52 protein-coding genes, 1 pseudogene and 1 riboswitch (2 of these 54 running past the window's edge) are annotated in these 55,869 nt (G+C 71.6%); of the genes and pseudogenes, 27 read left to right on the top strand and 26 right to left on the bottom strand.

Features of this window, described 5'->3' with window-relative positions; genetic code table 11:
* A protein-coding gene (locus ACH45E_RS09715; protein ID WP_361442430.1) for a DUF1877 family protein crosses the window boundary here: on the bottom strand, positions 1-378 show its 5' portion. Its footprint begins 144 nt before the window's first position; the window shows 378 of its 522 coding nt (coding positions 1-378); the start codon lies at positions 376-378; the stop codon falls past the left edge of the window.
* A gap of 413 nt (positions 379-791) precedes the next feature.
* On the opposite strand from ACH45E_RS09715, the gene ACH45E_RS09710 reads away from it, so the two are divergent.
* The 4 genes from ACH45E_RS09710 (at position 792) to ACH45E_RS09695 (ending at position 5,097) form a co-directional block, all read left to right on the top strand.
* Complete coding sequence (locus ACH45E_RS09710) at positions 792-1,424, top strand: RNA polymerase sigma factor (RefSeq protein ID WP_361442427.1); 633 nt, start codon at positions 792-794, stop codon at positions 1,422-1,424.
* 43 nt (positions 1,425-1,467) lie between these two features.
* On the top strand, positions 1,468-2,244 hold the full coding sequence (locus tag ACH45E_RS09705) for a hypothetical protein (RefSeq protein WP_361442424.1): 777 nt from the start codon (positions 1,468-1,470) through the stop codon (positions 2,242-2,244).
* A 247-nt stretch (positions 2,245-2,491) separates the two neighbouring features.
* Positions 2,492-4,447 carry an amino acid transporter gene (locus ACH45E_RS09700; RefSeq protein WP_361442421.1) on the top strand — a complete coding sequence of 652 codons (1,956 nt, stop codon included), beginning with the start codon at positions 2,492-2,494 and terminating at the stop codon, positions 4,445-4,447.
* A gap of 116 nt (positions 4,448-4,563) precedes the next feature.
* Positions 4,564-5,097, top strand: a complete 534-nt coding sequence (locus tag ACH45E_RS09695) for a hypothetical protein (RefSeq protein WP_361442418.1) — start codon at positions 4,564-4,566, stop codon at positions 5,095-5,097.
* 29 nt (positions 5,098-5,126) lie between these two features.
* Here the strand turns inward: ACH45E_RS09695 and ACH45E_RS09690 are convergent, their stop codons facing one another.
* From ACH45E_RS09690 to ACH45E_RS09675, 4 genes are all read right to left on the bottom strand, one after another.
* A complete protein-coding gene (locus ACH45E_RS09690) occupies positions 5,127-6,662 on the bottom strand; it encodes a PH domain-containing protein (protein ID WP_361442415.1) in 1,536 nt (511 codons plus the stop codon).
* Positions 6,663-6,746: 84 nt separating this feature from the next.
* Positions 6,747-7,817, bottom strand: coding sequence for a CU044_5270 family protein (locus ACH45E_RS09685; protein WP_361442412.1), 1,071 nt, complete (start codon positions 7,815-7,817; stop codon positions 6,747-6,749).
* Positions 7,814-8,437: an RNA polymerase sigma factor gene (locus tag ACH45E_RS09680; protein ID WP_361442409.1), complete on the bottom strand. Its 624-nt coding sequence runs from the start codon at positions 8,435-8,437 to the stop codon at positions 7,814-7,816. The genes ACH45E_RS09685 and ACH45E_RS09680 overlap by 4 nt, the downstream gene beginning before the upstream one ends.
* A 107-nt stretch (positions 8,438-8,544) precedes the next feature.
* Entirely contained in the window at positions 8,545-9,057 is a 513-nt protein-coding gene (locus ACH45E_RS09675; protein ID WP_361442406.1) for a PadR family transcriptional regulator, read from the bottom strand.
* A 125-nt stretch (positions 9,058-9,182) separates the two neighbouring features.
* On the opposite strand from ACH45E_RS09675, the gene ACH45E_RS09670 reads away from it, so the two are divergent.
* Positions 9,183-9,749: a hypothetical protein gene (locus ACH45E_RS09670; RefSeq protein ID WP_361442403.1), complete on the top strand. Its 567-nt coding sequence runs from the start codon at positions 9,183-9,185 to the stop codon at positions 9,747-9,749.
* Positions 9,750-9,999: 250 nt separating this feature from the next.
* Here the strand turns inward: ACH45E_RS09670 and ACH45E_RS09665 are convergent, their stop codons facing one another.
* Together ACH45E_RS09665 and ACH45E_RS09660 are read right to left on the bottom strand one after the other, a co-directional pair.
* On the bottom strand, positions 10,000-10,944 hold the full coding sequence (locus ACH45E_RS09665) for an MIP/aquaporin family protein (RefSeq protein ID WP_361442400.1): 945 nt from the start codon (positions 10,942-10,944) through the stop codon (positions 10,000-10,002).
* A 436-nt stretch (positions 10,945-11,380) separates the two neighbouring features.
* Positions 11,381-12,061, bottom strand: a complete 681-nt coding sequence (locus tag ACH45E_RS09660; protein WP_361442656.1) for a DUF4328 domain-containing protein — start codon at positions 12,059-12,061, stop codon at positions 11,381-11,383.
* A 186-nt stretch (positions 12,062-12,247) separates the two neighbouring features.
* On the opposite strand from ACH45E_RS09660, the gene ACH45E_RS09655 reads away from it, so the two are divergent.
* A complete protein-coding gene (locus tag ACH45E_RS09655) occupies positions 12,248-12,730 on the top strand; it encodes an FxLYD domain-containing protein (protein WP_361442397.1) in 483 nt (160 codons plus the stop codon).
* A 53-nt stretch (positions 12,731-12,783) separates the two neighbouring features.
* Here ACH45E_RS09655 and ACH45E_RS09650 read toward each other — a convergent pair whose 3' ends face one another.
* Positions 12,784-13,476: a DUF6445 family protein gene (locus tag ACH45E_RS09650; protein WP_361442653.1), complete on the bottom strand. Its 693-nt coding sequence runs from the start codon at positions 13,474-13,476 to the stop codon at positions 12,784-12,786.
* Between the two features lie 225 nt (positions 13,477-13,701).
* Between ACH45E_RS09650 and ACH45E_RS09645 the strand changes: the two genes are divergently transcribed.
* Positions 13,702-14,490, top strand: a complete 789-nt coding sequence (locus ACH45E_RS09645; protein WP_399040342.1) for a DUF4142 domain-containing protein — start codon at positions 13,702-13,704, stop codon at positions 14,488-14,490.
* Here ACH45E_RS09645 and ACH45E_RS09640 read toward each other — a convergent pair.
* Positions 14,487-16,133 (bottom strand): glycoside hydrolase family 13 protein, encoded by a 1,647-nt coding sequence (locus tag ACH45E_RS09640; protein WP_361442394.1) that lies wholly within the window; start codon positions 16,131-16,133, stop codon positions 14,487-14,489. The two genes, ACH45E_RS09645 and ACH45E_RS09640, sit on opposite strands and share 4 nt — an antisense overlap.
* A gap of 323 nt (positions 16,134-16,456) precedes the next feature.
* Positions 16,457-16,816: a metalloregulator ArsR/SmtB family transcription factor gene (locus ACH45E_RS09635; RefSeq protein ID WP_361442391.1), complete on the bottom strand. Its 360-nt coding sequence runs from the start codon at positions 16,814-16,816 to the stop codon at positions 16,457-16,459.
* Positions 16,817-16,896: 80 nt separating this feature from the next.
* Positions 16,897-17,081: riboswitch (cobalamin riboswitch) on the top strand.
* Between the two features lie 28 nt (positions 17,082-17,109).
* On the opposite strand from ACH45E_RS09635, the gene ACH45E_RS09630 reads away from it, so the two are divergent.
* A complete protein-coding gene (locus ACH45E_RS09630) occupies positions 17,110-18,186 on the top strand; it encodes a HoxN/HupN/NixA family nickel/cobalt transporter (RefSeq protein WP_361442647.1) in 1,077 nt (358 codons plus the stop codon).
* Between the two features lie 14 nt (positions 18,187-18,200).
* Here the strand turns inward: ACH45E_RS09630 and ACH45E_RS09625 are convergent, their stop codons facing one another.
* A complete protein-coding gene (locus tag ACH45E_RS09625) occupies positions 18,201-19,169 on the bottom strand; it encodes a nucleoside hydrolase (protein ID WP_361442388.1) in 969 nt (322 codons plus the stop codon).
* A 65-nt stretch (positions 19,170-19,234) separates the two neighbouring features.
* Positions 19,235-20,503 (bottom strand): threonine--tRNA ligase, encoded by a 1,269-nt coding sequence (gene thrS, locus ACH45E_RS09620; protein WP_399040339.1) that lies wholly within the window; start codon positions 20,501-20,503, stop codon positions 19,235-19,237.
* Between the two features lie 394 nt (positions 20,504-20,897).
* Here thrS and ACH45E_RS09615 point away from each other — a divergent pair, with 394 nt between their 5' ends.
* Complete coding sequence (locus ACH45E_RS09615) at positions 20,898-21,671, top strand: hypothetical protein (RefSeq protein WP_361442382.1); 774 nt, start codon at positions 20,898-20,900, stop codon at positions 21,669-21,671.
* 7 nt (positions 21,672-21,678) lie between these two features.
* On the opposite strand, the gene ACH45E_RS09610 is transcribed toward ACH45E_RS09615, so the two are convergent.
* Positions 21,679-22,443, bottom strand: coding sequence for a GAF and ANTAR domain-containing protein (locus tag ACH45E_RS09610; RefSeq protein WP_361442379.1), 765 nt, complete (start codon positions 22,441-22,443; stop codon positions 21,679-21,681).
* A 123-nt stretch (positions 22,444-22,566) separates the two neighbouring features.
* The gene (locus tag ACH45E_RS09605; RefSeq protein ID WP_361442376.1) at positions 22,567-23,910 is read right to left on the bottom strand and encodes a tetratricopeptide repeat protein; all 1,344 of its coding nucleotides are present in this window, start codon (positions 23,908-23,910) and stop codon (positions 22,567-22,569) included.
* 101 nt (positions 23,911-24,011) lie between these two features.
* On the opposite strand from ACH45E_RS09605, the gene ACH45E_RS09600 reads away from it, so the two are divergent.
* The 4 genes from ACH45E_RS09600 to ACH45E_RS09585 all read left to right on the top strand — a co-directional run bounded on the left by ACH45E_RS09600 (position 24,012) and on the right by ACH45E_RS09585 (position 28,660).
* The gene (locus tag ACH45E_RS09600) at positions 24,012-24,185 is read left to right on the top strand and encodes a hypothetical protein (protein ID WP_361442373.1); all 174 of its coding nucleotides are present in this window, start codon (positions 24,012-24,014) and stop codon (positions 24,183-24,185) included.
* A gap of 315 nt (positions 24,186-24,500) precedes the next feature.
* Positions 24,501-25,124 carry a hypothetical protein gene (locus tag ACH45E_RS09595; RefSeq protein ID WP_361442370.1) on the top strand — a complete coding sequence of 208 codons (624 nt, stop codon included), beginning with the start codon at positions 24,501-24,503 and terminating at the stop codon, positions 25,122-25,124.
* 184 nt (positions 25,125-25,308) lie between these two features.
* Positions 25,309-26,550 (top strand): amidohydrolase, encoded by a 1,242-nt coding sequence (locus ACH45E_RS09590; RefSeq protein WP_361442367.1) that lies wholly within the window; start codon positions 25,309-25,311, stop codon positions 26,548-26,550.
* A gap of 136 nt (positions 26,551-26,686) precedes the next feature.
* Entirely contained in the window at positions 26,687-28,660 is a 1,974-nt protein-coding gene (locus ACH45E_RS09585; protein ID WP_361442364.1) for an Ig-like domain repeat protein, read from the top strand.
* A gap of 33 nt (positions 28,661-28,693) precedes the next feature.
* Here the strand turns inward: ACH45E_RS09585 and ACH45E_RS09580 are convergent, their stop codons facing one another.
* Both ACH45E_RS09580 and ACH45E_RS09575 read right to left on the bottom strand, forming a co-directional pair.
* Complete coding sequence (locus tag ACH45E_RS09580) at positions 28,694-29,758, bottom strand: hypothetical protein (RefSeq protein ID WP_361442361.1); 1,065 nt, start codon at positions 29,756-29,758, stop codon at positions 28,694-28,696.
* Positions 29,759-29,902: 144 nt separating this feature from the next.
* Positions 29,903-31,042 carry a PP2C family protein-serine/threonine phosphatase gene (locus ACH45E_RS09575; protein WP_361442644.1) on the bottom strand — a complete coding sequence of 380 codons (1,140 nt, stop codon included), beginning with the start codon at positions 31,040-31,042 and terminating at the stop codon, positions 29,903-29,905.
* A 171-nt stretch (positions 31,043-31,213) separates the two neighbouring features.
* On the opposite strand from ACH45E_RS09575, the gene ACH45E_RS09570 reads away from it, so the two are divergent.
* Both ACH45E_RS09570 and ACH45E_RS09565 read left to right on the top strand, forming a co-directional pair.
* Entirely contained in the window at positions 31,214-31,660 is a 447-nt protein-coding gene (locus ACH45E_RS09570) for a hypothetical protein (protein WP_361442358.1), read from the top strand.
* A gap of 76 nt (positions 31,661-31,736) precedes the next feature.
* Positions 31,737-32,663 (top strand): hypothetical protein, encoded by a 927-nt coding sequence (locus ACH45E_RS09565; protein WP_361442355.1) that lies wholly within the window; start codon positions 31,737-31,739, stop codon positions 32,661-32,663.
* Between the two features lie 36 nt (positions 32,664-32,699).
* On the opposite strand, the gene ACH45E_RS09560 is transcribed toward ACH45E_RS09565, so the two are convergent.
* Positions 32,700-34,058, bottom strand: coding sequence for a PLP-dependent aminotransferase family protein (locus ACH45E_RS09560; RefSeq protein WP_361442352.1), 1,359 nt, complete (start codon positions 34,056-34,058; stop codon positions 32,700-32,702).
* A gap of 88 nt (positions 34,059-34,146) precedes the next feature.
* On the opposite strand from ACH45E_RS09560, the gene ACH45E_RS09555 reads away from it, so the two are divergent.
* The 4 genes from ACH45E_RS09555 to metG all read left to right on the top strand — a co-directional run bounded on the left by ACH45E_RS09555 (position 34,147) and on the right by metG (position 39,427).
* On the top strand, positions 34,147-34,962 hold the full coding sequence (locus ACH45E_RS09555; RefSeq protein WP_361442349.1) for an alpha/beta hydrolase: 816 nt from the start codon (positions 34,147-34,149) through the stop codon (positions 34,960-34,962).
* A complete protein-coding gene (locus tag ACH45E_RS09550; RefSeq protein WP_361442346.1) occupies positions 34,959-35,945 on the top strand; it encodes an endonuclease/exonuclease/phosphatase family protein in 987 nt (328 codons plus the stop codon). The genes ACH45E_RS09555 and ACH45E_RS09550 overlap by 4 nt, the downstream gene beginning before the upstream one ends.
* A gap of 127 nt (positions 35,946-36,072) precedes the next feature.
* Positions 36,073-37,701, top strand: a complete 1,629-nt coding sequence (locus ACH45E_RS09545; RefSeq protein ID WP_361442343.1) for a VWA domain-containing protein — start codon at positions 36,073-36,075, stop codon at positions 37,699-37,701.
* A gap of 109 nt (positions 37,702-37,810) precedes the next feature.
* Positions 37,811-39,427, top strand: coding sequence for a methionine--tRNA ligase (gene metG / locus ACH45E_RS09540; protein ID WP_361442340.1), 1,617 nt, complete (start codon positions 37,811-37,813; stop codon positions 39,425-39,427).
* Positions 39,428-39,504: 77 nt separating this feature from the next.
* On the opposite strand, the gene ACH45E_RS09535 is transcribed toward metG, so the two are convergent.
* Positions 39,505-40,989: an FAD-dependent monooxygenase gene (locus ACH45E_RS09535; RefSeq protein ID WP_399040333.1), complete on the bottom strand. Its 1,485-nt coding sequence runs from the start codon at positions 40,987-40,989 to the stop codon at positions 39,505-39,507.
* A 50-nt stretch (positions 40,990-41,039) separates the two neighbouring features.
* Between ACH45E_RS09535 and ACH45E_RS09530 the strand changes: the two genes are divergently transcribed.
* From ACH45E_RS09530 to ACH45E_RS09520, 3 genes are all read left to right on the top strand, one after another.
* Entirely contained in the window at positions 41,040-41,756 is a 717-nt protein-coding gene (locus ACH45E_RS09530) for a TetR/AcrR family transcriptional regulator (protein ID WP_361442337.1), read from the top strand.
* Between the two features lie 100 nt (positions 41,757-41,856).
* On the top strand, positions 41,857-42,786 hold the full coding sequence (locus tag ACH45E_RS09525; protein ID WP_361442334.1) for a hypothetical protein: 930 nt from the start codon (positions 41,857-41,859) through the stop codon (positions 42,784-42,786).
* Positions 42,787-42,848: 62 nt separating this feature from the next.
* A complete protein-coding gene (locus ACH45E_RS09520; protein ID WP_361442331.1) occupies positions 42,849-43,226 on the top strand; it encodes a hypothetical protein in 378 nt (125 codons plus the stop codon).
* Here the strand turns inward: ACH45E_RS09520 and ACH45E_RS09515 are convergent.
* Both ACH45E_RS09515 and ACH45E_RS09510 read right to left on the bottom strand, forming a co-directional pair.
* Positions 43,215-43,424: a DUF397 domain-containing protein gene (locus ACH45E_RS09515; protein ID WP_361442328.1), complete on the bottom strand. Its 210-nt coding sequence runs from the start codon at positions 43,422-43,424 to the stop codon at positions 43,215-43,217. The genes ACH45E_RS09520 and ACH45E_RS09515 overlap by 12 nt on opposite strands.
* Positions 43,421-44,296 (bottom strand): helix-turn-helix transcriptional regulator, encoded by an 876-nt coding sequence (locus tag ACH45E_RS09510; protein ID WP_361442325.1) that lies wholly within the window; start codon positions 44,294-44,296, stop codon positions 43,421-43,423. Before ACH45E_RS09510 ends, ACH45E_RS09515 begins: the two co-directional genes overlap by 4 nt.
* 119 nt (positions 44,297-44,415) lie before the next feature.
* On the opposite strand from ACH45E_RS09510, the gene ACH45E_RS09505 reads away from it, so the two are divergent.
* The 4 genes and pseudogenes from ACH45E_RS09505 to ACH45E_RS09490 all read left to right on the top strand — a co-directional run.
* Entirely contained in the window at positions 44,416-44,961 is a 546-nt protein-coding gene (locus ACH45E_RS09505; protein WP_361442322.1) for an ATP-binding protein, read from the top strand.
* 150 nt (positions 44,962-45,111) lie between these two features.
* On the top strand, positions 45,112-45,987 hold the full coding sequence (locus ACH45E_RS09500; RefSeq protein WP_361442319.1) for a helix-turn-helix domain-containing protein: 876 nt from the start codon (positions 45,112-45,114) through the stop codon (positions 45,985-45,987).
* 14 nt (positions 45,988-46,001) lie between these two features.
* Positions 46,002-46,874 (top strand): hypothetical protein, encoded by an 873-nt coding sequence (locus ACH45E_RS09495; RefSeq protein ID WP_361442316.1) that lies wholly within the window; start codon positions 46,002-46,004, stop codon positions 46,872-46,874.
* A 7-nt stretch (positions 46,875-46,881) separates the two neighbouring features.
* Positions 46,882-47,115 (top strand): annotated as a pseudogene (locus tag ACH45E_RS09490) (hypothetical protein); the annotation flags it as partial.
* 71 nt (positions 47,116-47,186) lie between these two features.
* On the opposite strand, the gene ACH45E_RS09485 reads toward ACH45E_RS09490, so the two are convergent.
* Complete coding sequence (locus ACH45E_RS09485; protein ID WP_361442638.1) at positions 47,187-48,431, bottom strand: polysaccharide lyase family 1 protein; 1,245 nt, start codon at positions 48,429-48,431, stop codon at positions 47,187-47,189.
* Positions 48,432-48,650: 219 nt separating this feature from the next.
* Here ACH45E_RS09485 and ACH45E_RS09480 point away from each other — a divergent pair, with 219 nt between their 5' ends.
* Positions 48,651-49,352 carry a hypothetical protein gene (locus ACH45E_RS09480; protein ID WP_361442635.1) on the top strand — a complete coding sequence of 234 codons (702 nt, stop codon included), beginning with the start codon at positions 48,651-48,653 and terminating at the stop codon, positions 49,350-49,352.
* Positions 49,353-49,771: 419 nt separating this feature from the next.
* Here ACH45E_RS09480 and ACH45E_RS09475 read toward each other — a convergent pair whose 3' ends face one another.
* The 5 genes from ACH45E_RS09475 to ACH45E_RS09455 form a co-directional block, all read right to left on the bottom strand.
* Complete coding sequence (locus tag ACH45E_RS09475; RefSeq protein WP_361442313.1) at positions 49,772-50,713, bottom strand: intradiol ring-cleavage dioxygenase; 942 nt, start codon at positions 50,711-50,713, stop codon at positions 49,772-49,774.
* 168 nt (positions 50,714-50,881) lie between these two features.
* Positions 50,882-52,270: an MFS transporter gene (locus tag ACH45E_RS09470; protein ID WP_361442310.1), complete on the bottom strand. Its 1,389-nt coding sequence runs from the start codon at positions 52,268-52,270 to the stop codon at positions 50,882-50,884.
* 175 nt (positions 52,271-52,445) lie between these two features.
* A complete protein-coding gene (gene aspS, locus ACH45E_RS09465; RefSeq protein WP_361442307.1) occupies positions 52,446-54,209 on the bottom strand; it encodes an aspartate--tRNA ligase in 1,764 nt (587 codons plus the stop codon).
* A gap of 89 nt (positions 54,210-54,298) precedes the next feature.
* Positions 54,299-55,348 (bottom strand): AI-2E family transporter, encoded by a 1,050-nt coding sequence (locus tag ACH45E_RS09460; protein WP_361442304.1) that lies wholly within the window; start codon positions 55,346-55,348, stop codon positions 54,299-54,301.
* A 130-nt stretch (positions 55,349-55,478) separates the two neighbouring features.
* Positions 55,479-55,869, bottom strand: partial view of a pirin family protein gene (locus ACH45E_RS09455; RefSeq protein WP_361442301.1) — the final stretch only. 587 nt of this gene lie beyond the right edge of the window; 391 of the gene's 978 nt are visible here — the last part of the coding sequence; its start codon lies off the right edge, out of view; its stop codon occupies positions 55,479-55,481.

Below are 55,869 nucleotides of genomic sequence, written 5' to 3'. Positions count from 1 at the left end.
CGAGGCGAAGGCACCCCATGTCTCGGGCTCCGCGGTCACGCCGCCGTAGTGCGGCAGCAGTGCGTCGCGGGCGAACAGCCACAGCGCGTCGAAGTCGGCCGTCGCGAGGAATCCGGCCACCCGGCGGGTCTGGGCCGCCGTCAGCACCAGCAGCGGCGGCTTGTGCGGGTCGGGGCGGAACACCGGCCGGCCGCCGAGCACCACGTGGGTCCGGGGCCGGTCCTCGGCATGGCACGGGGGCGGGCCGGCGTAGATGCGTTCCTGGTCCAGGTGGTGCCGGACGGTCTCCGAGTCGTCCTCGAACATCCGGTCGAGCCAGGTCGCGCTGTTGCGCAGCGCCGGGGGCGGCACCGCTCGCAGGCGGAGGTGCGTACTCATGCCAGAAGGAGCGCACGGGGGCTCCGAAGCATTACGCGGCCCCCGCTCCGGCTCTCGACGGCTCTCTCCGTGCCGCCCCACGGGGGGAATCAGGGGCGGCACGGAGAGAGGTCCGGCGAGTGGGGGACTCGCGACTCCTGCAGCGCACGGCCGGCGCGAAACGTCACCCGGCGCGGGAGCGGGCCCCCGGTGCGAGCGGCTGTCTCGAACCGCCCCGCCGGCCCTCGCGCCGCCAACGTCTGCGCGGCGGGGCGTCGTTGGGGTGAGCGGCACCGGCGTCCACGTGAAGGGCTCCTGAGATGTTGTGACACTTCTGTGAGGACGGACGCTGGTCACCATGGGGGCCGTCGACGCGACCGGAGCGCGGCGGACGGCATGGACTCGCTGTGAAACCGGTGCGAACGAGGACAGTCTTGGGCCAGGTACGGCAGCCCCGGCGCGTACAGACGCGCGACGGGGAACTGGGCGCGGCGGTCGCGCGGGCCCAGGACGGTGACGAGGCCGCCTTCGCGGTCGCCTACCGGATCGTGCAGCCGGGCCTGCTCGGCTATCTGCGCGGCCTCGTCGGCGACGACGCGGAGGACGTGGCGTCCGACGCCTGGCTGGTGATCGCCCGTGACCTCGGTCGTTTCAAGGGGGACGGGGCCGGGTTCCGCGGCTGGACGGCGACCGTCGCCCGGCGCCGGGCACTGGACCACCTGCGCCGGCAGCGCGTGCGGCCCCGGGCGGGCGGGACCGAGCAGGACGTACTGGACCTGGCCGGCCCGCACAGCACCCATGAGCAGGCCCTGGAGTCCCTGTCCACCGAGCGGGCCCTGGAACTGGTCCGTGGGCTGCCGCGGGACCAGGCCGAGGCCGTGCTGCTGCGCGTGGTCGTCGGCCTGGACGGGCCCACCGCCGCACGCGTCCTCGGCAAGCGCCCGGGAGCGGTACGCACCGCCGCCCACCGGGGCCTGAAACGCCTCGGCCGTCAGCTCGGCCTCGGGGGTGAGGCGGACCAGGGTGTGACGGATGAGGCTTCCCGGACGCTGGGTGAGTCGAAATGAACGACGAACGGATCGAACCTGTCGGACACGAACGGATGCGGACATGGGTGAGCGGCTGAGCGGTGGCGGAGTTCCGGGCCGTGGCCGTCGGCGTGCGCATCCCGGCGGCGCCGTGTCCGGCCCTTGGGGCGTACGTGACTCCGCCGCACTGGAAACGGCCCTTGCCGCCGCCCTACGCGAAGGCGGTCTCGCTCCCGAGGCCGAGCAGCGGGCCCTGGCCGCCTTCCGGGCCGCCCGCGGAACGGGCGCGCACAAGGCGCGTACCCGGCGCCGGGACGACTGGCGGCTGCCCGCCGAGCGGCGTGCCGGGCGCTCGGTGAAGATGACGTTCGGCGTGGTGTTCGCCAGCCTGACGCTGGGCGGTGTCGCGGTGGCGGCCATCGGTTCGGTCGGCTCGTCCGCGGACGGAGCCGACGCCGGGCGGGGCACCGCGCACCCGTCGTCGGCCGCCCCGGCCCGGCCGGGCGGTGTGGCCCCGCCGGCGTCCTCCGGCGGCCACGGGCCGACGGACCGCCCGGCCGCCGCCCAGGACACCGAAGCGCACTGCCGCGCCTACGAGCAGGTCCACAACCGCGGCAAGGCGCTCGACTCGACGGCCTGGCAGCGGCTCATCGCGGCCGCCGGCGGAAAGGACAAGGTCGCCGCGTACTGCTCCGCCCAGCCGGCCCACGCGACAGCCACACCCGGCGGCAGGAACAACCCGGGCGCGGGCTCCGCGAACAACGGCAACGGCACGTCCGGCAACACCGGCACGTCCGGAAACGGCGCGTCCGGAAACGGCCGGTCGAACGGGGACAAGGGCGGCGGGAAGCACAAGTAGCGCCACGCCCCTCGGCCGGTCCGCCCCGGACCCCGCCGGGGTTGCCGTGACCATGCCGCCGGCCGGGACGCCCGCGGACGCCGCGGCCGAGCGGATTCCGGGACCGCGCGGCACGGGCACGGTCCCTTGACGCGATCGGCGGACTCTCGCGTGGGCCCTTCCGTCGCTCTCTGCCTACGCTGGTGGCGTTCTCCGCGTGTTGGCCGAAAACCGCACGCTGAGCCGCACGGCAGAAGAGAGCACGCCGATGGCCGCCACCGAACACCCGCCGCAGAGCCGGCTGCGGACGTGGATGCTGGAGGGCCTGTCCGACATGGGCAAGCCGGGCGGCCACACCGGCCCGCACGCCGAGCCGGAGCCCCCGCACAAGGGTCAGCGCTGGTACCGGGTGATGTGCCTGACCGGCGTGGACTACTTCTCCACCCTCGGCTACCAGCCCGGCATCGCCGCCCTCGCGGCGGGCCTGCTGTCGCCGATCGCCACGCTCGTGCTCGTCGTGGTCACCCTGGCGGGCGCGCTCCCGGTGTACCGCCGGGTGGCGCAGGAGAGCCCGCACGGGCAGGGCTCCATCGCCATGCTGGAGCGGCTGCTGTCCTTCTGGCAGGGCAAGCTGTTCGTCCTCACCCTGCTCGGTTTCGCCGCCACCGACTTCCTGATCACCATCACCCTGTCGGCCGCCGACGCCGCCACGCACCTCGTGGAGAACCCCCATCTGACCAGCGCCCTGCACGGCAAGCAGATGCTGTTCACCCTGCTGCTGGTGGCCCTGCTCGGCGCGGTGTTCCTCAAGGGCTTCCTGGAGGCGATCGGCGTCGCGGTCGCCCTGGTGGCCGTCTACCTCGCACTGAACGCCGTGGTCGTGGCCGACGGCCTCTGGCACGTGCTCACCGCCGAGCACGTGATCACCGACTGGACCAGCGCCCTCACCACGGAGCACGGCAGCGTCTACGTGATGATCGGCCTGTCCCTGCTGGTCTTCCCGAAACTGGCCCTCGGCCTGTCCGGCTTCGAGACCGGCGTCGCCGTCATGCCGCACGTCCAGGGCGACCCGGGTGACACGGAGGAGAACCCGAAGGGCCGGATCCGGGACACGAAGAAGCTGCTCACGGCCGCCGCGCTGATCATGAGCGTCTTCCTGATCGCCACCAGCTTCATCACCACGGTGCTGATCCCGGAGCAGGAGTTCAAGGCGGGCGGCCAGGCCAACGGCCGCGCGCTCGCCTACCTCGCCCACGAGTACCTCGGCAACGCGTTCGGCACGGTCTACGACATCTCCACGATCGCCATCCTGTGGTTCGCGGGCGCCTCCGCGATGGCCGGCCTGCTCAACCTGATGCCGCGCTACCTGCCCCGCTACGGCATGGCCCCGCACTGGGCGCGTGCCGTCCGCCCGATGGTCATCGTCTTCATCCTCATCGCCTTCCTGGTCACCTGGATCTTCGACGCCAGCGTGGACGCGCAGGGCGGCGCCTACGCCACCGGTGTGCTGGTCCTGATGTCCTCCGCGGCGATCGCGGTGACCATCGCCTCGCGCAAGGCCCGGCAGCACGGCTGGACCACCGGCTTCGCGGTGGTGTCCGCGGTCCTGCTCTACGTCACCGTCGCCAACGTCATCGAACGCCCCGACGGTGTGAAGATCGGCGCCTGCTTCATCGTCGGCATCATCCTGGTCTCGCTGCTGTCCCGGCTGGCCCGCGCCTTCGAGCTGCGCGTGACCCGGGTGACGCTGGACGACATGGCGCAGCGGTTCGTCCGCGACATGGCCCACCGGCGCATCCGCTTCCTCGCCAACGAGCCCGGCGAGCGGGACAAGGCCCAGTACCGGGACAAGATCAACCAGATCCGGGCCGACAACGACCTGCCGGAACAGGAGGACTTCATCTTCGCCGAGGTCACGGTCACCGACCCCTCCGAGTTCGAGGCGGAGCTGACCGTACGCGGCGAGGTACTGCACGGCCGCTACCGCGTCCTGACCCTGGAGTCCTCCTCCGTCCCGAACGCCCTCGCCGCCCTCCTCCTGCATGTGCGCGACACCACGAACTGCATCCCGCACATCTACTTCGAGTGGACCGAGGGCGCCCCCCTCGCCAACTTCCTGCGCTTCTTCCTCTTCGGCCAGGGCGAGGTCGCCCCCGTCACCCGGGAAGTCCTGCGCGAGGCCGAACCGAACCGCGAGCGCCGGCCGCGCGTCCACACCGGCTGAGAACCCCGGCTGAAACCAACGCCCGCGTCAGGACCTCGTCAAGACCGGACCTCATTGCGTCAGGACACCGTCAGCACCCTTCGCCCCCGGGCACGATGCCGCCTAGCGTCGAAGGCATGCGAGAAAGCGGAACGGGCGGCGGAACCGGCGGCGGCCCGGTCACCGACCGCCACTGGCGCGCCGGCGCCCGGCTCGCGACGAGCTGCGCCCTCGTCTTCTGCGCGCTGACCGTCCTCGTCGACTGGGACGCGGGCACCCTCACCGTCGCCCGCGCCGCACTGTGGCTCGCCCTGTCCGCCGCCGTCCTCGCCGTCCTGCTGCCGCCGCGGGTCACCGCGGGCCCCGGCTGGCTGATGGTGCGCGGCCCGCTCGGCCGGCGGGTGGTACGGACGGACGCGCTGGTGTCCGTACGGCAGTCCGGCGGCGTCACCGCCCGCCTCGTCCTGCGGGACGCCCACGGCGGACGCCTCGAACTCGACACCCGCGTGCTGACCGCCAACCCCTTCCTGTGGCACGAACTCGACACGGGCCTGCGCCGCTCCGTGCACCGGGGCACCCTGCTGCACGGCGAGGACGCGTTCCGGCGGCTGGGCGAGCGGATCGACACCGAGTCGGCGCGAGCGGTCCTCCGCGCGTCCGGGCTGTCCTAGGCCGACCGTCCTGAATGTGCCGCCGCGCCTCAGGTGTTCGCGGTGGCACTCACCAGGTTCAGCTCTCGGACGATGCGGTCGAGGTCGGCCGGGGCGGCGGCGAGGCGGACCGTTAGGCCCGCGTCGTCGAGTTCGGCGACGTGCCAGCTTCTGGGCACGGTGTCGCCGTCGCTGCCCCGGGCGCGGCGCACGGTTCTCAGGGCGAGCCGCTCCACCGGGATGCGCTTCGCGGCGAACCGGCCCGGACCGGGGGTGACCGCCGGCGTGCCGTCTCCGAGGGCTATGTGGGTGCCGAAGCCGTGCGGGTTGTAGTCGGTGTGCTCCAGGAAACGCGCGGCCAGGAAGACCTCGTGCGTTTCCGGGGCGGCGGACTCCGGGCTCCCCGCGGCCTGTTGGGGCGTACGTACGCGCGTGGTCCGCCAGGCCCAGGTGAGGAGGGCCAGTGAGGCGAGGGAGCCCGAGGCGGCCCAGGCGAGCGCGACGGGGGACGTGAACAGGGTGGTGGGGTGGAGGTAGCACAGCGGCAGCAGCCACAGGGCGGTGCCGACGAGCGCGCCCGCGAAGGGCAGCGCCGACGGGAGCACCTCGTCGTCGGGCAGCCGGCGCCCGCGCAGCCGCAGCAGCACCTGGACGGCGGGGTAGCCGGCGGCGAGGGCGAACGCGGCGGCCACGGCGGCCACGTCCCCGGGGCCCGTGACGTGCTCGTGCCACACGTAGTGCGCCCCCCTGACCTCCCTCACCTCGCGGTGCCACACGGTCAGCTCGACGCGGTCACCGGGACGGAAGCCCTCCGCGGCCTCCTGGGAGACCTCGACCCGTGCCGTCGGCCTGCTGTCGGCGAAGTACAGCCAGCTGTGCTTCTTCGGCCTGTTGGCGTCGGTGCGCGCGATCACGGCCGGCACGGTGGTCAGACAGTCGGCGCGCGCCGAGGCGGGCGTCGCCGCGGTGCACGGGCGGGCCGACCGCCAGGCCTGTTCCGCCGACGCGGTGTTCGGCACGAACCACGCGGCCACCCCGGCGCACACCAGCAGCAGCACGCTCACCTTCAGCGATCCGGCCCAGCCGCGCCCGGCCGTGCGGTACGAGACGACGGGGACGCGACCGGACTGAGGGGCTCCGTGACGCCGGTGCAGCGTGCGGAGCGCTTCCAGCGTCGCGTCGAACTCCGGGTCGTCGGACGCCCCGCCCCACGGCAGCGGCAGGAGCCGCTTGCGGCCGTCGCGCAGCGCCAGACCGACGCGCCGGGAGACGGGGACCCTCGGGTTCCTCCCGTACTTCAGGTACACCCACAGGCCGGTGACCTCCCCCCAGGACACGCTCCGGGTCCCCCACAGCCTGCGGATCCGCACACCGTACGCGTCGGCGCTCACCCGGGCGGTGGCCCAGTGGAGCGCCATGACGCCCGTCAGCGCCAGCAGCAGGCCGACGCCCCACACACCCACGAGCGCGCCCGCGTACGCCAGGCACACCCCGGCCAGCACCGCCCCGGCCGCTCCGAGGACGACGAGGAACCACAGGGTGCGCTGGCGCGGGGGAAGACAGGTCACTTCCCGGACATCGGTCATGGACGGGAGCGTGACACCGGCGGGGCCGCGCCCGCTTGTGCCGTGTCCGGCAATGTCCCGGCCCCCGACGTTGCCGACGGCTGGCTAGCTCGCCTTCTTGGCCGGTTCGCCGCCCCGGTGGTCGACGACCGCGCGCTCCATGACGGCGGTGAGACCGAAGAGGGTGGTGGGCCGTGGCTCCTTCTTCCTGTCCTTGGTGATGTACGAGCGGGCGCCCAGGTAGGCGAGGCTGTGCTTGTCGAAGATCCAGACGTCGCGGATCGCGGATGTGGGGTCCTCGCGGGTGATGCCGATGCCGTGCCGGCCGACGGCGTCGGTGACGTCGGGGAGCTCAATCACGCCGGGGATCTTCGCGGCGGCCTTGTAGAACGCGGCGTTGTTCGCGGCGGGCATGACGGTCCCGCTCAGCATGTCACCGATCTGGTCGAAGGCGGCCTGGTCGTGCGACGCGGTCTCGTCCGCCTTCGTCTTGGAGTAGATCAGGCGGAGCAGGGCGTCGGGGTCGGTCGGGAGGGAGGCCAGCCACTTGTAGGTGGGGCGGTTCCAGCCCGCCGGGACAGGGCCGCCGCCCTCCTCGATGGGGATCGTCTCACCGGGCATCACGGCGTCCGTGCCGGTTTCCCTGAGCCATCCGGCGGTCTTGACGGGGCCGGGCTTCTGCACCGTCCATGCCTCCGACGTGTGCAGGGCGCCGAGCTTCACCGGGCCTTCGAAGGTGCCCTTGTTGGCGCGGAGCAGCGTCTTGACGTAGACCAACTGCCCGTCCTTCACCGGGCTGATGTCGGTCTCCATGGCCGCCGCGGCGATCCGGCCGAGGGTCACGGACGCGTTGTCGGCCCGGGCCGGGCCCGCGGTGGCCGTCCCGCCCTTCGGGGTGGAACCCTCGCCCGCGGAGAGGGTGACGACCAGTGCCCCGGCCAGTGCCATCGACGCGGCGGGCAGCAGCACGGCGGGGCGCAGCAGCCTGCGGCGGCGCGGTGCCGCGGCCGGCTGCGGCTGCTGGGAGGGGTTCAGGTCCTGGTCGATGCGCTGCATCAGTATGTCCTTGTGGTGGAGGTGCCGCTCCCGGGGGAGGTCCCATTCGGCCGGGGCCGACAGCAGCTCCTCCGCCTCGCTCCGGGCGGAGCCGGCGCGGGGCAGGTCGTCAGCGTTCATGGGGTTTCCTCCTGCAGGAACAGGGCCGCGAACGCGGCCTCACTCTCCATCTCTCCGCGGGGGCCGGGCGGTTCCGGTTTTTCCCGGTCGGGTTCACCGGCGGCGCTGAGCCGGGCCAGCCGCGCGCGGGCCCGCGACAGCCGCGAGCGCACGGTGCCGACCGGGATGCCGAGGGCCTCGGCCGCCTGCTGGTAGTCCAGCCCGGAGGCCACGCACAGGGTGAGCACCTCCCGGTCCTGGCGGCGCAGCCGGCGCAGCGCGTCGTGGACCAGCGCGAGCCGGCGGGCGTCGTCGATGCGGCCCGCGGTCTCGTCCGCGAAGTCCTCGACCGGCCGGGGTTCCGGGCTGCGGGCCAGGAACGCGAGCCGGCGGCGTACACCGCGGTTGGCGTTGCGTGCCTTGTGCGTGGCGATGCCGAGCAGCCAGGGCCTGAGCGAGCCGCCCTCGGGCTCCACCGTCCCGCGGGCCCGCCAGGCGGCGAGGAAGGTCTCGGACATCGCCTCCTCGGCCTCCGCCCAGTCGCCGGTCAGCCGCAGGGCGTGGTTGTAGACCGCCCGCGCGTGCTCCTCGTACAACTCGGCGAAGGCTTCGCGGTCCCCTGCCCGTATCCGCGCACGCACTGACTCTCCTCGTTCCGGTTGCCGCCTCACATCTGGTACTCACCGAGGAACACGGGGAGTTCCCGTGCTCTGCGTCACATGACGCACAGGAGGGGGCACAGGGGCCCCTACTTGATCAGCCCCGCCGCCCACTGCGCCCATTCCCGCCGCATGGCGTTGAACCGCAGGCCGTACTCCAGGACAATGCGGCCGTAGACCGAGAGGTCGTCCTCGTCCCAGTCGATGGAGTCCACCAGGTGGCGCAGGTCGTCGTGGACCTGGTCGGAGAGCTCGACCAGCTCGGTCAGATAGGCCCGGGCCTGCTCGGGGGGCAGGACGCCGAGGAAGAAGACCCGGAGCAGGACGTCGCTGCGGACGGTGCGCTGCGGGCGGGTCTCGGTCAGCCAGTGCCGCAGCTCGGTCATGCCGTCGCCGGTGAGGGCGTACTCCTTGCGGCCGCGCGGGCCTTCGGCCGTCACCGTGATCAGGCCGGCGTCCGCGAGCTTGGTGAGCTCCGTGTAGATCTGGCTCTGGGTGGCCGGCCAGACGTTGGCCAGCGATGTCTCGAACAGTTTCAGCAGGTCGTAGCCGCTCGCGGGGCGCTCCGAGAGAAGGCCGAGCAGCGCGTGTCGAAGGCTCATGCCGCCCACCTTACCTTCCAATCTTGACATGTCACTCCTGGACCTTCTACTTTTGACATGTCAGGAGAGAAACCCAGCGGGAGTACGCAAGCCCGGCAAGAAACGCCGAAACGGAGAGACACCTCATGTCCTACCTGCGCACCTTCCTCCCGTGGATCGTCTTCGCGGTACTGCCCTCCGGCAGCTGGCAGTGGGGCGCGCTCGCCGCCCTGGTGGTCGCGGCCGTGCTGATCGGCCAGCAGGTGCGGGCCGGGACCGGGTTCGACGCGCTGATCATCGAGCTGGGCTCGGCGGCCTTCTTCGCCGTACTGGCCGTCATAGCCTTCGCCGACCCGCACTCGGGCGTGCACGACTACTCCGCGGCCCTCTCCTCCGGCACCCTCGCGGTCATCGCCGGGGTCTCCCTCGCCATCGGCAAGCCGTTCACGCTGGGCATCGCCAAGCGCACCACCCCGCGCGAGGTGTGGGGGCTGAAGCCGTTCATCCGGACCAACGTCGTCATCACCGCCGTGTGGGCCGCCGCCTTCGCCGTGACCGCCGCCGTCCTCGCCTACGTGGACCACGCCGGGAACGCCCACTCGACCCCGGCCACCCTCGTCCAGATCGCCGGCTTCGCGGTCCCGATGGTCTTCACCGTCCGCTACGTCGCCCACGTCCAGGCCAAGGCCAAGGCCCAGCAGCTCGCCGGCTGACGGCACGACCCCGAGCACGCCCCGTCACTGCGCCGGGCTACTGCGCCGCGCCCACCAGCGGTGTGGGCACGTCCCAGGCGCTGATCGGCGCACGGGCACTGGCCCGGCACCTGGCCGGAGCCGACGGTGACCACGTGGCCGCGTTGACCGGGTACGAGGCCGAACTGCGGCCGTACGTCGCGGAGAACCAGGCCAAGGGGCGGGAGGACGCGGCGGCGTTCGGCGGCCGCGCGGAGCAGCGCCCGGGCGGCTACTTCTCGTCCGTGCCCTCGGTGGGCCGGGTGCGGCCGACCTCCGGCAGCTCGCCCTCCTGGGCACGGATGTGGAGTACGTCGCCGATGAACAGGTCGTACACCAGCACCCCGATGACCCCGCCGACGAGCGGTCCGACGATCGGGATCCAGAAGTAATTACTGAACCATGGACCGTCCCCCGGCAAGGCCAGACTCTGCCAGCCGGCCAGCCAGGTCAGCAGGCGCGGGCCGAAGTCACGGGCCGGGTTGATGGCGTAGCCGGCGTTCGTCCCGAAGGACATGCCGATGGCGGCCACCGCGAAGCCGATGATCAGGGGGCCGAGGTTCGCCTGTACCGCCGTGTTGCGCAGGTCGATGACGGCCACGACCAGCATCACGAGGAAGGCGGTACCGACGATCTGGTCGATCAGCGGTCCCCAGACGCCGCCGTGGAAGTAGGGCGCCGGGAAGGTGGCGAAGATCGAGAACGTGGCGAGCGTGTGCCCGTTCGTCTTCGGCGGTTTCGAGGCGGCGTCGAAGGCGTTGATCGCGTCGTGGTAGACGGCGAAGACCAGGGCCGCCCCGGTGAAGGCGCCGACCAGCTGGGACATCCAGTACGGGAGGACCTTGATCCAGGCGAACTTGCGGCGCACCGCGAACGCCAGCGTCACGGCCGGGTTGAGGTGCGCGCCGCTGACCCCGCCGGCCACGTAGATGCCGAATACCACGGCGAAGGCCCAGCCCCAGGTGATCAGCAGCCAGTCGCCGGCGGCGAGGAAGATCGTGGTGGGCGACTCCGTGCGGCCCGAGCCGGGCAGTCCGGCCACGGCCACGGCCACGGAACCGGCTCCGAACGCGATCAGGACGAACGTCCCCAGGAACTCCGCCATGCATTCGCCCAGCAGGCCCCCGCGACGCCTGAGCGTGGAGGGTCTGATCAGGGGAGGTATCTCCACAGCCATATCGGCCCCCTCAGTGAGAGCATCCGGCCATCCGACCGATCACGAAACCGGTCATACCCCATCGTTACGCATGGACGGGACAACGGACACCGGAGGGGGTCCGAGGGCCGTTCCACCGGGCCCCGGCGAGAGCGACCGCCCCGACAGGGCGACCCTGCCGGGGCCACCCCGGCACCTCGACGCTTCCGACCGGACCCACCACCCCTTGGGCCCAACCCCGCGCGCCCGACCCGACCCGGCCACCAACCTCAACGCCGGGTCCGCTGTGGCCCTCGGCGGGGGCCGTCGGGCAGGCCGCAGGCCCGACCGGCTCCCAGCGCCCGTCGGCTCGGTCTGGCGGGTTCACCCCGCCGGACCAGGACCGCATACGCCCCGAGCCGACCGACCGGCGCCTCATGACCGGCCCCGTCGCCCCGCGCGGGGCCCGGCCCTCAGGTCAGGGCTGTGTGCCGGGCGGGTCGGCGTGCGAGGTCGCGGGGCCGGCCAGGCGGTTGTGCTGGTCCGCGGTGATGGCGCGGACGGCGCAGGCGCCGGCGATGGCGGCGGCGATGACGGCCGCCTCGGAGACCAGGAGGGGCCAGACCTCGGTGTAGGCGCGCTCGATGACCTTGTCCGTGGAGTCCGTGTACATCAGGCCGACGCCGCTGAGCATGCCGACCAGCCAGAGCCCCCACCACACGTTCAGCGAGCGCGGCAGGGGCCGTCCGGGGACGCTCTTCTCGTAGGCGTCGGCGATGATCCCGCGCGGCACCCAGAGGTTCGCGATGGGCACGATCCACCCCAGGTAGACCCAGAACCCGGAATAGCGCGGCGGCTCGGGCGAGAGGGCGCGCGCGTTGTCCCGGACGCGCCACATCCAGGACACGAACGCCAGCGCGCAGATCAGCGCGGCACCGTCCCCCACCGCACTGACCAGGTGGTACGAGTCCTCGAGCGCGGTCAGCTTCCGGTGCACGCCGTCCCCCTGGTCCGGCGGCCCCGACGCCGGCTCCCCGGCCAGGGAGAGCCGCACCTGCCACACCGCCCGCGCGGCCCAGGCGGCCCCCGCGAGCAGCAGCCCGCCCACGGCGCACCACTGCGCCACCCGGTCCGACCGCTGACCGGCGGACTGCTCCATGTACTCGTCGTTCACCTGGGCATCCTGTCCTACGACCTTTTGTTTACGCCATGTCAGACGACGAAAGGCGCTCCATGGTCACGAGGCGCGCCGGTACTCCGTGCGGATGACCCGGCATGCGCGTCCCCGGTCGCGGTTCTTGACTGGACGAGGAACGGCGGGGGCAGGACACGGACGGAGTGCGCGATGACGGGTCTGACGGCTACACGGACAGGCGCGGTGCTGACGCTCGTCACATGCCTGGGCGCGGGACTGAGCGGCTGCTCGAACGGCAACGGCTCCAGCAGCCCCACGTCCGCGGTCAGCAAGGCGGCGTCCTTCGCCTCGCAGGGCGCGTCGGCGCTGGCCTCGGCGACCGCCGAGGCGGGGAACAAGCTGAACGAGGTCAAGAACGGCGTCAACGCCAAGGACGCGGTGACCCTGGGCACCCCGGCCTCGACATCCGACGGCCATATGTCGGTCGACCTCACGGCCGTCAACAAGGCGAGCTCCACCAAGTCCTTCGCCGTCCAGGTCAACTTCACGGACAGCAGCGGGAACCTCCTGGACACGACCGTCGCGACGGTCTCCAACGTGGCTGCCGGAAAGTCGGGCAAGGCGACGGCCCAGAGTCACCGCAAGCTGACGGGACAGGTGAAGACGGTGGTGGCGCGGGCGCTGCGGTACTGAAGCGCCCGCGCCGACGGCCGGCCAGGGAGCGGGGCTCGGGCCATCCAGAAGACTCAGGCCATCCAGAAGAAGACCGCCGTCATCCGCTTCTCCTCCAGCGTCCTGCCGAAGTAACCGGTCGCGCTGTGCACGAGGTTGGCGTTGTAGAGGAGCAGACGGTTGTACTTGTGGGGGACGCGCACGTCCTCCTCGAAGGCGTCCGGCGCGACGAACCGGGTGCCGAGGGCCTCGACGAGGTTGTTGTGCGGGGCCTGGACGACGTTGCCGCCGAGGCGTCCGCCGGGCAGGGACTGCCGGTAGAAGGCGGTGCCGCAGTCCTTGGGCACGCCCGGGTTGAGGTAGAGCACGGCCGCGTAGCGGCACAGGGCGCGCGAGTCGGTGTGCGGCCGGGGCTCGCTCTCCCCCTCGCCCACCACCTGTACGCAGTTGTGGTTGAGCGTGCCGCCGCCGGGCGCCCGCTGCACCCACAGCTCCCCGGCGCCCGTGGCCTTCTTCACCAGCCGCTCGATCCGCGCCAGTTCGCCCGGCTCCAGCCCCGGCATGGCCCGCAGCCCCGGCCAGGTCTCCTGTGTGTACGGATACCCCTCGACCCAGTCGTCCTTGGCGAGACACCGCTGCCGTACGGCGTCCACGTCCGGCAGGACGTCGTCCAGGACCCAGTAGTCGCGGCCCTTGGTGGGCTTGCGGTAGGGAAGCACGGGGAGGGGGGCGGCGGCCCGCGCGGGCCGCCCGGGCCGTGGTGACATGGACATGCGGCGAACGTATAACCGGGGCCCGTCTGGACTCTCCCCGTGACTGGTCAATGTTCGGTCAACGGAAAGGGGGCGCGACCAGCGGAAACCCGGGCCGCCACCGCGACTCCCCAAAATTTTTGCCCAAACCATAGAGTCGTCCGGCTTCCCCATCCGTACTCCAGTGCGTCCGAACCTCTCGCTTCGGCGGGCGGGATCCACTACCGGGCAGGAGGCACGGTGCGCTTTTCGCGGAACGCGACGGGAACTCTCTTCGTGGGCGGGGCCATGGCGGTGACGCTGGTAGCGATGGCCTACCCGAGCATGCTCGGGGTGTCCACCGTTTCCAGCGACCAGTCCCGGATCATCGCCAACACCCAGTGGGGCCCGCTGACGGAGGGCGACCGGGACTTCGTGGTGAAGGTGCGGGCGGCGGGACTCTGGGAGTACCCGGTCGGTCAGATCGGGCTGCAGAAGGGCCAGTCGCCGGCGGTCAAGACGGCCAGCAACCACCTGATCGACGGCCACGCCGCGCTGGACGTCTCCTGCCGCAAGATCGCGCCCCTGCTGAACATCACCCTGCCCAACATCGCGAGCCCCCAGCAGGAGGGCTTCGTCACCCAGCTGAAGAGTGACAGCGGCAAGCAGTTCGACATCGACTTCGCCAACATTCTGCGGATGACGCACGGCTCGATCTTCAACACCATCGCGAAGATCCGCTCCACCACCAAGAACTCGCTGGTGCGTGCCCTCGCCGACCAGGCCAACGACACGGTTCTGGACCACATGACGGTCATGGAGAAGACGGGCGACGTCGACTTCGACACGACCCTCAACACCCAGACCAACCCGCCGAAGATGCCGGCCACCATGCTGACCCCGCCCGCTCCGCCCGCCGGGCAGCCGCAGGTGGTGCTCACCGCGCCGCCGACCGAGACGTCGACCGCGCTGGACCTCAGCGGCCTGGGCGTCGGCTCGGCCCCCTCGGCACCCGCCGCCGCCCCCTCCCCCAGCGCGTCGGGCGGCTAAGCGAGCCACACGGTGGTGTCGGGCGGCAGGTTGCCTCCGTCCGGCACCGGCGTGCTGCTCAGCAGGACCTCCCCGGGCGGCAGCGGTACCGGCTCGGCGCCGAGGTTGGTGACGCACCGCCAGCCGTCCGAACGGGCGAACTGGAGGACACCGGCGGGTGCGTCCGGCGCCCAGGTCAGCGACTCGCCCTCGAGGAGCTTGCGGCGCAGGCGCAGTGCCCTGCGGTAGAACTCCAGGGTGGAGCCCTCGACACCGTCCTGCGCCTGGACCGCGTACGCGGCGAAGACCGGCGGCTGGGGCAGCCAGGCGCCGGCCGCGCCGAAGCCGTACGACGGGCCGCCGGCCGTCCACGGCAGCGGCACCCGGCAGCCGTCGCGGCCCTTGCGGACATGACCGCTCTGTTCCCAGATCGGGTCCTGGAGGACCTCGGTGGGCAGACCGGCCACCTCGGGCAGGCCGAGTTCCTCGCCCTGGTAGACGTACGCGGATCCGGGCAGCGCCAGCATCAGCAGGGTCGCCGCCCGGGCCCGGCGCAGCCCCGCCGCCTCGTCGATGCCGGGTGCCCGGCCGCCGGAGAGCAGCCAGGCGTCGGCGTCCGTGCCTGGCGGGAGCATCAGGCGGGAGGTGTGGCGTACGACGTCGTGGTTGGACAGGACCCAGGTGGCCGAGGCCCCTGCCGTGCGGGCCGTGTCCAGTGAGCCGGTGATGACGCGGCGCAGCTCGTCCGCTTCCCAACCCGCCTGTAGATACTCGAAGTTGAACGCCTGACCCAGTTCGTCCGGGCGGGCGTACAGGGCGCGTCGGGCATCCGGGACCCAGGCCTCGGCGACCGCCGTGCGGGGCGGGGAGTAGGCGTCGAAGATCTTGCGCCAGTCGCGGTAGATCTCGTGGACCTCGTCGCGGTCCCAGTACGGGTGGCTTCCCGGCGGTACGTGTTCCAGGGCCTCCTCCCCGGTCGGGTCGAGGTCGCCGACGTCGCGCAGCGGCTCGGTGAGGTCCTTGGCCAGGCCGTGGGCGACGTCGACACGGAATCCGTCGACACTCCGGTCGGACCAGAAGCGCAGGGTGGTGCGGAAGTCGGCGCGCACCTCCTCGTTGTCCCAGTTGAGGTCGGGCTGCTCGGCGGCGAACAGATGGAGGTACCACTGTCCGTCGGGAACCCGCTGCCAGGCGCTGCCGCCGAACACCGACTGCCAGTCGGTGGGCGGGAGTTCGCCGCGCTCGCCGCGCCCGGCGCGGAAGACGTAGCGGTCGCGGGCGGCGGAACCGGGCCCGGCGCGCAGCGCCTCCTGGAACCACGGGTGCCGGTGCGAGGTGTGGTTGGGGACGATGTCGACGACGACCTTCAGCCCCAGCCGGTGGGCCTCGGCGACCATGGCGTCGAAGTCGTCCAGCGTGCCGAGACGGGGGTCGACGTCCCGGTGGTCGGCGATGTCGTAGCCGCCGTCGGCGAGTTCGGAAGGATAGAAGGGGCTCAGCCACAGGGCGTCGACGCCCAGCGCGGCCACATGGTGCAGGCGCTCGGCGATGCCCCGGATGTCACCGAGCCCGTCGCCGTCGGCGTCGGCGAAGCTGCGGGGATAGACCTGGTAGATGACGGCCTGGCGCCACCAGTCGGGATTCCTGGACGAAAGGTCGGTCACGGCGGCTCCCTCGGAAAGGACGACGGGGAGAGCCTGTCCACATTGCCGGGAAAGCGAACCCTCACACTCCACGGAGTAGATCATTCCGGGCACATGCCCGCCGGGGGCGCTGCGGTGCTCCTCGCGGGTGGCACGGCCATCGTCCTCGCGACGCACCGGTCAGCCTCCGTCGACCGCGCAGTGCCCGAGCAAGTGACATCCACCGGCACGCCGATCCCATCCGCCTCCGAGTCGACCCCACCCCCGACGCCCGACGCTCGCGGCAGCGCCTCCGGCAGCCTCGCCGGAGGCGAGACGCGGCCATCGTCGTCGCGACTCGCCGGTCAGCCTCCGTCGGCCGCGCAGTGGCTGAGCAGGCTCTGAACCTCCGCGTCCACCACCCGGTACCTGACCACCCGCCCTTCCTTCTCCCCCGCCACGACCCCCGCGGCCCGCAGCAGCCTGAGCGCCTGCGACACCGCGGGGTCGTTCATTCCCGTCGCGATCGCCAGATCGGACACGGCGAGCGGGCCGGTGCGGTGCAGGGCGAGCAGCAGAGCGAGCCGCTTGGCGTCGGCGAGCAGCGAGAAGCGGTCGGCCCAGGCGCGCACATGGCCGGGTTCGCCGATCGCGGCGATGGCGTCGCACACCCGGTGACCGTCGATGGTGCGACGGTCCGCGCGGTCGGCAGGCACGAGATGCATACCGTCATATTCGCAGGCGCGGTTCTGTGATCTTCAATACCTGCGCAGGTACGCAGCTTTGCAGACAACTGCCCACCCCCCTACGGTGGGCGGGCCGTGGTGTTCGGGAAGTCGATGCGATGTCGACGCGGCCCTCGCCACTGTGATCGGGGAGTTCCCGTCCCGTCCGGCACCCGCCGGGCCACTGGTCGTACGACCGGGAAGGCAGGGACGGAGGACGTCATACCCGTAAGCCAGGAGACCGGCCACGGCAGCTCACGAAGTGATCCACGAGGTGCTGGAGCGTGAACCGGATGACCCTGCCCGAGACCCGGCCCGAGACCAAGGCCGCCTCCTTCCGCTGGCGGCGCGAGGACACCGTCAAGACCGCCGGGCTGATGGGTGTGATCGCCGCCCTCCACGTCGTCGCCTTCGGCATCCTGTTCCTCCTCGTCGCCCCCGGTCACTACGAGGTCGGCTCCAATGCCTTCGGCATCGGGCTCGGCGTCACCGCCTACACCCTCGGCATGCGGCACGCCTTCGACGCCGACCACATCGCCGCGATCGACAACACCACCCGCAAACTGATGGCGGACGGCAAGCGGCCGGTGTCGGTGGGCTTCTGGTTCGCGCTCGGGCACTCCAGCGTCGTGGTCCTGCTTGCCGCGATGATCGCCGGCGGCACACAGCTGGCGGGCCGGGTGATGAACGAGAACTCCCGTACCCACCAGGTGCTGGGCGTCATGGGTACGACGGTCTCGGCCACGTTCCTCTATCTCGTGGCCGCGCTCAACCTGGTCGCCCTCTTCGGCATCCTGCGCGTCTTCCGGGCGATGCGGGCGGGTTCGTACGACGAGCAGGAGCTCGAACAGCACCTCGACTCCCGGGGCTTCATGAACCGCGTCCTCGGCCGCCTCACCAGGTCCATCACCCGCCCGGGCCAGATGTTCCCGCTGGGCTTCCTCTTCGGCCTCGGCTTCGACACGGCGACCGAGGTCACGCTGATGGTGATGGCCGGCTCGGGCGCGGCGGCGGGCCTGCCCTGGTACGCGATCCTCTGCCTCCCCCTCCTCTTCGCCGCCGGGATGAGCCTGTTCGACACCCTCGACGGCACGTTCATGAACTTCGCCTACCAGTGGGCGTTCTCGAACCCGGTGCGCAAGGTGTTCTACAACCTCACCATCACCGGCCTGTCCATCGCCGTCGCCTTCGTCATCGCCACGATGGAACTCCTCGGCCTCGAACTCGGCAACGTCGGCTATCTCATCGTCGGCCTGTTCGTGGTGGTGTGGGCGGCGGCGGTGGCGTACTGGAAGGTGGCGAGGGTCGAGGAACGCTGGACGCCTCAGCCCCAGACCGAGACCCCGGCCCCCGCCACGACCGACCAGTAAGCCCGCCGCTCCGCCTACGGCCGCTCGACCGTCTCCAGGTACAGCTTCACGAACCGGTCGACGTCCACGTCCAACGCCACGTCCACCAGGGCCTGTTCACGGACGCCCTCGTGGATCTCGGACTCGCCAGGCCGGGGCCGGCGGTCGACGATCGTCTGCCCCCGGCCCGGACCGGGCGCGAGACAGACCTCGACGGGCAGCAGCCGGGTGGTGATGCCCTCCGGGTCGGCGACCGCGCAGACCGCGCCCGCGTCACCCAGGCCGCCCGCCGCCTCGGCCTCGGGGGAGCCGCCCTGTGTGGCCGGCCGGTGCGCGAGCAGCTCGCCGGCCAGCCGGGTGCCGGGCTCGGCACTCGCCCGCAGCCGTCGTACGTGGACGCCGGGGACGACGACCCGCTGGAAGACGTCCAGCCCGTACATGGTGATCGGCACACCCGCGGTGAGCAGGACCGCCGCCGCCTCCGGATCGTGCCAGACGTTGAACTCGGCGACGGGCGTGGCGTTCCCGGTGGCCACCGCGCCGCCCATGAACACGATCCGCTCGATGTTGCCGGTCACCTCCGGATGGGTGCGCAGCAGCAGCGCGATGTTCGTGAGCGGGGCCGTCGGGATCAGGGTGACCGGACGGGGCGAGGCGAGGATCTCGCGGCGCAGCAGCGTCACCGCGTCCACGGCGGCCGGGGCCCGGGTGGGCGCGGGCAGCCCCAGGTCGCCCATACCGTCGTGCCCGTGCACGTGCCGGGCCGAGCGGGACGGCTCGATCAGCGGCCGCTCGGCACCCCGGGCCACCGGAACGTCCGGCGCGCCCGCCTGCTCCAGCACGGTCAGCGTGTTGCGGACCACCCCGTCGACGTCCGTGTTCCCGGCCACGCACGTCACCGCGCGCAGCTCCAGGTCCGGGTGGCGGACGGCGAACAGCAGGGCGAGGGCGTCGTCGACACCGGTGTCGCAGTCGATGATCACGGGAATGGGCTGACCGGTCACGGCGGACTCCTTCCGTTCGTACCCGACCCTAGGACAGGTCTGGGACGGCCCCCTATGTCACCAGGTCACTCCCACAGTCCGGTACCGCGCGCCGCCACCCGGTCGCCGATCCGCCGCAGCAGGTCCTCGACCGGTAGAGCCCCGGGCCGCCGGCCGTCCCGCAGCCGTACGGCGGCCAGGCCCGCGCCGGCCTCCCGGTCGCCGATCACCACCTGGTACGGCACCAGGCGCCCCGCGCGGATCCGGGCGCCCAGGGTGCCCTGCCCGGGACCGGAGAGTTCGGCCCGCAGGCCCCGCGCGGCGGCCTCCCGCACCACCGCCTCCGCCTGCTCCGCCTGGGCCTCGGCGACCGGCAGCACGACCAGCTGCACCGGTGCCAGCCAGGCCGGGAACGCGCCGCCGTGCTCCTCGACGAGATGCGCGACCGCGCGCTCCATGCTGCCGATGACGCTGCGGTGCACCATGACCGGGCGGTGCTTGGCCCCGTCGGCGCCGATGTAGTGCAGGTCGAAGCGTTCGGGCTGGTGGAAGTCGATCTGGACGGTGGAGAGGGTGGCCTCACGGCCGGCGGGGTCGGTGACCTGCACGTCGATCTTGGGGCCGTAGAAGGCGGCCTCGCCCGCCGCCTCCTCGTACTCCTGCCCGGACTCCGCCAGCACCTCGCGCAGCATCGCGGTCGCCCGCTGCCACAGGGCCGGGTCGGCGACGTACTTGCCGCCCTCCCCGGGGAGCGAGAGACGGTACCGGGAGGCCCGGATGCCTAGGTCGGCATAAGCGCGGGCGATCAGGCCGAGGGCCGCCCGGGCCTCCTCGACCGCCTGGTCCAGGGTGCAGAAGATATGGGCGTCGTTGAGCTGGATGGACCGCACCCGGGTCAGCCCGCCCAGCACCCCGGACGGCTCGGACCGGTACATGGCACCCAACTCTGCGATCCGCAGGGGCAGTTCGCGGTAACTGTGGGAGCGGGAGCGGTAGATCAGTGCATGGTGGGGGCAGAGGCTGGGCCGCAGCACGACCTCTTCAGCCCCGAGTCGCATGGGCGGGAACATGTCGTCGCTGTAGTGGTCCCAGTGGCCGGACAGCTCGTACAGCTCCCGTTTGCCGAGGACGGGCGAGTACACATGCCGGTACCCGGCCGCGCGCTCCGCCTCCCGGACGTACTCCTCCAGGGTGTGCCGTACGACGGCCCCGTCCGGGAGCCAGTACGGCAGCCCCGCGCCCATCAGCGGATCGGTGTCGAACAGGCCCAGTTCACGGCCGAGCCGGCGGTGATCGTGCATCGCGGTCTCCTCGCGGGTGGTGTGGTGGCCGGGACGAGAACCGGGAGCGCACACGCCGAAGCCCCGGGGCACTCGCCCCGGGGCTTCGGACTTGAGGTCACCTGTCAGCGCACCGGGACGTACTCCGGCGTCGTCGTACGGAAGGGGGAGGACGGGGCGCGCTTCATGGGGGGACGGTAACAAGGGTGCGCGGCGGGGGCGACGCATTTCTTTCGCGGGCGGGGCGACGCATTTCGACGCCGGCCGGCATTACTCAGACCAGGGCGGCCATTTCGACGCCGGCCGCCATTATTCAGCCCGTCCGGCGTTTGAGGACGAGGCCCCTTCAGGGCCGAAGCGGGGGTCTGGGGGCGGCAGCCCCCAGCGACGGGACAGCACCCCCGCGCCCCCTCACCCGGACGGCCCCGACAGACTGGTGACCCGCCGGAGGCAATGGTGGCGTGGGTACATGCCCCACCCCCCGGTCGCCCGCCGCCCCGCCGCCGCCGTCGCCGTCACCGCGGCCACCCTGCTCACCGCCTCCGCCTGCCTGGCGAGCACGCCGGGGCAGGCCCGGGATCCGCTTGCCGCGCCCGTCTCGACCGAGCCGCGTACCGAGGCCGGCCTCACCGCCGCGCAGACCCGGGCCGCACTGATCGGCGAGGCCGATCTCGGCGCGCCCTGGGTGCCGTCGGAAGGGGCGGCGACCTGGCGGGACGGACTGCTGAAGGCGACGACGACCGCCGCGCCCGACTGTCAGCGGCTGCTGGAGGCGCTGTACACCGAGGAACCGCTCGGCCGGCCGTCGGGCAGCCGAGCCGTGGCGGCACTCGACGACGGCGCCGACCAGGCCCAGCTGCGGTACCAGGTCGCCGCCCACCGCCCGGCGGACGTGGACCGCGCGCTGGCCTGGCTGCGGACGCTGCCGGGCACCTGCGGACAGTTCCTGGCGACGACCACGAGCTCGGGTGTCGAGGCCGTCCAGGTGGAGGAGTTGCCGCTGCCGGCCGTCGGGGACGCCCGTCAGGGCCTGCGGGTGACGCTGACCGGCGAGAGCGACATGAACGGGCAGGCACCCGTGCTCACCCTGGAGGTCGCCGCGGTACGGGTCGCGGACGAGGCGATCGTGCTCACCGACGGCGCGCTCGGCACCGTACCCCCGGACGACAGCACCCGCCGGGCCCTGGAACTCGGCGCGCAACGCCTGACCCAGATCCGCGACCGGGCCCGTACCCAGGTCTAGGCCGGGCCTAGGCCCGCTCCTCGTGGAACCGCTTGCGGTGGGCCACCACGTCGTGGGCCATCTCCAGCGCCGTACGCCCGCAGGCGAAGGCGTGGCCGCGCAGGCGGGCGAGGGCCTCGTCCGCGTCGATCCCCAGCTGGGCCATGATCATGCCGATGGCCTGCTGGATCTCGCTGTGACCGGTGGTCAGGCCGCCGAGCCAGAGGCCGCCCGCGCGGCCCATCTCCTCCTCGCCCCGGGGCAGCGACATCAGCGCCATGGTCAGCGCGCTCGCCAGCAGTCGGGCGGTGTGCAGATCGGGGCCGGTCAGCGCGCCCGGGTCGGTGCCGTACAGGTCGAAGGTGCCCAGGCACACCGCGGAGTCGCCGAGCGGCAGCGAGTACGCCGCCCGGACCCCCACGCCCGTCGCCTGCTGCGCGTACACCGGCCAGCGCGCCACGTCCGGCCCGGCCGTGAGGTCGCCGGCGAGCACCGCCGCGGTGGTCTCGGCGGCGCACACGCACGGCCCCTCGCCCAGCGTGGCCTGCATCTCCGCCACGCCGGCCGCCGTGTCGTCGCTGGCCCCGACCAGCACCGGCACGCCCTCGCCGCACAGTGACACGCTCGCGCCGGCCACCGGCAGCAGGTCGACCGCGGCCGCGCACAGCCGCTTGGGCACCTGCTCGGGCGTAGCGCCCCGCACCGCCTCGGCCAGGACTTCCGCCGGCTCCCTGCGGTGCGGTAGCGCGTTTCCGGAACCGTCGAGACGCGCACCGTCGTCCCTGGGCCGCACCTTCACCGCCTCCTTCAGCCTCGGCCCGGCTGTCGTCGAAGGCTCCCGGCGCAGGTCAGTCCGCCCGAGAGGACTCCCCGAGTATCCGTGGCGAGGGGGGCGAAACAGCTTCGAAGGCGCCGCTCAGAGCGGAGGCTGCGCGGGGGCGGGCCCGAGGGTGGTGGTGCCGGGGGCCGTACGGTGTCCCAGCCCCGTCCGGTAGGCGTCCAGGGCGGCCTCCACCCGCCCGGTCCGGCGCAGCAGGTCGCCGAGCAGCCGGCACAGGTCGGCGAGGTCACCGGCGGCGCCGGCCCGCTCCAGCAGGCTCAGCGCGCGCACGTAGTGCTCCTCGGCGGCCTCCGTGTCCCGGGCGTCCTCGGCGATGATCCCGAGCAGGCGGTGCGCGGCCGCCGCGTGCACGGCGCCCCGCTCCGACGACAGGTCCCCGAGCACCCCGTGCAGCAGCTCGGCGGCCTCCTCCGACTTGCCGCGCCGGTGCAGGACGTCGGCCAGCTCGACGGCGGCCTGGCTGCTGTAGAGGGCGGCGCGGGTGGCGGAGAGCATGGTGAGCGCCTCACGCAACTCGTGTTCGGCGCGCTCCAGTTCACCGTCCTGGGCGTACACGTACCCGCGCATCCAGTGGCAGTTGGCGAGTTCGGTACGGATCTGCAGCCGGCGGTACAGCTCGGCCGCCTTGGCCAGGGAGGCGTCGGCCTCGGCGACCCGGCCCTCGGCGAGCAGGGTACGGGCGACGGAGCGGTGCATCCGGGCGAGCAGCGCGGGGTCCTCGACCTGCGGCGCGAGCGCGAGGGCGAACTCGGCGGCCTGGGCGGCGCGGGCGTGGGCGCCCATGTCCATGTAGGGGCCGATGACGCTGGCGTAGAGCAGCAGGAGCGCGTCCGGGTCGTGCAGTCCGCCGCGGTTGAGTTCGTCGACGGTGGACTCCAACAGGTACACCGCGTACCGGAGTTCACCGGCGAGGTAATGGGCGACGGCACGGCCGCGCAGGGCGGGCACCCGCACCGGCAGCGGCTGGGAGGCCATCTGCTCCTCGGCACGCTCGAAGTACTGCCTGGCCTCCACCAGATCACCGGTCTCCAGGGCGCACTCCCCGAGCCCGAGCAGCGCGGTGGCCTGTTCGCAGGCCAGCCCGTGCGACTCCGCCTCCGCCAGCAGGGCGGCGTACTGGGCGGCGGCCTCCTTGGCCTCGCCCGTGGCCAGGGCCCGCTGCGCCTCGGTGAGCCGCAGCCGCAGACCGGTGGCCAGATGGGGGGAGCGCCCGCTGGCCAGTTCCTCGAAGGTGACGCCGAGCCGGCCCGCGATGTGCCGCAACGCCTCGTCGGAGGCCCGCGCCCGCCCCGCCTCGAGCGTCGAGATGTAGGCGGGTGTGTAGGCGGGCTCCGCCAACTGTTTCTGCGTCAGGCCGCGTTCCGCGCGCAGCTGCTGCACGCGCCGCCCGATGGTCTCAGGATCGTCACGTTCCTGCACCCCCAACTCCCCCTAAACCCCTTGCCGTTCGGCTTGAACAGCCCCTAGGTTAAGCGTCGCATTAAACGTGCTTAATACGCCGCTGTTGTTGCGAGGTTGCCGTGCTCGGACGCTCAGCCGCACGCTACGGACGCCCCACCGCACGGTACGCCAGAGGCGTCGCCGCAGCCGTGGTCGCCGTCGTCGCCCTCGTCACGGCGGCGAACGCGGGCCCGGCCCGGGCCACCGACAGCACCCCCGCCCCACCCTCGGCCCAGCACGCACCGCGCCGCTAGGGCCTGCCCAGGGCCGATGGGGCTCTCTGATGGTCACTCAGCTCATCGTCCGGCGGTTTTCCAGGTGCCTGCTGCCGTAGGGGTGACTAAATATCAGATTATCACCTTGAAAGGCTAACTGTCCCTCAAGTTCCTTTTTTACAGGGCTATTTCACATGCAGTCAGCCGGCCGGGCGGTCGCCCGGTGTCCCCCGTTCGGAGCCCTGAGAGCGGCCTGCCGATTTGCCCGATATGACAGCCATGGTGGTGGTTAGTACGTTCAATCACGTGCCGGGAGGCTGTCCCGGCCGGTCTCTCTCAGACAGGAGAAGTTGCATGCTGAAGACCCGCCGCTCCACCGCTGTCACCGCGGGAATCGTGGCCGCCACGGCCCTGGCCGCGGGCGGCATCACCTACGCCTCGGCCGCCTCCGGGCCGGTCGACCAGGCCCCGGTCGTCGAGAGGGCGGAAGCCGCCCAGGCACCCGCTCTCGGTACCGGTACCGGTGGCGACCCGGGGACAGGAAAGGGCAACGAGGGCACCGGAGGCGTGAGCGCCTTCGTGGGAGGCAATGTCGGGGGCAACAGCTTCCAGGGCAAGGGCAACGAGGGCCGCCACGAGCGCCGCCACGAGGAGCGCAACCGCGAGGACGAGGGCAGGATCAAGATCAACGAGCGGAGCTACACCAGCAACCCGGGCGACTGCATCACCGTGGAACTCGTGGGCACCGCCAACAGCCTGAACATCCGCAACGACAGCCGCAAGACCGTCGAGGTGTTCAACGGAAACGTCTGCGACAACGGCGCCCCCATCACCACGGTCGAACCCCACAGCTCCAGCTTCGGCGTGGTGCCCACCCTCGGGGTGGCCAGCTTCCGGACGATCCGCCACGACAACGACCACGACAACGACCACGACAACGACCGCGGCCACGACAACGACAACGACAACGACTGGTGACCCTGATGCCTGAGATGGAGCCCCCGGCCCGCCGCAATCGGGCCGGGGTACCCGTCCAGGCCCCCCACCTGGGGCAGTCCGCTCCGGGCGGGAGCCCAGTAGTGACCATTGTCCGGCACTCAGCGTGTCGCGCACGCCCTGACGGCACCGGACGGGTGAAAGACGAAGGCCTAACCTGACCCCCATGACCTCCCCCGCCGCCCGCGCCGCCCTCGACCTGACCGCCGGTCTGCCCGTCCCCTCCCTGGAGGACTTCTACCGGGACCTGCACCGTCACCCGGAGCTGTCCATGGCCGAGCACCGCACCGCCGGCAGGCTCGCCGTGCGGTTGCGGGCGGCCGGGTTCGAGACGGTCGAGGGGGTCGGCGGGACCGGGGTGGCGGGGCTGCTGCGCAACGGCGACGGGCCCGCCGTACTGCTGCGGGCGGACATGGACGCGCTGCCGGTCAGGGAGGAGACCGGACTGCCGTACGCCTCTCAGGCCGACGGGGTGATGCACGCCTGCGGGCACGATCTGCACGTTACCTGGCTGGCCGGCGCGGCGGCGGCGCTGGCGGACGGGCGGGAGACCTGGTCGGGGACGCTGCTGGTGGTGGGGCAGCCCGCCGAGGAGACCGGGCAGGGCGCGGCCCGCATGGTCGAGGACGGCCTCTACGAGCGGTTCGTACGACCGGACGTGCTGCTCGGGCAGCACGCGGCACCCGGCCCGGCCGGGCTGTACCCGCACGCACCCGGACTGATCATGTCCGCCTCGACGGACGTGGACATCGTCGTGCACGGGCGGGGCGGGCACGGGTCCCGGCCCGAGGCGACCGTCGATCCGGTGGTGACGGCCGCGTATCTCGTCACCCGGCTCCAGACCGTCGTCGCCCGGGAGACCGCCGCCGCCGAGTCCGCCGTACTGACGGTCGGCCGGATCGAGGCCGGCACCCGGCACAACATCATCCCGGCCGAGGCCCGCATCGCCCTGAACCTGCGCACCCAGTCCGAGGCGGTGCGGCAGCGGATGATCGCCGCGATCCGGCGTATCGCGCTCGGCGAGTGCCTGGCGGCCGGCTGCCCGCAGGAGCCCGAGGTGACGGTCGGGGCGACCTTCCCGGTGACGGTGAACGACAGGGAAACCGACCGCCGGGTCGCCGCCGTGCACGGCGAGGTGTTCGGCGCGGCCACCGTGTTCGACCCGGGCCCGGCGATGGGCAGCGAGGACTTCCCCCAGCTCGCGGCGGGCTCGATCCCGTACTCCTACTGGTTCGTGACAACCACGCCGCACCCGGTGTGGGAGGCGGCGGAGGGCGAGGGCATCTGGGACAAGCTCCAGGCCGTACCGAGCAACCACAGCCCGCACTTCGCGCCCGATCTCTCCACGGTCGCGCCGGGCGTGCGGACACTGGTCGCCGGTGCCCTGTCTCAATTGTCAGTTGCATGACCTAGCCTGCAAGCGCTTCACTCATCGCACACACTCAGTCGTCACACACGGCCCACAGGGGACACACAACACACATCAGCGGCCGTGTCGCGTGACGCTCTTCTACTTCCATTCGATCCGGGGGGTTCGAATCAGCGTGCGTAAGCGCACCCTCACCACCGCCACCACCCTGGCGGTCCTCCTCAGCTCGGCGGCGCTCGCCGCCACTCCGGCGTCCGCCGACTCCAGCAAGACCCTGCCGGTCAGGTCGACCGGTGACATCGTTGTGGACGGCGTCCACCAGCGGGTCTTCGTCAGCGACCCGCTCAACGGCAAGATCGTCGTCACGGACTACGCCGGCAACGTCGTCAAGCAGCTCAGCACCAACCTGGCCGGTGTCTCCGGCCTGGAACTGTCCGCCGACTCGGGCACGCTCTACGCGGCCGTGCGGGACCTGGACGCCATCGCCGTCATCGACACCGCGACGGACACCGAGACCACCCGCTACACGGTGGGCGACAAGCCGCTGAGCGTCGCCCTCGCGGGCGGCAAGCTGTGGTTCGGCTACGGCGGCGCCACCGAGGGCAACATCGGCTCCGTCGACCTGGCGGGCGAGCAGCACGAGGTCACCCTGGGCCAGGACAACGGCTGGTACTCCGCGCCGATGCTGGACGCGGCACCGGGCTCCGGCACGCTGATCGCGGGCTCGGTCGACCAGAGCCCCGCCGAACTGGCCTCGTACGACGTCTCGTCGGGCACCGCCGGCCGGGTGGCGAGCACCCGCGAGGCCGGTGACAACCTCGGCGACCTCCAGGTCACCCCCGACGGCAAGGACGTCGTGGTGGCCAGCGGCGCACCGTACTACCAGCAGGTGTTCAAGACCTCAGACCTGAACGAGGACGGCAAGTACGTCACCGACGCCTACCCGAACTCGGTGGCCGTCGCGCCCGACGGCACGGTGGCGGCCGGCATCAGCGGCTTGTACGAGCCGGACGTCTACGTCTTCAAGCCGGGCGGCAGCGCGGCGGTCCGCACCTACGACTTCCCCAACACCGGCCAGGGCAGCGGCTCCGACCTGCTGGTCTCCTCCGGCCTTGCCTGGGCGCCGGACGGCTCCCGGCTGTTCGCGGTGAGCAGGAACAGCGAGGGCGTGTACGCGCTGCGCGAGTTCGACGCCCCCGCCAAGGCGGCCACCACGGTCACCGTGGACGCCCCGGCGACGGCCGCCCGCGCCAAGAAGCTCACCGTCAAGGGCAAGGTCACCTCCAACGTGGCCCTCCCCGCCGGCGCCAAGCTGACGGTCACCCGCACCGACCTGGACTCCCCGAACGGCAAGGCCCTCGCCCCGGTGACGGTCAAGGCCGACGGCACCTACTCCTTCACCGACACCCCGCCGGCCGGCGGCAAGGTGAAGTACACGGTGGCGTACGCGGGCGACACCGACCACGCCGCCGGGAAGGCCTCCGGCACCGTCGACGTCTCCCGTGCCAAGCCGGCGCTGTCGCTGAACAACAACGGCAAGGTGTACGCGTACGGCAAGGACGTGAAGTTCACGGCCCACCTCGGTGCGACGTACAAGAACCGCACGGTGGAGATCTGGGCCGACCCGTACGGCCCCGACAAGCCGAACAAGCTGGTGAAGTCGGGGAAGGTCGACTCCCACGGCAACCTGTCGGCCGTCCTGGACCTCAAGCGGGATGCCACGGTCACCGCGAAGTTCGCCGGCGACGCCCGCTACCAGCCGCGGTCGGCGACCAGCACGGTCGGCGCCCAGGTGAGCGTGTCCACCTCGGTCAGCGGCCACTACCGGACGAAGAACACGTGGGGCCACACGTATTACTTCGTCCACAAGTCCAAGAACCCGGTGATCACGACGAAGATGCCGTACTACCCGGGCCGGAAGCAGAAGTTCGAGTTCGAGGTGTACTACCAGGGCGCCTGGCGCGCCGGTGACGCCCAGTACTTCGGCATGGGCACCGACGGTGTCTCGAAGGTGGAGATCACCGGCAACCACGGCCAGGACGTCGGCTGGCGGTTCCGGGTCCGCTCCTCGTACATCAACGCCTCCTCCGGTGACACCGTGAACTCCACGACGCACGGCGCCTGGAAGTACCTCACGTTCACCAACTGAACAGCCACCGGCTGAACATGAGCCGGCTGACGCTCAGCCCTGGGTCTGGAGCTGCCGCAGCTGCTGCTGGACATGGTCCAGCGCACCCTGTCTGCGCCCCGGCACCCTGAGCCTCAACTCCGCGAGCGCGGGCCCGAGTTCACGGGCCCGCGCCGTGTCGTCGATGCACCCCCACTGATGGTGGGCGCGGTCCACGGCGGCCTCCACGGCGGGCGCGTCCGGCGCCTGCCCGGCGGCCAGCCGGGCCGAGGCGACGGCCAGCCAGGTACGGCAGCTGCGCACCGGGTCGCCCGCGAACATCGCCAGGTCCGCGCGGACCTCCGCCCAGTGCAGCGCGTCCGGGGAACCGGGCCCGTACGCGCGCACGGCGGCCTCCTCGTGGCGCGCGGCCAGGACGTCGGCGTCGGTGTGCCGCCCGGCCTGGACGGCGGCGCTGATCTGGGCGTGCGGATCGGCGGCACCGAGCCGCCCGGTGGCGGCCAGCACCAGGTCGCGGTGCGCACCCTCCTCGGCGATCCGGGCCAGCGCCTGCTCGTGCAACTGCTCCAGCGGGGGACGCGAACCGCTGCGCAGCAGTGTCGCCACCGCCTTCATGTACGACGGCGAGGCCGGCCGGCGGCGGGGCGGCGGGGGCGCGATGCGGCCGAAGACGGCGTTGTTCCGGCCGGAGTCCAGGGGGGTGCCGTGCAGGTGCTCCCAGGTCTCGGCGTCCGCGTGCAGGTCGACGAAGAGGGTGGTCGCGCCGGTGGGGCGCAGCCGCAGCTCCTCGCGGATCCAGTGCCAGGGCAGGGCCGTGTAGCGGACGCTCGCCGGGGTGGTGCGGGCCAGCGCCAGGTGCGGCAGGTGCTGGCGGCGGTCGAGCTGGAGCTGCCCGGTGACGAAGACGGTCAGCGGACCGGGGGCGGCCGCGGCGGCGCGCAGCCGGGTGAGGACGGCCTGCGGGTCGAGCGGGTCGGCGAGTTCGACCACGTTGGCGGTGTCGGTGCCGGACAGTACGGCGGGGGCGACGGCCGCCAGTACGGGGAGCACGGAGGCCGCGTCCACCAGGCGTCCCTTGCCCATCGGTGAGGCCGCGAGCAGCAGCACGGTTCCGGGCATCGTCCCCCCTTTGATTGGTCTCTTGAGCGGTCGATCGGCCTCTTGACCGGTCTCTTGATCGGTCTCTTGATCGGTCGGGCCGACCGGTCCGCTCCGTGATCGGTCAGAGCAGCACCGTAACCGCTGCGGCCGCGGAGGTGGGTGTCAGGCCCGGAAACGTCCCCCCAGCATGGCCCCTTCGATGCGCCGTACGGCGAAGATCGTGGTGTCGTCCCCCAGATGGCCGCCGCTGTGCCGCAGCACGCCTTCGCGGACCAGGCGGACCAGACGGCGGGGCCGGACGCTGCCCGGGTCGGCGACGGTGGCACGGGCGACCTGGCCGGCGAGGTCGTAGAAGACGTCGTGCCCGTCGCGGGCCTCGGTCACGCCGTCGGTGGTGAGCAGCAGGGTCTCGCCGGGGGCCACGGTCACCCGGGTGGGCCGCGGCGGGCCGGCGACGGGGAGGAGTCCGCCGAGGCCCAGCGGGAGGCGGTCGCCGCCCGGCAGGGGCCGTACCCCGTGGGGGCCGACCGCGAGCGGGGGTTCGTGGCCGAAGTTGACGACCTCGACGGTGCCGTCGTCCACCACGGGGAAGCCGATCAGCACGGCGGTGGCGAAGCGGTCGCCGTCGTCGCGGCCCAGGGAGATGCTGTGGAAGCGGTGCCGGCCCATGCGGATCTCCAGGTGGGCGGCGACCGTCGCCAGGTCGGGCGCGTGGTAGCCGATCTCCCGGAAGGTGCCGAGCAGCGCGGCCGCCGCCTCCACCGCGGCGAGGCCCTTGCCCTGCACATCACCGAGGAGGACGCGGGTGCCGTTGGGGCCGGCCTGGATGTCGTAGAAGTCGCCGCCGACCCGGGCCTCGGTGTCGGCGGCCAGGTAGGCGGCGGCGTGCTCCAGGCCGCCCCAGCCCGGCGGCAGCGGGCGCAGCACGGTGCGGCGGGTGGTCTCCGCGATGTCCCGCATGTGCAGCATGCGCCGCTCGCCGCGCAGCCGGACCGCGCAGGCCAGGGTGGCGAGGACGCCGCCGACGGCGACCAGGACGGAGTCGGGCCAGCCCACCTTGTACTGGTTGAACCAGAGGCTCTCCACGAGCACGTAGTCGACGACCGCGAGCACGGCGAAGGCGGCCGTGGTCCACAGCCCGCAGAGCGCGGCGGCGATCCCGGGCACCAGGACGATCCAGGTGATGATCCGGAAGTTCGGGCCGGTGCCGAGGTCGGCCACCGTGATCCCGACGAGCAGCAGCAGCGGCACCGCCCAGGCCACGCTTCGGCCACGGATCCGCAGGAGCTGCCGTCGGCGCATGGCCTCGCGGTCGGTCACGGTGTGCAGTGCGGCCAGCCCTTCATGGCCTCAAGCGAAGCATGGGAGTGGGTGGGCCGCATCCGGGGAACCCGGGCGTCCCTCCCGCTTGCCAGGGGGCTCCCCCGGGGTGTGCCCTGTAAGGCAGGGGCGAGGAGAGAGAGGAGAGCTCTCATGGCTCAAGCGGCACACGCGTCCGGTGAGGTGGCCCGGTACGGCGGCCCGCCCGACGTCTTCAGCGAGCGGACGCATGCGATCACCAGGTGGGCGTTTCCGCTGGTGCTCGCGCTGATCTACGGCTACTGGGCCGCCGCCAACACCCGCTACGGCGGGCCCATCACCGGTTGGAACGTCCTGTTCGGCTTCGTGACCGCGATCGTGTTCTTCGCCCTCTACATGGGTGTGCAGGCCCTCGGTCCACACGTGAAGCGCGAGGTGCACGCGTTTCTGTGGGCGGCTCTGTGGGGCGGCGCGCTCGGTTTCCTGTACAGCCTGAGCGGCCGTGGCCACACCGTGCTGGCGTCCGCGGGGCTGGGCGTGGCGCTCGCCGTGCCCCTGTTCGCGGTGATCTTCTACCGCTACTACACGCACGAGGACGCCGCCGGCCAGCGGGTCAGGTGACCGGCGCCCCGGCCCCGTCCCCCCGAATGCACCCACCCGGCTCGCGCACCCCGGTCCCGGGCCGTGTCCTGGGAGTGTGCCCCCACGTCCCCGGAGTGCCCTGTCGGCCGTGCTGATCGCCCTGTCCTGCCTCCTCGTGCCCACCGGCACGCTGGGGGCCTGGGCGTCGTACGGGCTCGCCGACACGGGCCGGTACGTCACCGCCATGGCGCCGCTCGCCGGCGACCCGGACGTGCGTGACGCCGTCGCGGACACCGTGGCGGACGGCATCATGCGCGAGGTCGACGTGGGCGGGCCGGTGCGCGCCGCCGTCCGCCCCTTCGTACGCGACGCGGTGCGCTCCTTCACCCGTACGCACGCCTTCCGCCTCGCCTGGGACACCGGCAACCGGGCCGCCCACGACGCCGTGCTGCGGGCGCTGCGCGACTCGGGCGCCGTGCGCGAGCAGCCGGTCACCGTCGATCTCGCCCCCGTCACCGCCCAGGTCAAGCGGCAGCTCACCCGTGACCATGTGCCGCTGGCCGCCCGCATCCCGGTGGCGCACACCGCGGTGACCGTCCTCCCGGCCCGGGAGCTGGGCCAGCTCCGAAAGGGGTTCCACGTGCTCGAAGTCGCCGGCTTCTGGCTTCCCGTCGCGGCCGTCGTCTTCGCCGCCACCGGCATCGCCCTCGCCGTCCACCGCCGCCGGGCGGTCACCGCCACCGCCCTCGGCACGGCCCTGGGCGGCGCCCTGCTCGCCCTCGCCCTCACCGTCGCCCGCCGCCTCACCCTCGCCGACCTTCCCGACGACGTCTCCCCGCCGGCGGCGGGCGCCGTCTACGACGCCCTCACCGAAACCCTGCGCGCGGCCTCCTGGCTCCTGCTCACCTGCGGCCTGACGGTGGCCCTGACGTCCTGGCTCACCCGGTACGCGGGTCATCTGCGGGCCGCACTCCGCCCAGGGCGCCGACGGGCGCCCGCAACGCCCCCACCGGCACCGGCACCTACGCGAGCCCGAGCCTGACCGCCTGCGGGCCGACCGTGGCACCGCCCGCCCGCCTCACCCGGCGCGCACGTCACCTGCGGGCCGCGCTCCACCCACGACGCCGCCAAGCACCCGCAGCGCCCGTACCAACTCCCCCTCCGACACCGACGCGAGCCCGAGCCTGACGGCGTCCGGGGTGCGGCTCGGGTCCACGCAGAAGGCCGTGCCCGGCGTGACGGCGATCCCGCGGGAGGCCGCGGCGGCCGTGAAGGTGTCGGCCCGCCACCGTGGGGGCAGCTCCCACCAGGCGAAATAGGCCTGTGGGTCGGACCGTACGGCGAATCCGGCGAGCTCCTCGGCGACCAGCCGCTGCCGTCGCGCCGCGTCCGCGCGCTTGGCCGCCACCAGCCGCGTCACGGTCCCGTCCCCGAGCCACCGGACCGCCGCCTCCAGCGCGAACGCGCCCGCGCTCCAGCCCCCGGACCGGATCGCGGAGGCCACCGCCTCGACCCGGTCCGGCGGTACGACGGCGAAACCGACGGTGAGGCCCGGCGCGACGCGCTTGGAGAGGCCGTCGACGAGGTGGGTGAGGGCGGGCGCGAGGGCGGCGAACGGGGGCTCGGGGCCCTGGTGCAGGAACGACCAGATGCGGTCCTCCACGACCGGCAGGTTCAGGTCGCCGACGACAGCGGCCAGTTGCCGGCGCCGCTCGGTGCCCATGGTCACCGAGGTCGGGTTGTGCAGGGTCGGCTGGACGTAGAGGGCGGACAGGGGAGCGGTCCGGTGGGCGGCGGCGACGGACCCCGGGCAGAGGCCCTCCTCGTCCGCCGTGAGCGGCACCAGGGTGATGCCCAGCCGGACCGCCAGCTCCTTGACCAGCGGATACGTCAGCGGCTCGACGCCGACCCGGCCGCCGGGCCGGACCAGGGAAGCGAGGGTCGCGGCGATGGCCTGGCGGGCGTTGCCCGTGAAGAGGATCCCGGCGGGGTCCGGACGCCAGGTCCCGCTGCCGAGCAGGCCGGCCACCGCGTCCCGGGCGGCTGCGTGGCCGGTGGCGGCGGCCGGGCGGAGCGCCTCGGCGAGGGCGTCCGGGCGGAGCAGGGAGGCCAGGGCGGGGGCGAGGATCTCCGGCTGGCCTTGCGCGGAGGGGTAGTTGAGCTCCAGGTTGACCGACGGGACCGGGCCGGTGGCCTCCGTGAGCGCCCGCCCGGCCGCCCCCGCACCAGCAGCGGCCCGCACGAAGGTGCCACGCCCGACCTCGCCCACCACCAGCCCCCGCCGTACGAGTTCGGTGTACACGCGCCCGGCCGTCGAGGCGGCGATCCCGCGCCGCCGGGCGAACGTCCGCTGCGGAAGCAGCCGTTGCCCCGGCCGGAGCCGACCGGCGGCTATCTCGTCGGCGATCAGGTCGGCGAGATGCCGGAAGTCGTCCACAACTCTCCTCGTTCCGCTGGCCCGTTGCATTGCACCGAGAGCAAAGATCTTATTGCACCGAGTAGTCGGCCACCCTAGGGTCACTCACATGACTCCCTTCCTCGCATACGAGGACAAAGCCCCCGAAGTTCCGCACGGGCTCCCCCTCTCCCTCCCCCTTGTCCTCGTCCACGGCCACCCTTTCGACCGCACCATGTGGACCCCGCAGACCGAGGCCTTCTCCGCCTCCCGCCGGGTGATCGCCCCCGACCTGCGCGGCTACGGCGCCTCCCCCGTCGTCCCCGGCACCACCCCGCTCGCCCGGTTCGCGCGGGACATCGCCGAGCTGCTGGACGAGCTGGAGGTGGAGTCCTTCGTGCTCGCCGGACTGTCCATGGGCGGGCAGATCGTCATGGACTGCTACCGGCAGTTCCCCGAGCGGATCCGGGGCCTGGTCCTCGCCGACACCTTCCCGGCGGCGGAGACCCCGGAGGGCAGACGTACCCGGGCTGCCATGGCCGACCGGCTGCTGCGGGAGGGCATGCGCGGGTACGCCGATGAGGTCCTGGAGCAGATGGTCGCCCCGTACGCCGCACCCGAGGTCAAGGCCCACGTCCACCGCATGATGACGGCCACCCCGCCCGACGGCGCCGCGGCGGCCCTGCGCGGCCGGGCCGAACGCCCCGACTACCGCGACCTGCTCACCCGGGTCGCCGTGCCCGCGCTCGTGGTCGTCGGCGCCGACGACGCCTTCACCCCGGTCGCCGACGCCGAGGCGATGCACGCCGCCCTCCCCGACTCGAGGCTGCACGTGATCGAGGGCGCGGCGCACATGCCCAACCTGGAACGCCCGAAGGAGTTCAACGAGGCGCTGGAGGAGTTCCTGGCGCGGGTGGACGGCGGACTCGTACCCTCGGGCAGGTGACGACCCAGCCCGGACGCAGGCGGCTCGGCGCCTGGTGTGCCGGGCTGCTGTGCGCGGGCGTGAGCGTGGTCGTCGGCTGCCGGGTCGCCGACACCGACGGCATCACACCGGTGACCCAGCTGCTCGCCTTCCTGCCGTGGCTGCTGCTCCCCACCGGCGCGGCCCTGCTGTTCGCGCTGCTCGCGCGGTGGTGGACCGGCCTGGTCTGGGGCCTGGCCCTGCTCGGGCTGCTGGCCTGGTTCATCGAGCCGTACGGCAAGGCAGACGACACCCCCGGCCAGCCGCTGGCCTCCTTCCGGGTGCTGACCTCGAACGTCGAGTTCGGCCGCGGCACCGGCTCCCTCGTCCCCGTCATCCGCCGCTACAAGCCCGCTCTGGTGTTCGTACAGGAGTGCGAGTACACCTGCCAGGCCACGCTCAGACGAGAGGTCGGCGACACCTACCCCCACCGTCAGGCGGTCGTCGCGGGCGGCTCCGAGGGCTCCCTCATCCTCAGCCGCTACCCGCTGCGCGGCACCGACGGCATCCCCGGCCACATGGGCATGCCCGGCGCCGTCGCCGACGTACGCGGCCACCCCGTACGGCTCCAACTGGCCCACCCCATGCCACCACTCCCCGGCCGGCTCGGCCCCTGGCACCGCGAGCTGGGCCGCCTGCGGGATTTCGCCGCCGCCGACCGACGAACCCCCACCATCCTGTCCGGCGACTTCAACGCCACCCAGGACCACGCCGCCTTCCGCCACATCCTCGACACCGGCCTGCGCGACGCGGCCCGCCTGGCCGGAGACGACCGCACACCCAGCTGGCCCGCCCGCACCGCCCGGATCCTCGGCGCCCAGATCGACCACGTCCTCATCTCCCCGGACTTCTCCGCGACCAGCGCCCGCTTCCTCGGTCTGGCCGGCACCGACCACCGCGCACTGCTCACCGACCTGACCCTGCACCAGCGGAGTCCGAAGTCGCCCAGTCGGCCCTCAAGTTGACGAAACCCACGGACGGGGGCCGTCTCACCACACTGACCCACCCCAAGATCGCCATCCGGGGCCGCTAACCTTACGTGTCCGTCCTGGCCAGGGATCTCGGGCATCAACTCAGCGAAGGGTTGCGCACATGGGCATTCTCACTCTCCTGCGGAACGCGTTCGGCCGGTCACGCAAGGGGCGTGCCGCCGAAGCAGAGGGTGCGGACAGCACGCCTTCGCCCGCACCGGAGCCGCAGCCCGAACCCGCGGCCCAGATCCCCGAGCCCCGCCAGTCCTCCCCCGAGGAGCAGGCGACGGAACACGACCTCGTCTCGGCAGCCTTCAACAACGTGACGGTCCCCCGCCCGTCCGCATCCGCCGAAGCCGAAATCACCCTGAAGCCCACAGCCGAGCCCACGGAGCCCACTCCGGAGCCGGAGGCCGAGGCCGAGCCGACGGCTGCCGCCGAGGCGAAGCCGGAGCCTGCAGCCGAGCCCGAAGCAGAGCCCGAGGCTCAGCCGGAGCCCGAGGCGCAAGCGGAGCCGGAGCCCGAGCCGGAAGCTGCCGCCGAGGTCGAGCCCGAGCCGGAAGCTGCCGCCGAGGTCGAGCCCGAGCCGGAGGCCGAGGTGCAGCCGGAGCCGAAGGCCGAGGCCGAGGCGGAGCCCGCCCAGGAGCCGGAGGCCGCAGCCGCCGACGGCGAGGACGCCCCACAGGGGCCACCCGCACCCGACCACGAAACCCGCACGGGTGGTGCGGGTGGGAACACCCCGGCCGAAGGCGAAGCCGAGGCCGAACCGCACCCGACCCCCGAGCCCGAGGTCCAGCCCGAGCCCGTAGCGGAAGCAGCCACCGAGCCGGAGGCTGAGGTGGAGCCCGCCCAGAAGCCACAGGCCGAGGCCGCCGACGGCGAGGACGCCCCACAGGGGCCACCCGCACCCGACCACGAAACCCGCACGGGTGGTGCGGGTGGGAACACACCCGCCGAAGGCGAAGCCGCCGAGGCCGAACCACAGCCCGAGCCCGCAACACAAGCAGCCACCGAGCCGGAGGCTGAGGCCCAGCCGGAGCCGGAGGCCACGGCCGAGCCCACCGACGCGGCCAACCCCCCGCAGGGCCCCGCCACCCCCCTCACCCGAGTAAAGACCCGCGCCCCCGCCCTGCTCACCGCCTACAAGGCAGCAACAGCCGCCCTCAAAAAAGCGGAGCGCACCGGCACACGCGCAAGGCTCTACCTCGTCCTCGACCGCTCCGCGAGCATGCGCCCGTACTACAAGGACGGCTCCGCCCAGGCCCTCGCCGAGCAGACCCTCGCCCTCGCCGCCCACCTCGACCCCGAGGCCACGGTCCCGGTCGTCTTCTTCTCCACAGAACTGGACGGCACCGGCGAGCTCACCCTCACCGACCACGAGAACAAGATCGACGACCTGCACGCAGGGCTCGGCCGCATGGGCCGCACCAGCTACCACGCCGCCGTGGAAGCCGTACTCGCCCTGCACGACAAGACCCCCGACCCCACCGCCCCCGCCCTGGTGATCTTCCAGACGGACGGCGCCCCCGACGCCAAGACCCCCGCCACCCAGTCCCTCACCGAGGCCGCGAAGACCCACCCCGGCGTCTTCTTCTCCTTCGTCGCCTTCGGCGAGCACGACAACAAGGCGTTCGACTACCTCCGCAAACTGAAGACCGACAACGCGTCCTTCTTCCACGCGGGCCCGACCCCGCGCGAGCTCACCGACGCCGAGCTCTACGAGGGCGTACTGGCGGCCTGGCGCCCGTAAAGGCCCCCCGCTGATCCCCTCGGGGGGTGGACCACCGGCCCCGCGCCACCGGTCCACCCCCCGAAACGCATGTGAGTCGATCTTCAGCGGGCCAGTAGGATTTCGACTTATGGCGGCCACTGGATCCGAGAAGCAGGGGGCGAAGGCGTACTACGTCTCGACCCCCATCTACTACGTCAACGACGCTCCTCACCTGGGCCACGCCTATACGACCGTCGCAGGCGACGTGCTCACCCGCTGGCACCGTCAGCGCGGCGAGAAGGTGTGGTACCTCACCGGCACGGACGAGCACGGTCAGAAGATCATGCGCACGGCCGAGGCCAACGGGGTCACCCCGCAGGCCTGGGCCGACAAGCTCGTCACCGAGGCCTGGAAGCCCCTGTGGGAGCACCTGGAGATCGCGAACGACGACTTCATCCGCACCACGCAGAAGCGGCACACCGACCGCGTCCAGGAGTTCGTACAGGACCTGTACGACAAGGACGAGATCTACAAGGGCGGCTACGAGGGCCCGTACTGCGTGGGCTGTGAGGAGTACAAGTCCCCCGACCAGCTGCTGGACGGCGAGGGCGAGTACGCGGGCCAGAAGATCTGCTCGGTCCACAAGAAGCCGGTGGAGATCCTCAGCGAGGAGAACTACTTCTTCAAGCTGAGCGAGTACGCCGACCGGCTCCTCGCCCACTACGAGGCCAACCCGGACTTCATCCAGCCCGAGTCCGCGCGCAACGAGGTCGTGAACTTCGTCCGCCGGGGCCTCCAGGACCTCTCCATCTCCCGCTCGACCTTCGACTGGGGCGTCCCGGTCCCCTGGGACGACAAGCACGTGATCTACGTGTGGATCGACGCGCTGCTGAACTACGCCACGGCGGTCGGCTACAACGAGAACCAGGAGAAGTTCGAGGACACCTTCCCGGCCGACGTCCACCTGGTCGGCAAGGACATCCTCCGCTTCCACGCGGTGATCTGGCCGGCGATGCTGATGGCCCAGGGCCTGCCCCTGCCCGGCAAGATCGCGGCCAACGGCTGGCTGATGGTCGGCGGCGAGAAGATGTCGAAGTCGAACCTGACCGGCATCAAGCCACAGGACCTGACCTCGCACTTCGGCGTGGACGCCTACCGCTGGTACTTCCTGCGGGCGATCGCCTTCGGCCAGGACGGCTCGTTCTCGTGGGAGGACTTCTCCGCCCGCTACACGAGCGAGCTGGCGAACGACTACGGCAACCTGGCCTCCCGGGTGGCCGCGATGGTCGGCAAGTACTTCGGCGGCGCGCTGCCGGAGGCGACGGCCGTCGGCGAGGCGGAGAAGGCCGTCCACGAGGGCCTGGCCAAGGCCGTGGCGGAGGCCGACCGGAAGATCGGCGACGAGCTGGACTTCCAGGGCGGTATCCTGGCCGTCTTCGAGTTCGTCAAGCAGGTCAACGGCTACCTCACCGAGCAGGAGCCGTGGAAGGTCGCCAAGGACGACTCGCCCGAGGGCAAGGCCCGCCTGGCGACGATCCTCTACACGGCCGCCGAGTCCCTCCGCGCGGTAGCCGTCCTGCTCAACCCGGTCATGCCGGACACCTCCCAGAAGCTCTGGGACTCCCTGGGCGCGGAGCCCACCCTCGGCACCCTCGCGACCCAGCGGGTCCAGGAGGCCGGCGAGTGGGGCAAGCTCCCGGCGGGCTCCACGGTCACCAAGGGCGCGATCCTCTTCCCCCGCCTCGAGGAGAAGCCGAGCGAGTAGGGCGTACGCCCACTCGCACGCGGACACACGGAGGCCCGGAAACCGCCCCTGGTTTCCGGGCCTCTTCACGTGGCAGCTCAGGACGGCACACCGGCCCATCGCCGCAGCACGACCTCGCAACCGGCAACGGCAGCGGCATCGACGACATCGGAAGCCCAGACGACCACCCCGTCCGGCCGCACCAGCACCCCGGCCGGAGTCGCATCGCCATCGGTCACACGGTTCACCCGCCCGCCCCAGCCCGCGGCGAGACCGCCGAGCGCGCCGTCCAACGTACGGTCGAGCAGCAGGAACCCGCCGCCGTGACCGTGGTCGGCCAGCCGGGAGCCGTCCCTCAGCCACAGATCGGGAACGAACCGCCCGATCAACGGATGGTCGGGACAGTCCCCGGGCAGGTCGATGCGCTGCGCAACGCCGGAGATCTTCTTGACCGCGTACGTCGTGCCCTCCCGCGTGCTCAGCAGATCACCCACGACCTCCCGGAGCGCGGCCGACTTGGCGTCCCCGCGCAGCACCCCGATCTGAGCCCGCGTCCAGTCCATCACCCAGGCGCCGATGGGCCGGCGCTCGGCGTCGTAGGTGTCGAGCAGCCCTTCGGGCGCCCACCCGGCGACCACGGCCCCGAGCTTCCACCCGAGGTTCATCGCGTCACCGGCCCCGAGGTTGAGCCCCTGGCCGCCGAACGGCGGATGCACATGCGCGGCGTCACCGGCCAGGAGCACCCGCCCCGAACGGTAGGTCGCGGCCTGGCGGGTGTTGTCGGTCCAGCGGGTCGGGACGGCGCGCAGTGCGGTCAGCGTGACATCGGTACCCGAGACCCGGCGCAGACTGCCCTGCACCTCCTCAAGGGTGACCGCCGCAGACCGGTCGGCGGGCGGACCGCCGAACTCCAGGGTGGCCACCCGCCCGGGCTGCGGCCCGTAGCGGTACGCCCCCCGACTCGACCACGCCCATCCGTCCGCGAGCAGCGAGGGGTCGGCGATGTCGACGACCGCCTGGTAGCCGGTGAGTTCGGGGTCGGTACCGGGGAAGCCGATGCCGACGAGGCGCCGCACGGTGCTGTGCCCGCCGTCGCACCCGACCAGCCACCGGGTGCGCACCGCACCGGCGCTGGTGCCGACGAGCACACCGTCGCCGGTGTCTTCGAGCCCGGTGACCTCCACCCCGCGCCGTACAAGCACGCCGAGTCGCGCGACGTGGTCGGCCAGCAGCGCCTCCATCTGAGGCTGCGGCAGCATCCGCGCCCCGCCGGCGGCGGTGTGCGCGGCGAAGTCGGGATCGGACCAGTCCACGAGGCCGGGGTCGAGGACCATCCCCGCGAAATGCCCGGTGAGCCGCGTACCGCCCCTTCGCCCGCCGCCAGGCAACAGCCCTCGGCGGTCGAGCGCCTCGGCGGTCGGCACGTTGATCGACTGCGCCTTCATCGCCTCGTCCGGCTCGGCCCGCCGCTCGAGTATCTGCACGCTCGCCCCGGAGAGCGCCAGCTCCGCGGCGAGCAGAAGGCCCACCGGCCCGGCCCCGACCACGGTCACGTCCACGTCGTACTTCTCATCGCTAGACACGAACAGCGTTCTATATACGAACAGTGTTCGTGTCAAGCTATAGTGGTCGGGTGAACCCGAGAGAGCGACGCGCGGCACGCCACCAGCCGCCGAGCCCCGACACCGAGCCCAGGCCGCGGCGGCGCAAGGTCCCGATCACCGTGGAGCAGGTCGTCGACACCGCGCTGGGCGTCATCGCCGTGGAGGGCTACGAGGCGCTCACCATGCGACGGCTGGCCGGCGCGCTCGACACCGGTCCCGCCTCGCTCTACGCCCACGTGGTCAACAAGGCCGACCTCGACGAGCTGCTCATCGGGCGGCTGTGCGCCGAGCTCGTACTGCCCGAGCCCGACCCCGCGGCCTGGCGGGAGCAGATCCGCGGCGTGTGCGCCCGGATACGCGACCAGTACCTGAAGTACCCCGGGATCTCCCGCGCCGCGCTCGCCATGGCCCCCACCAACCTGGAGACCGTGCGCGTCAGCGAGGGAATGCTGGCGATCCTGCTCATCGGCGGCATCGCCCCACAGGCCGCCGCCTGGGCCATCGACGCCCTCCTGCTGTACGTGGCCGCCTACTGCCTCGAAGCATCGATCGCGCGCCAACGATCAGCGGACGACGACGCGATCTGGGTCCACAACCGCGACGAACTCCTACGCCGCCTCGCGGCCCTGCCCCCCGAGACCTTCCCCCACACCACCCGCCACGCCACCGAACTCACCGCCGGCGAGGCCCACGACCGCTTCGACTTCACCCTCACCCTGATGCTGGAGGGTCTCGCACACCGGTAGCGCGTGACGCCGGTACACAAAAACGTTCATTCGTATCTCGAACGGGTGAATGCACCCCATCACCCGGACAGCGCATCTCGTGATCGCCGAGATTGCTCCCATGGTCACATCGACACACGAGGCCTCACACCGGATCTTCCAGGAGCATCCCGAGGTTCTCGCCCCCGTCTTCAAGGCACTGGGTCTGCCGCCTCCGGCAAAAGCGATCATCGAGGCGATGTCCCCGGACGCCACGGAGATCCGTCCCATGGAACGCCGTGTGGACACCGTGCTGAAAGTCGAGCCGTCCGAGGGGGACCGGTTCATGGTCGCCGTCGAGGCCCAGACCAGACGGGCCCCGGACAAGGGGATCAGCTGGGCGTACTACGTGGCGTACCTGCATGCGAAGTTCGGGCTCCCGGTGCTGCTGGTCGCGGTATGCAAGAACAAACCGACCTCTACGTGGGCGGCGGGGCCGTTCGAGAGTCGTGTCGGCCCCTGGGCCACCCAGGTGACGCGCCCGTTCGTCCTGGGTCCGCACAACGTTCCCGAGATCACCGACGCGTCGATGGTCGCTGAGGAGCCGGCGATGGCCACGATCTCTGCCATCGTCCACAGCGAGAGCAAGGACATCGACGCCATACTGGACATGCTGGCCCGCGGAATGCGGTCCTTCGACAAGGCCACAGCGAAGTACTGGTGTGAATTCGTGGAAGTCGGCCTGGAGGACACTCCGGCCAAGGAGACATGGAAAGGTCTTCAGAAGATGGTCGCCACCTACTTCCCCGGCCGGGGAACTCTCTTCGAGCAGACGTACCTTGAGGGCGAGGCGAAGGGCGAGGCGAAGGGCGAGGCCAAGGCCATCCTTCGCTTCCTCGAAGCACGGGGCGTCTCCGTCCCCGAGGAGGCCCGGGACCGCATCGCTGGCTGCACCGACCTCGACCTCCTCAACCACTGGCTGGACCGGACGCCGCATGTGGAGAGCATTGACGAGCTCTTCGCCGAAGAGCCGACGGTGTCCGAGGCCGCACCCGACGGGGGCCCAGCATGAATGCGCCGCTCCTGATCAACCGGATGAGCCCGGAACTGCAAGAGCGGGTGAGGGACCGGTACATGTCCACAGCCCTCGCCATGGCCATCGGGCTCTCTCGCGAGGAGGCGATGGCCGACCAGAACGCACACCTGAACGAGATCAGCCGACGCGATTCCCTGTCCCTCGAGGACGTCACCTGCCTGCGTGCCTTGGCGGGGAGCTGGACCGATGAGTACAGGATGGCGTGGAAGGCCGGCTTCGCGGAGGGGCGGGCCACGGCGGTCCTGCGGACCCTCCAGAGGCGGGGCATCGAGGTAACCGCCAACACCTGGGAGCGCGTCACCGCCTGCACCGACCTGGCAACCCTCGCCCACTGGCTGGACTCGGCCTTCACCGTCACGAACGCCGAAGAACTGTTCACCGCGGAGCCGGGCCGCGACCAGCCCTCAGCTCCCTGAGGCGTACGTGACGAAGTCCGCCCAGGCCTCCGGCGCCAGCGCGAGCCGGGGGCCTTCGGCGTGCTTGGAGTCGCGGACGTGGACGGTGCCAGGAGTAGCGGCCACTTCGACGCAGGACTCACCGTCGGTACCACCGCTGTAGCTGCTCTTGAACCACGCCGGCTCGAAGGCGTCTCCGGCGGAAGCCTTGCGGATCATGTTTCTCCCAGCAGTTTCTCGATGAAGGCCAGCGACTCCCGGGGTGGGAGGGCCTGCGCCCGGATGGTGCCATACCGCAGGTCAAGGATGCGGAGCTGTTTCGGATCGGTGATCGGCCGCCCGTTGAACGCACCGTCGGAGCGGCCTGCCGCTGTACCGTCCGGGAACTTCAGCAACTCGATCCTGCCGTCCAGCCCCGGGTGGGGATCGGAGTTCGTCGGCATGACCTGAAGCGTGACGTTGTGCAAGCGCCCCACCTCCAGCAGGTGTTCGAGCTGCTGTCGCCACGCCATTGTGCCCCCAACCTGTCGACGCAGCGGCGCCTCTTCCAGCACGAAGTGGACCGATGGGGCTGGAGCACGTTCGAATACAGACTGCCGCGCCAAACGCGCAGCCACCATGCGTTCCACATCGTCTGGCGAGTACGGCGGCTGCCCAGCCTGGATCAAGGCCCTAGTGTGCTCAGGCGTCTGCAAGAGCCCAGCGATGATGTTGCACTCGTACACACCGATTTCGACCGCCCTGGCCTCCATCTGGGCCAAGTCCCGCACTTTCTTCGGGTACCGGACCTTCTCCACATCCTCCTTCATCGCCGCGAGCAACCCACCCGCCCCCAACACCTCGTCCGCCCTGTCGAGGAACTCGGGCCGCGGAATCCGCTTCCCGCCCTCGATCTTGTAGACCATGTCCTCGCCATAGCCGACGGCCTTTCCGAACTCGCCGGCCCTCATCCCCACCGCCTCACGCCGCAGCCTCAACTGCCGTCCCACCGTGGCGACAACGGCAAGGCCCCACTCATCCTCCGGATCCACCTCCCACCCCGGCTCGTCCGCCTCGCCATTGAGCCTCCGCGCCTCTCCATCGACCGACATATCGCACCCCTCTGGCAAGCTCAGACAGCCCGGACGCGAGCGGACATGCCCCGGACAGTCACCCTACGTATCAGCACTGTCACTGTTCACGGTAAGCACGCACCGCCACCCTCAGTGATGTGAATCAGGAAAAGTCCACCCAACTTCTCTCCCCCACCGACCACTTCAGCGTCCTGCTGTCCCCCACCCCACGAGGCGCCCGCCTCGCTCGCCTGCTCGCCACGGAGTGGCTGCGCACCCGCGACCTGCCCCACCGCGTGACCGAGGCCGCCGAACACCTCGTCGCCGAACTGGCCACCAACGCCGCCACCCACGGCCGGCTCCCCGGACGCGACTTCCGCCTCGCCCTCCTGGCCCGCCACGCGACCCTCCGCATCGAGGTCACGGACACCCGGGGTGACAACCTCCCCCACCGCCGTCCGCCCACCCCCGACGCGGAGTCAGGCCGCGGACTGCTCCTCGTCGACGCCCTCGCCGACCGCTGGGGCGTGAAGCTGGGCCCCGTCCCCCGCAAGACCGTCTGGGCCGAACTCGATCTGCCACCGGAACCCGACCACGTGTGCTCCGGTGCCGTCGGCGGTCTTCCCCAAGGAACACGAGAGGGAAAGAAACCACGCCAAGCCCCACCCCTCCCGCCCACGGCGCACGCTCACTCGGGCGGGTGAACATCACCGGCTCAGCTGGATTCCTGACGGGTCGTCTGCCTTACGCTCAGCGCAACACGACACAGCACGGCCCCAGACACACGACGGCCCCCGCCGGGACTGGCATCCCACTGCGAGGGCCTCACCACCAAGGAAGCACCAACCTTCCCGATGGATACCCAAAACACTAGCGCGCGCCCGCGCGTCCGGTCCCGTAACAGCGGGAAAAACCACCCCCACGCGCACCCCAGCGGCGTCATCCACGACAACACCCGCCACACCACCCGCTTCACGGTGATCGGCAACCACCTCACCCAGCACCCGGACCTGTCGCTCCTGGCGATCGGACTGGCCTGCCACATCCAGTCGCTGCCCACCGGCTCCCGCATCGACATCAAGTCCCTCACCGCCCGCTTCAAGGAGGGACCCACCCGGATCGCCGCCGCCCTGCACGAGCTGCAGGACCACGGCTACCTGCGCCGCACCCGCGAACGCACCGAGACCGGCCGGATCGTCACCCGCACCGTCTCCTGCAACCAGCCGGGCCGCCACCGCGACCGCGACACGTCCGAACCACCCCCGCCCAAGCCCCCGGCCCGCCGCGAGGCCGCCACCCCGGAGCGGAAACCCGCACGCCCCCGCGCCCTCCCCGCCGTACCGAAGCCCGCGTACACCTCCCCCGCTCTCCTCCAGACGGCCACCGAAGTCCTGGCCGGCCTCCGCCGCACGGACCCCCGCCTGCTCCTCTCCGCCACCGACGCCGAACACCTCGCCCCCGGAGTCGTCGCCTGGCTGGAACGGGACCTCACCCCCACGGCCGTACGCCACGCCCTGACCACCGACCTGCCACAGGAGCCCCTACGCCGCCCGGCCGCCCTCCTTGCCCACCGCCTCGCCGCCGAGCTCCCGCCCCTACCGCCGCTCCGCGCCCCCGAACCACCCCCGCCGGTGCGTCACCCCATGCGCAACTGCGACACCTGCGACCGCGGCTACCGCGGCCCCGACCCACACCACTGCGGTGACTGCCGACCCCCCACGCACCTCTGAGACCAAGGAACCGAATGGTCAGCTCACCCCACGAGGCGATGCACCGCATCTTCCAGCAGTATCCGGGCCTCTTCTCCGGAGTCGCCGAGGTGCTCGGCATCGACTTCCCCCAGCCCACCTCGTTCACCGTCCTGCCCAACGACCTCACCGAGACCAGCCCCGTCGAACGCCGCGTGGACACCCTCCTGCGGCTGGAGACGGAGGACGACGAGCCGCTGCTCCTGGCGGTCGAGTCCCAGGGCGGGAAGGACCCGGACAAGCCCGCCAGCTGGGCGTACTACGCCTCTTACCTGCTCACGAAGTACCGGCTGCAGCCGATGCTGCTGGTCGTCTGCCAGGACCACGCCACCGCGGAATGGGCCGCGCGCGAGGTCAGCTTCGGCCCACGCCAGTGGCCCCTGCTGACCCTGCGGCCGCTGGTCGCGGGACCGCACAACATGCCGGTGATCACCGACCCGGCCCAAGCCCGCAAGGATCTCGCCCTCGCCACGCTGGCCGCGATCACCCACGCCAAGCATCCGGACGCGGGGGTCATACTCAAGTCAATGACGACCGTTCTGCGGGACACCCCGCAGAACGTCGCCGACCCGATCATCGAACTCATCGCACAAGGCCTGGGCAAGCACCCAGCCGCACAACTGTGGAGGAAACTGGTGGCCGTGGACCTCTCCTTCTACAAGTCAGACCTCTCCGAGGAAATCCGCGACGAAGGCCGAGCCGAAGGCCGAGCCGAGGACATCCTGGACGTCCTGGACGTGCGCGGCATCGCCGTCCCCGAAGCGGTCCGGGAACGCATCACCGGCTGCGGCGACCCCGAGACCCTGCGCCTCTGGCACCGGCGCGCCGTAACCGCCCCGACAGCCGAAGCGATCTTCGAAGACGAGTAGCGAATACGTAGCCGTGGACCTCTCCTTCTACAAGTCAGACCTCTCCGAGGAAATCCGCGACGAAGGCCGAGCCGAAGGCCGAGCCGAGGACATCCTGGACGTCCTGGACGTGCGCGGCATCGCCGTCCCCGAAGCGGTCCGGGAACGCATCACCGGCTGCGGCGACCCCGAGACCCTGCGCCTCTGGCACCGGCGCGCCGTAACCGCCCCGACAGCCGAAGCGATCTTCGAAGACGAGTAGCCCCGGAACATGGCGGAGAGGCCGACCCGGCACGCGGGTCGGCCTCCTGAGGCAGGGCGCTCCGGGATCCGCTAGTTCAGCACCCCGGCCCCCGTAGTCGTCGCCAGCGAAGTCGGCAGGTTCTTCGCCGAGGTCTCCAGGCCCGCCGTGAGGGTCGGCGTCCAGTTGACGGTCGTCTTGATCTTCTTCGACGACGCGGAGTTGTAGGCGGCCACCAGGTCCGTCGCCGTGCCGTTGACGAGGTTGCCGCTGCCGGCGACGGAACCCGTGCCGTCGCCGCTGAGGAGCTTGGAGACCTTCTGGCCGGCAGGGATCTTCCAGTAGTTGTCCTCGGCCACGACCTGGGCCTTGGCGCGGGAGTTGATGCTGTACTGGAGGACGTAGCCGTTGACCGTCGCGGTGTCGTACAGGTTGTTGTAGATGTGCACCTGGCCGATGCGGGCCAGCGGCGCGCGCTGCACGATGCCCTTCCACACGTTGTGGTGGATGGAGACGTGCAGCTTGCCGGTGCTGTCGGTGTCGCTGCTGCCGATGAGCATCGTCTTGTCGTGGTTGGTGAACTGGTTGCGCTCGACGGTCACCAGGTCCGAGCCCTTGGTGATGTCGAGGGAACCGTCGTGGATCTGGTACTCGCGGCCGTAGTACTTCGGGTTGGCGCTGTCGAAGTGGGCGGCGTCGGTGAAGGTGTTGTGGTCCGCCCAGACGTGGGTCGCCCCGCGCAGGGTGACCGCGTCGTAGTTCGAGTTCCAGTTGCCGTCATCGCCGTCGGTCGGGTCCCACTGCGGGAAGCAGTCCTCGGTGGCGGAGAAGGTCAGGTTGCGGACGATGACGTTGTCCACGCTCTGGATCTGGAGCATGCCCCCGGTGATCCCCGCCTTGGTGCCCGGCACGCCGACGATGCTGGTGTTGGCCGGCACCTTGAAGGTGACGTTCTTGGCCTGCTTGGTCTGGGCGGCGACCCTGGCCTTCTCCTGCGTACCGGAGGGCAGCTTGGAACGGCCGTAGGTGGCGGGGTCGAACGCCTTCAGGTAGGCCGAGAGCGAGTAGCCGGTGCCCGACGCGTAGTCGGAGCAGGTCAGCTTCTTGCCGGAGTCGTCGGTGTTGGCGTCGATGGTCCCGCTGACCTTGATGATCCGGGGCGTCGTGTCGGAGGCGGAGCCCAGCGCCTTCACCAGCTGCGCGCGGGTGGAGACGGTGAAGGTGTGCGCGGAGTCCGCCTTCGCCCCGCCGGTCGTACCGGAACCGGAGGACGCCCAGCCGTCCTTCGCGGCCAGCGTCTGGTGGTACAGGTCGGTGCCGCTGGCGTTCGCGTTCATCACGAAGAAGCCGGCACCGGCAGCGGCGACCACGGCGGCGGCGGAGACGACGAGGACACGCCGCCCGCGGAGGGACCGGCGGTGGGAGGGGCGCTGCGAAGGGGATGCGACGGGGGATGCCACGGAGGAGTCCTTACGTGCTGGGGCGGCTTACGACTCGTCAGTGGTCGCGGGTGGCGGGAAGGTTGCCGCCATTGGGGAAGACTTTCCAGGGTGAACCTGCCGCACCTTCCCCAGCCCGGACCAGAAGCGCACCTCCGCCTCCTCGCCGATGTCTTCGCCGTGGACGCGGTCGCCCCGTTCGCCCTCGCCGGTGGCTACGCCCTGCAAGCCCACGGCCTGCTCCAGCGCCCGCACGCGAACGTCGATCTGGCGACGGAGAGCACCGCGCCGATGGACCGGATCGCCCGCGCCCTCGGCGACGCGCTGACCGCCCGGGGCCGTGAGGTGACGCTCCGGGACACGGACCCGCTCTCCGCCCACCTGTCCGTCACGGACCCGCAGACGGGGGGTCCCGTCACCGCCCTGGCCCTGCACAAGGAAACCTTCTGGAGTCCGCCCGTCCCGACCACCCCCTACGGCCCCACGCTCTGCCTGGAGGACGCGGTCGGCACCAAGATCCGGGCCCTGTACGACCGCGGGCTCGCCGTCGACCTGATCGACGCGAGGGCGGCCTCGGCCCGCTTCACCCGCCCCGAACTGGAGGAACTGGCCCGCCGCCACGCCAGGGACGAGTTCGACCTGCCCACCCTCCAGAGCCGGCTGGAGGGCATGGACTACTACGCGGACTCGGCGTTCACGGCGTACGGCCTGGGGGAGGACGCGGTCACGGAACTGCGCGCCTGGGCCCTGGCCTGGTCCACGGACATCGCCGAGCGGCTGCTGGAAGAGGGCGCGCCCCCGGACGAGACGGGGGACTGAGGTACGGGGGACTGAGGTACGGGGCCGAGGGCGAGGCGTGCCGTACCGAGGTGCCGCAGGCCCTCCCGTGCCGTCCGCGTCACCTGCTCGTACTCCTCCGCCGTGCGGGCGGCGGCCAGCTGGACCCGGGCCGTGCGGTGGCACTCCGCCGCGCTGGTCAGTGCCTGCCCCGCGTGCTCGTCCGCCGTCGCCCACGTCCGGGCGTCCGGCGGGGCCAGGCCGCCGCCGAGCCGTACGAGCCAGTGGTTGGCCTCCGCCTCCGCGTCCAGGCCGGACCGCCGCCGCCGGGGGCGCTTTCGCGTGAGCGTGGTGATCGTGCTCCGGAATCCCATGGCTGGCGCTTCCTCCCTTGTCCCCCTTATGACAAGGGAGGTCGCTGTGACGCACCGCAGGTATTCCTGTGCGCCTCCGGTGAGCTGTCAGCTCGCCGAAGCGGAGGGTGACGCCGACGAGGTGGGCCGGGGGCCGCCGCCGCCCGTGCCGTCGTTCGTCGCGCTCGGGTCGACGCCCAGGGTCAGGTGGCCGCGCACACCACGGGCGATGTGCTTCTTGTCGTACTTGAGGTAGAGCAGGCCGCCCTCGTGCCCGTTGTCCGGGTAGATGGAATCCTCGTCGAGGGTGGTGCGGGCCGTGGTGTTGCCGGCGTACGGCTCCACGGACTCCGTCAGCAGCACCGACTTCTCGTCGAAGAACAGCTGGCCGGTGTGGCAGGCGTGCCCGCCCTCGTAACCGGCGTCCGTCCACTCGCCGTCCACGTGCACCTTGACGTGGATGTGGACGCAACGGCCCTGGTACCAGCCGGGGAAGACCGTCTTGAAGGTGACGTGGCCGTGCCGGTCGGTGTGCCAGGTGCCGCGCAGGAAGCGGTCGTCGTCGGTCGGCTCCTGGTGTCCGCCGGGGCCTCCGCCGGGACCGCCCGTGGGGGGCTCGCCGGTCGGGGTTCCGGTCGGCGGCTCGCCCGTGGGGGCCGGGCCGCCACCGCCGCTGCCCATCGCCTCGTAACCCGAGTAGATGCCCACCGCGTTGCAGTGCCAGATGTCGACGGCCGCGTTCCTGACGGGCTTGCAGGTCTCGGAGTCGATCACCTTGAGGGTGAGGGTGAGGGGGATGCCCTCCTGGTCCTCGGTGACGTCCCGGCGGAGCTTGTCGGCGTCGATGTAGTACGGGCCCTCGACGAGTTCCGAGGTGAGCGTGTAGCACGCGTCGCCGTCGCCGGTGGCCCCGGAGGTCGCCTCGTCCGCCGACGCGTTCACCGCCAGGGTGCCGGCGACACCCACCGCGGCCACCGTCGCACCACCGACGACCAGGACTTTGCGGCGGGTGAGGTCTGCTGGGGCTGAAGTTTGTTCGTCTCCTGTCATGAGCCGGGAAGTTAAGTAAGAAGCCTGTCAGTGACCTTGGAAAAGGTCACTGACACGTCAGATACATGGAGAAGGGCTCGAAACCGACGGCCGGTTTCGAGCCACCCTCAGATTTACGCCGTCTCAGCCGTCTCAGCCGTCTCAGCCGTCTCAGCCGTCTCCGCCGTCTCAGCCCGCCTCGTCCGCCGCCGCGACCCGGCCCCCCACCACGGTCGGTGCACCGGAGTCCGGGCCCGAGCCGGAACCGGAGCCCGCCGCCGCGGCCGAGGCGTCACGCCGGCGGATGAACGCCGCTCCGCCCACCGCCAGCAGGGAGGCCGCGGAGAGTGTGTAGAGGCCGCCGGTCGTGCTGCCGGTGGTGTCCTTGAGGTATCCGAAGAGGAAGGGGGAGACGAAACCGCCCAGGTTTCCTATGGAGTTGATGACCGCGAGCCCGGGCGCGGCGATCTTCAGGTCGAGCCCCGTCTGCGCCATCGGCCAGAACAGCGTGGCCCCGCACTTGGCGCCGACCCCCGCGAGCGTGATGGCCGCGAGGCCGAACCAGGGGGAGCCCAGCGTGGCGAGCAGGGTGCCCACCGCCGACACGACCAGGGCGATGGCCAGGTACGGCCGTCGGTCCGGGGCGCGGTCGGTGAAGTGGCTCATCGAGTACATGGCGATGATGGAGAAGATCGCCGGGATGGCGGAGAGCAGGCCGACCTGGAAGGAGGACAGGCCCTCGATCTCCTCGATCAGACTGGGCAGCCAGAAGGTGATCGCGTAACCGGTGAGCGTCGTCGCGAAGAAGACGCCGGTGAGCAGCGCGACCTGCGGGTGGAAGATCAGCTTGAGCCGCGAGGTCCGCGGCGCCCGGGCGCGGGCCTCCTCGTCCTTGGCGACGGCGGCGCGCAGTGCCCGCTTCTCCTCGGATGTGAGCCAGCGGGCGTCCTCGATCCGGGAGACGAGGAAGAAACCGGCGATGATCCCGACCACGACCGAGAACGCGCCTTCGAGCCCGAACATCCAGCGCCAGCCGGCGATCCCGCTCGCCCCGTGCAGCTCCAGCAGGGCCCCGGTGACCGGCCCGGTCACCACTCCGGCGGCGGCGGAACCGCCGAGGAAGACGGCGGTCGCCCGGCCGCGGCGGGCGTCGGGCAGCCACTGGGTGATGTAGAGCATCGCGCCGGGGAAGAAGCCGGCCTCCGCGACGCCCAGCAGGAAGCGCAGGGAGTAGAACATCACGACGCTGTGGATGAAGCACATCGCCACGATGACCAGACCCCAGGTGATCATGATGCGGGTCAGCCAGACACGGGCTCCGAAGCGTTCGAGGAGCATGTTGCTCGGCACCTCGAACAGGGCGTAGCCGATGAAGAAGAGGCCGGCGCCGAGACCGTAGGCGGTGGCGCTGACTCCCACGTCGGCCTGGAGTTCGTCCTGGACGAAGCCGACGTTCGTCCGGTCCAGCTGGTTGACCAGAAGCATCAGGACCAGGAGCGGCATCATGCGGCGCAGGAACTTGCCGGCCGCCCGGCTCTCGGCCTGGGCCTCGGCCTCGGAGGGTTGCGGTTGCGACATCGTTGTCTCCCTCTCGCCGTACACGTACATGAACAGCTATCACATAGGTGGAACGTGGGTGGAGACGTTACGTGAACCGGCCGCCCCAGCGGGAGCGCACACGGAACGCATACAAAAGCGGCCCGGAACCGTCACCGGTTCCGGGCCGCTCAGGCTGAGGCCTGCTGGCCAGGGCCTACTTCGGCTGGGGCTTGCGCACCGAGAGGTGCAGCTCCTTCAGCCGTGCCTCCTCCAGCTCCGTCGGCGCGCCCATCATCAGGTCCTGGGCGTTGCCGTTGAGCGGGAAGGAGATGGTCTCGCGGATGTTGGGCTCGTCCGCGAGGAGCATGACGATGCGGTCCACGCCCGGGGCGATGCCGCCGTGCGGCGGGGCGCCGAAGCGGAAGGCGCGCAGCATGCCGGCGAACTTCTCCTCGACGGTCTCGCGGTCGTACCCCGCGATCTCGAAGGCCTTCAGCATGATGTCCGGCTCGTGGTTCCGGATCGCGCCGGAGGACAGCTCGACGCCGTTGCAGACGATGTCGTACTGCCAGCCCAGGATGTCCAGCGGGTCCTGGCTCTCCAGGGCCTCCAGGCCGCCCTGCGGCATCGAGAACGGGTTGTGCGAGAAGTCGATCGCGCCGGTCTCCTCGTCCTTCTCGTACATCGGGAAGTCGACGATCCAGCAGAAGCGGAAGACGTTCTCCTCGAAGTGCCCGGCGCGCTTGGCGGCCTCGACCCGCACCGCGCCCATGATCTTCGAGACCTCGTCGAACTCTCCCGCGCCGAAGAAGACGGCGTGGCCGGGGGCCAGGGAGAGCCGCTTGGTCAGCTCGGCAACGTTCTCCTCGGTGAGGAACTTCGCGATCGGGCCGGTGAGGGAACCGTCCTCGGCGACCCGCACCCAGGCCAGGCCCTTCGCGCCCAGCGTGACAGCGAAGTCGCCGAGCTGGTCGAAGAACTTGCGGGGCTGCGCCGAGACGTCCGGCACCGCGAGGGCACGCACGTGCTTGCCCGCGAACGCCTTGAACTCCGAACCCTCGAAGACGTCGGTGATGTCCACCAGCTCAAGCTTGGCCCGCAGGTCGGGCTTGTCCGAGCCGTACTTCAGCATCGCCTCGCGGAACGGGATCCGCGGGAAGGGGGAGGTGACGTGGCGGCCGCCGCCGAACTCCTCGAACAGCTCGGTCATCAGCTGCTCGATCGGGCGGAAGACGTCCTCCTGCTCGACGAAGCTCATCTCGACGTCGAGCTGGTAGAACTCGCCCGGCGAGCGGTCCGCGCGCGCGTCCTCGTCGCGGAAGCAGGGCGCGATCTGGAAGTAGCGGTCGAAGCCGGAGATCATCAGCAGCTGCTTGAACTGCTGCGGGGCCTGCGGCAGGGCGTAGAACTTGCCCGGGTTCAGGCGGGAGGGGACGACGAAGTCGCGGGCGCCCTCGGGGGAGGTCGCGGACAGGATCGGCGTCGCCATCTCGTTGAAGCCGAGGGCCGTCATCTTGTGGCGGATCGCCGAGATGACCGCCGTACGCAGCATGATGTTGCGGTGCATGCGCTCACGGCGCAGGTCCAGGAAGCGGTACTCCAGGCGCCGCTCCTCGTTGACCCCGTCCTCGGTGTTGATCGTGAAGGGCAGCGGCTGGGCGGCGCCCAGCAGCTCGACCTCGCCGACCTCGACCTCGATCTCGCCGGTGGGCAGGTCGGGGTTCACGTTGTCGGTTCCACGTGAAACGACCTCGCCGTCGACGCGGACCGTCGACTCCTTCGAGACCTTGTCGAGGGCCTCGTACGCGGGCGTGCCGGGGCGGGCGACCAGCTGGGTGATGCCGTAGTGATCGCGCAGATCGATGAAGAGGATGCCGCCCAGGTCGCGCCGATTGTGCAGCCAGCCACTCAGCCGGACGTCGGTGCCGACGTCAGAGGCGCGGAGCTCGCCGCAGGTGTGGGACCTGTACCGATGCATCGTCGTTCATCCAGTCTTCGCGGATCGGGGACTCGTTTCACGGGAAACTCCCCCAAGCGTACCGGGCAGCCCAAGATCCACTCTCGCCATTACCCGGGCGCTGCTCGGCGGCGGAGCCTGATCTCGTGCAGGACCCCGAAGCCGGCCGCGGTCAGCGGCACCGAGAGCAGCATGCCGAGGATCCCGGCGACGGACGCCCCGGCGGTGATCGCCAGCAGTACGGCCGCCGGGTGCATCTGCACGGTCCGGCTCTGGATCGCGGGCTGGAGCACATGCCCTTCGAGGAGCTGCACGGCGAGGACGACTCCCAGTGCCCACAGGGCGATGACGAACCCGCGGTCGGCGAGCGCGACCAGCACCGCGACGGCGCCGGAGATGAAGGCGCCGAGATAGGGGATGTAGGCACCGACGAAGACGAGCGCGCCGAGGCCGACGGCGCCGGGCACGCGCAGGATGAGCAGTCCGACGGTGATGCAGGTGGCGTCGATGAGCGCGATGACGGTGGTGCCGCGCATGAACCCCTCGACGGCCTCGTAGGCGCGCCGGGCCATGGCCTCCAGGGTGTCGGCGGTGCCGCCCGGGGCGACGGAGCGCAGGGTCTGGACGGCGCGGTCGGAGTCGCGCAGGAAGAAGAAGACGAGCAGCAGGGCGAGCACGGCCTCGGCGATGGTCTCGCCGACCACGCTGACCCCGCTGATGACGTTGGAGGCGGCCGTCCCGCCGAACCGGCGCAGCAACTCGCCGGAGTGGGCTGCGAGGTCGTCCAGCGAGGTCCCGGCCGCCCCGAAATGCCGGGCGACGCTCTTGGCGGCCTCCCTCAGCGAGGAGACGATCTGGCCGCCGGTGTCGATCAGCGCGGTGACGACGATGTAGACGGCGCCGCCGACCACGGCCACCACCGCGACGCAGGTGACCCCGGCCGCCACCGACCGCTGCACCCCGACCCGCACCAGCCGCCGGTGCAGTGGCCCGAGCAGCGCGGTGCCCAGCAGCGCGAGCAGCACGGGGATCACGGCCGTACGCAACTCCACACACAGCCGGATGCCGACCCACACGACCCCCGAGACGAGCAGGATCACCGCGCACCAGGCGGCGAGCCGGCGGGCCGGGGCGGGGAGCGGAGCCGACGGCGAGGGCATGCGCCCATGGCACCACGCGTCGGGGGAGGGTGCCCGCCGGGGCACGCCACGGGGGTGACACCCGCCCTCGGGTGTCACCCCCTGCCGAACCTCTGCCGAACCTCTGCCGAATCCTGGCGAATGCCTGGCGTCAGGCCTGCGGTCCGGTCTCCGTCATCCCGTGGACCGCGGGGACCGTGCCCAGCCGGCCCTTCTGGAAGTCCTCGAAGGCCTGCTGGAGTTCCTCGCGGGTGTTCATGACGAACGGGCCGTAGTGGGCCATGGGCTCACGGATGGGCTGTCCGCCGAGGAGGACGACCTCCATGTCCGGGGTGTGGGAGTCCTGCTTCTCGTCCGCGCGGACGGTGAGCGAGGACCCCGCGCCGAAGACGGCGGTCTGGCCCAGGTGGACGGGGCGGCGGTCCGCACCGACGGAGCCCCGCCCGGCCAGGACGTAGGCGAGCCCGTTGAAGTCCTCCCGCCAGGGCAGGGTGATCTCCGCGCCCGGCGCGAGCGTCGCGTGGACCATGGTGATCGGGGTG

The organism is Streptomyces sp. NPDC020299, from assembly GCF_044387825.1.
Lineage (GTDB): Bacteria > Actinomycetota > Actinomycetes > Streptomycetales > Streptomycetaceae > Streptomyces.
Note: the sequence above shows the minus strand (reverse complement) of the source record. Positions and strands in the feature narration are given on the sequence as shown.

Coding starts and splice junctions, on each gene's coding strand:
- ACH45E_RS09705 (WP_361442424.1), top strand. CDS start 1,468: ATGGGTGAGCGGCTGAGCGGTGGCGGAGTTCCGGGCCGTGGCCGTCGG.
- ACH45E_RS09700 (WP_361442421.1), top strand. CDS start 2,492: ATGGCCGCCACCGAACACCCGCCGCAGAGCCGGCTGCGGACGTGGATG.
- ACH45E_RS09695 (WP_361442418.1), top strand. CDS start 4,564: ATGCGAGAAAGCGGAACGGGCGGCGGAACCGGCGGCGGCCCGGTCACC.
- ACH45E_RS09690 (WP_361442415.1), bottom strand. CDS start 6,662: ATGACCGATGTCCGGGAAGTGACCTGTCTTCCCCCGCGCCAGCGCACC.
- ACH45E_RS09685 (WP_361442412.1), bottom strand. CDS start 7,817: ATGAACGCTGACGACCTGCCCCGCGCCGGCTCCGCCCGGAGCGAGGCG.
- ACH45E_RS09675 (WP_361442406.1), bottom strand. CDS start 9,057: ATGAGCCTTCGACACGCGCTGCTCGGCCTTCTCTCGGAGCGCCCCGCG.
- ACH45E_RS09670 (WP_361442403.1), top strand. CDS start 9,183: ATGTCCTACCTGCGCACCTTCCTCCCGTGGATCGTCTTCGCGGTACTG.
- ACH45E_RS09665 (WP_361442400.1), bottom strand. CDS start 10,944: ATGGCTGTGGAGATACCTCCCCTGATCAGACCCTCCACGCTCAGGCGT.
- ACH45E_RS09660 (WP_361442656.1), bottom strand. CDS start 12,061: ATGGAGCAGTCCGCCGGTCAGCGGTCGGACCGGGTGGCGCAGTGGTGC.
- ACH45E_RS09655 (WP_361442397.1), top strand. CDS start 12,248: ATGACGGGTCTGACGGCTACACGGACAGGCGCGGTGCTGACGCTCGTC.
- ACH45E_RS09650 (WP_361442653.1), bottom strand. CDS start 13,476: ATGTCACCACGGCCCGGGCGGCCCGCGCGGGCCGCCGCCCCCCTCCCC.
- ACH45E_RS09635 (WP_361442391.1), bottom strand. CDS start 16,816: ATGCATCTCGTGCCTGCCGACCGCGCGGACCGTCGCACCATCGACGGT.
- ACH45E_RS09630 (WP_361442647.1), top strand. CDS start 17,110: ATGACCCTGCCCGAGACCCGGCCCGAGACCAAGGCCGCCTCCTTCCGC.
- ACH45E_RS09615 (WP_361442382.1), top strand. CDS start 20,898: ATGCCCCACCCCCCGGTCGCCCGCCGCCCCGCCGCCGCCGTCGCCGTC.
- ACH45E_RS09595 (WP_361442370.1), top strand. CDS start 24,501: ATGCTGAAGACCCGCCGCTCCACCGCTGTCACCGCGGGAATCGTGGCC.
- ACH45E_RS09590 (WP_361442367.1), top strand. CDS start 25,309: ATGACCTCCCCCGCCGCCCGCGCCGCCCTCGACCTGACCGCCGGTCTG.
- ACH45E_RS09580 (WP_361442361.1), bottom strand. CDS start 29,758: ATGCCCGGAACCGTGCTGCTGCTCGCGGCCTCACCGATGGGCAAGGGA.
- ACH45E_RS09575 (WP_361442644.1), bottom strand. CDS start 31,042: ATGCGCCGACGGCAGCTCCTGCGGATCCGTGGCCGAAGCGTGGCCTGG.
- ACH45E_RS09570 (WP_361442358.1), top strand. CDS start 31,214: ATGGCTCAAGCGGCACACGCGTCCGGTGAGGTGGCCCGGTACGGCGGC.
- ACH45E_RS09555 (WP_361442349.1), top strand. CDS start 34,147: ATGACTCCCTTCCTCGCATACGAGGACAAAGCCCCCGAAGTTCCGCAC.
- ACH45E_RS09545 (WP_361442343.1), top strand. CDS start 36,073: ATGGGCATTCTCACTCTCCTGCGGAACGCGTTCGGCCGGTCACGCAAG.
- metG (WP_361442340.1), top strand. CDS start 37,811: ATGGCGGCCACTGGATCCGAGAAGCAGGGGGCGAAGGCGTACTACGTC.
- ACH45E_RS09525 (WP_361442334.1), top strand. CDS start 41,857: ATGGTCACATCGACACACGAGGCCTCACACCGGATCTTCCAGGAGCAT.
- ACH45E_RS09520 (WP_361442331.1), top strand. CDS start 42,849: ATGTCCACAGCCCTCGCCATGGCCATCGGGCTCTCTCGCGAGGAGGCG.
- ACH45E_RS09515 (WP_361442328.1), bottom strand. CDS start 43,424: ATGATCCGCAAGGCTTCCGCCGGAGACGCCTTCGAGCCGGCGTGGTTC.
- ACH45E_RS09510 (WP_361442325.1), bottom strand. CDS start 44,296: ATGTCGGTCGATGGAGAGGCGCGGAGGCTCAATGGCGAGGCGGACGAG.
- ACH45E_RS09500 (WP_361442319.1), top strand. CDS start 45,112: ATGGATACCCAAAACACTAGCGCGCGCCCGCGCGTCCGGTCCCGTAAC.
- ACH45E_RS09495 (WP_361442316.1), top strand. CDS start 46,002: ATGGTCAGCTCACCCCACGAGGCGATGCACCGCATCTTCCAGCAGTAT.
- ACH45E_RS09485 (WP_361442638.1), bottom strand. CDS start 48,431: ATGAACGCGAACGCCAGCGGCACCGACCTGTACCACCAGACGCTGGCC.
- ACH45E_RS09475 (WP_361442313.1), bottom strand. CDS start 50,713: ATGACAGGAGACGAACAAACTTCAGCCCCAGCAGACCTCACCCGCCGC.
- ACH45E_RS09470 (WP_361442310.1), bottom strand. CDS start 52,270: ATGTCGCAACCGCAACCCTCCGAGGCCGAGGCCCAGGCCGAGAGCCGG.
- aspS (WP_361442307.1), bottom strand. CDS start 54,209: ATGCATCGGTACAGGTCCCACACCTGCGGCGAGCTCCGCGCCTCTGAC.
- ACH45E_RS09460 (WP_361442304.1), bottom strand. CDS start 55,348: ATGCCCTCGCCGTCGGCTCCGCTCCCCGCCCCGGCCCGCCGGCTCGCC.